Genomic DNA, 55,990 nt, shown 5'->3' with positions numbered 1-55,990 from the left:
AGCAGTTCGTGCTGACCGACGACGAGCGCGATCTGGTCATGACGACCGTGCTGGAGCATGTCGCCGGCCGCGTGCCGATCATCGTCACGACGACGCATTTCTCGACCTTTGTCTGCGCCGAGCGCTCGCGCCGGGCGCAGGAGAAGGGCGCTGCCATGGTCATGGTGATGCCGCCCTACCACGGCGCGACCTTCCGCGTGCCGGATAGCTCGATCTACGAGTTCTATCGCGGCGTCTCCGACGCGATCTCGATCCCGATCATGGTGCAGGATGCGCCGGTCGCCGGCACGCCGCTGTCGGTGCCGTTCTTGGCGCGCATGGCCAAGGAGATCGAGAACCTCGCTTATTTCAAGATCGAGGTGCCGCGCGCCGCCGACAAGCTGCGGGCGCTGATCGAGGCCGGCGGCGTGGCGATTGAAGGCCCGTGGGACGGCGAGGAGGCGATCACCCTGATGGCCGACCTCGATGCCGGCGCCACCGGCGCGATGACCGGCGGCGGCTATCCCGACGGCATCCGCAAGATCATCGATCCGTATTTCGCGGGCGACCGCGAGGCCGCGGCCGCCGCCTATGAGCGCTGGTTGCCGCTGATCAACTACGAGAACCGGCAGTGCGGCCTTGCGACCTGCAAGATCCTGATGAAGGCGGGCGGCGTGATCAAGCACGACACGCTGCGCGCGCCGCAGCCGCCGATCCATCCGGCGACACAGAAGGGTCTGGTCGAGATCGCGCGCCGGCTCGACCCGGTGGTGCTGCGCTGGGGACGCTAGAGATGAGCGAGCTTCGTGTCGCCATCGTCGGCTTCGGCAAGATCGCCAGGGATCAGCACGTGCCGGCCATCGCCGCCACCGCGGGCGTGACCTTGACGGCCGTCGCAAGCCGTAACGCCTCGCTGCCCGGCCTGCCGCATTTCGGCACCATCGAGGAACTGCTGCGCGATGGTCCCGAGATCGACGCGGTTGCGTTGTGCACGCCGCCGCAGGTGCGCCGTGCGCAGGCGCTGGCGGCGCTCGAGGCCGGCAAGCATGTGATGCTGGAAAAGCCGCCCGGTGCTGCCGTCAGCGAGCTCGATCCGCTGATTGCACTCGCCGCCGCAAAGGGGCGCACGCTGTTCGCGACCTGGCATTCGCGCTACGCCCCGGCCGTCGAGCCGGCGCGGCAATGGCTGTCACAGCGTCGGATCCGCAGCGTGCGGATCGACTGGAAGGAGGACGTGCGTGTCTGGCATCCCGGCCAGGCCTGGATCTGGGAGCCGGGCGGTCTCGGCGTGTTCGATCCCGGCATCAACGCACTGTCGATCCTGACCCGCATCCTGCCCGAGCCGGTGTTCCTGACCGAGGCCGAGCTGTCGTTTCCGTCCAACCGCCAGGCGCCGATCGCGGCCAACCTGTCGTTGTCGACAGCCAGCGAGCTGCCGATCGCGGCCGAGTTCGACTTCCGCCAGACCGGGCCGCAGAGCTGGGACATCCGGATCGAGACCGACGCCGGGCAACTCAAGCTGTCGCTCGGCGGCGCGCGGATGACCGCGGATGACCAAGTGATGATCGACGAGAAGGAGCGCGAATATCCCGGCCTCTATCGCCGCTTCGTCGAGCTGACGAAGACCGGCGCTGGTGACGTCGATCTCGCGCCGCTGCGGCTGGTGGCCGACGCGTTCCTGCTCGGCCGCCGCCACTTCGTCGAGCCGTTCGAGGACTAGAGCGATGGCAGAGGCTGATATCACCAGGGATGTGTTTGGCAGCCTGCCGGACGGCCGCGAGGTCGAGCGCGTCACCTTGCGTGGCGCCGACGGCTTCGAGGCGCGGATCATCACTTACGGCGCGGCGCTGCAGGCGCTGCTGGTACCGGATGCGCAAGGCCGCGTTGATGATGTGGTGCTCGGACATGACGACCTGCTGAGCTACTTGCTGCTCCGGAAATTTTTCGGCGCGACGGTCGGGCGCTACGCCAACCGCATCGCCCGGGCACGTTTCGTGCTCGATGGTCAGGACATCCGTTTGGAAGCGAATAATGGCGCGCATGCCTTGCATGGCGGCCCGGACGGCTTCGACCGCAAGCTCTGGCAGATTGTCGCCACCGAGGACGGTGCCCAGCCGTCGGTCACGATGCTCTATGTCAGCCCCGACGGCGAGGCCAACTATCCGGGGCGGCTCGACGTCCGTGTCACCTATCAGTTGACCGGGCCGATGGAGCTGGCTGTCAGCTTCAGCGCCCGGACCACCCGGACGACGGTGGTCAACCTGACCAATCACAGCTTCTTCAATCTCGACGGCCTGGCCGCCGGCACCGATATTCTCGATCACCGTCTGACGCTCGCTGCGGACCACTACCTGGCGATCGACGAAACGGCGATCCCGCTGGAGGGGCCGCCGCACACCGTTGTTGGTACGCCGTTCGATTTCCGCGACGCGCATGCGATCGGCGCGCGCATTCGTGCCGACGATGCGCAGATCAGATGCGGCCGCGGCTATGACCACAATTTCTGTCTGCGCGCCGGCGACGGCGTGCGCTTCGCGGCACGGATCGAGTCGCGGCGGTCGGGACGGATCATGGAGTTGCTCACCGATCAGCCGGGCCTGCAGGTCTATTCCGGCAACTATATTGACGCGACCGTGAGCGGCAAGGGCCGCGTCTATCGCCAATCCGACGCGCTCTGCCTCGAGCCGCAGGTCTGGCCGGACAGTCCGAACCGTCCGGATTTTCCCAGCGCGCGTCTCGTGCCCAACGAGGTCTACAAGCACGAGACGGTGTATCGCTTCTCGATCGCCGGAGCGTCCCCATGATCATGGAGCAGGTGCCGACCAGCGTGCTCTGCGCCGAGCATTGCCATCTCGGCGAGGGGCCGACCTATGATCCGGCGACGGACACCGCCTGGTGGTTCGACATTCGTGAGGGCCTGCTGTTCGAGGCCAACATCGGCAGCGGCGACGTCCGACGCCACGAGCTCGGCAGGATGGCGAGCGCGCTCGGTCGCATCGATGCCTCGAGGCAACTGATCGTCGCCGAGGACGGGCTCTATATCCGCACCATCGCCGATGGCGCGCTGTCGCTGTTCCTGCCGCTCGAAGCCGACGATCCGGCGACGCGGTCGAACGACTCGCGGGTTCATCCCTCCGGGACGTTCTGGATCGGCACCATGGGCCGCAACGCCGAGTGCGGCCTGGGCTCGATCTATGCGCTGCATCGCGGCGAGATCATCCGCCTGTTCCCCAACGTCACCATTCCCAACGCGATCTGCTTCTCGCCGGATGGCGCGATCGGTTATTTCGCCGACACCGACGAGAACGTGCTCTACCGCGTTGCGCTCGATCGGGAGACCGGCCTCCCGCGCGGCGAACCGGAGGTGCTGCTGCGCCATGCCGGCGTCGGCGGGCTCGACGGCGCCGTCGTCGATGCCGAGGGGAGGATCTGGAATGCGCGCTGGGGCGGCGGTTGTGTCGATGTCTACAGCCCGCAGGGCGAGCATCTGCGCTGCATCGCGGTTCCGGCCAGCCAGGCGAGCTGCCCGGCCTTCGTCGGTCCCGGTCTGGCGCGCCTGCTGGTCACGTCGGCCTGGCAGGACATGGACGCGGCGGCCAAGGCGGCCGACCCCGGCCACGGCCAGACTTTCCTGCTTGAGGTCGGCGCCCGCGGTCGCGCCGAGCCTGACGTGAAGCTTTCGATCTGAGAGGAGGAACAATCGAGTCGAGCGTCGTTCAGCCTAACAGCTATCTGGTATCAAGATACGCAATCGCGTATTCCTAGTTCAAATCTGAAAATCTTAGAGGGAGTGAAGCATGCTGAATTTCAAGACCATCATGGCCGCCGCGCTGGCCGGCCTCGGCGCCGTGGCGCTGTCCAGCGCCGCAATGGCGCAGGGCAAGGCAACCGTCGGCATCGCGATGCCGACCAAGTCCTCGGCGCGCTGGATCGACGACGGCAACAACATCGTGAAGGTGCTGAAGGAGCGCGGCTACAACACCGACCTGCAATATGCCGAGGACGACATCCCGAACCAGCTCTCGCAGGTCGAGAACATGGTCACCAAGGGCGCCAAGGTGCTGGTCATCGCCGCGATCGACGGCACCACGCTGTCCGACGCGCTGAAGCAGGCCAAGGAGAAGGGCGTCACCGTCATCGCCTATGACCGCCTGATCCGCGACACGCCGAATGTCGACTACTACGCGACCTTCGACAATTTCCAGGTCGGCGTGCTGCAGGCGCAGTCGATCGTCGACAAGCTCGGCCTGAAGGACGGCAAGGGCCCGTTCAACATCGAGCTGTTCGGCGGCTCGCCGGACGACAACAACGCCTACTTCTTCTACAACGGCTCGATGTCGGTGCTGCAGCCGTACATCGATTCGGGCAAGCTCAAGGTTGCGTCCGGCCAGATGGGCATGGACAAGGTCGCGACCCTGCGCTGGGACGGCGCCACCGCCCAGGCCCGCATGGACAACCTGCTCAGTGCCTATTACGGCAACAAGCGTGTCGACGCGGTGCTGTCGCCCTATGACGGCCTCTCGATCGGCATCATCTCGTCGCTGAAGGGCGTCGGCTATGGCAGCGGCAACCAGCCGATGCCGATCATCTCAGGCCAGGACGCCGAGGTGCCGTCGGTCAAGGCGATCCTGCGCGGCGACCAGTACTCGACGATCTTCAAGGACACCCGCGACCTCGCCAAGGTGACCGCCGATATGGTCGATGCCGTGCTCAACGGCAAGCAGGTGCAGGTCAACGACACCAAGACCTACAACAACGGCGTCAAGGTCGTTCCCGCTTATCTGCTCAAGCCGGTCGTGGTCGACAAGAGCAATTGGGAGAAGGTCCTGATCGAGGGCGGCTACTACAAGAAGTCGCAGGTCGAGTGATCACCGGTGGCCGGCGAGCGCGGTCATGCGCTCGCCGGCCACCTCCAAGACGGCTCAAGTTGCGGGATACAGAGCGATGACGGCAATCCTCGAAATGCGCGGCGTCAGCAAGAGCTTCGTGGGCGTGCAGGCGCTCCGCGACGTCAGCTTCACGGTCGAGGCGGGCGAGATCCACGCTTTGGTCGGCGAGAACGGCGCCGGCAAGTCGACCCTGATGAAGGTGCTGAGCGGCGTCTATCCGTATGGCCGTTACGAGGGCCAGATCATCTTCGAGGGCGAGGAGCGGCGCTTCCGCGACATCAACGATTCCGAGGCGCTCGGCATCATCATCATCCACCAGGAGCTCGCGCTGATCCCGCTGATGTCGATCGCCGAGAACATCTTCCTGTCGCATGCGCCGCAGCGCTTCGGCGTCATCGACCGCGACGAGGTCTACCGGCGCACCCAGCAATTGCTGGCCCAGGTCGGCCTGAAGGAATCGCCGGATACACTGATCACTGATCTCGGTGTCGGCAAGCAGCAGCTCGTGGAGATCGCCAAGGCGCTGTCCAAGCGCGTCAAGCTGCTGATCCTGGACGAGCCGACGGCGAGCCTGAACGAGGCCGACAGCCAGGCGCTGCTCGACCGCCTCGTCGCCTTCCGCGAGCAGGGCATCTCCTCGATCCTGATCACGCACAAGCTCAACGAGGTCGCCCGCGTCGCCGACCGCATCACGGTGCTGCGCGACGGGCGCAGCGTCGACAGCATCGACTGCCGCGCCGAGCCGGTCCTGGAGGACCGCATCATCAAGAGCATGGTCAATCGCGACATGGCGCACCGCTTCCCGGAGCGGCAACCCAAGATCGGCGAGCCCGTGTTCACGGTCGAGAACTGGTCGGTCTACCACCCGCAGCATACCGATCGGCAGGTGATCAAGAACGTCGACTTCCAGGTCCGCCGCGGCGAGATCGTCGGCATCGCCGGCCTGATGGGGGCGGGGCGCACCGAATTCGCCATGAGCCTGTTCGGCCGCTCCTGGGGCATCAACATCACCGGCCGCGCCCGGCTCGAAGGCCACGACGTCCATCTCACCAGCGTCCCGGCGGCGATCGATGCCGGCCTCGCCTATGTCACCGAAGACCGCAAGCAGCTCGGCCTGATCCTGGCCGACGACGTCCGCAAGAACATCACCCTGGCGTCTCTCTCCCAGGTCGCGCCGAAGGGCGTGATCGACGACATCGCCGAGCTCAAGGCGGCGTCCGGTTACCGCGGCCGGATGCGGATCCGCTGCTCGGACGTCTACCAGGAGGCCGGCCAGCTCTCCGGCGGCAACCAGCAGAAGGTCGTGCTGTCGAAATGGCTGATGACAGATCCCAAGGTCTTGATCCTGGACGAGCCGACGCGCGGCATCGACGTTGGCGCAAAGTACGAGATTTACTGTATCATCCAGGAGCTCGCTGATGCCGGCCGAGGTGTGGTGGTGATCTCCTCGGAGATGCCGGAGCTGCTCGGGATCTGCGACCGCATCTGCGTGATGAATGACGGCGCCTTCGTCGGCGAGTTCGCCGGGCCGGAGGCGACGCAGGAAAAGATCATGCGCGCCATCATGCGCAACGAAACCATCAAGAACCAGGAGACGGCCGCGTAAGCGGCCGGGAGGACGCCAGCAATGACCGACAAGACGGTTTCGCTCCCGGAGGAGAAGTCGCACAGCGGCTTCCTGAAGAACAATCTGCGCAGCTACGGCATGCTGCTGTCGCTGTTCGTGATCATGCTGTTCTTCCAGTTCATGACGGACGGCACCCTGCTGCAGCCGCTCAACCTCACCAACCTGGTGCTGCAGAACAGCTACATCGTCATCATGGCGCTGGGCATGCTGCTGGTGATCGTCACCGGGCACATCGACCTGTCGGTCGGCTCGGTCGCGGGCTTCGTCGGCGCGGTCGCCGCCGTGCTGATGGTGCGCTATCACGTCGACTTCCCGCTCGCGATCATTGCCTGCCTGATCGTCGGCGCCGCGATCGGCGCCGCGCAGGGCTATTGGGTGGCCTATTTCGGCATTCCCTCCTTCATCGTGACCCTGGCGGGCATGCTGGTGTTCAAGGGGCTGGCGCTGGCGCTGCTGCAGGGGCAGTCGGTCGGGCCGTTCCCTGGCACGTTCCAGAAGCTGTCGTCCGGCTTCATCCCTGAGTTCATGCCGAGCGCGGCGCACCTTTATCCCACCTCGCTCGCGATCGGGGCGGTGCTGACGCTCATCCTGGTCTATGCCAGCGTCAAGGGCCGCGCGCGCGAGGTGGAGCACGGCATCGAGGTCGAGCCGTTCGGATTCTTCGCTGCCAAGAACGTCGTGCTGGCCGGCGCCCTGATGTATTTCACCTACCTGATCGCCTCGCATCGCGGCCTGCCCAACGTGCTGGTCATCATGACCGCGCTGATCGCGCTCTACGGCTTCATGACCCGCCGCACCGTGGTCGGCCGGCAGATCTATGCGGTCGGCGGCAACGCCAAGGCCGCCAAGCTGTCCGGCATCAAGACCGAGCGGCTGGTGTTCATGACCTTCGTCAACATGGGTGTGCTGGCGGCACTGGCCGGCCTGATCTTTGCCGCGCGTCTCAACACGGCGACGCCGAAGGCCGGTCTCGGCTTTGAGCTCGACGTCATCGCGGCGTGCTTCATCGGTGGCGCCTCGGCCTATGGCGGCGTGGGGCGGGTCGGCGGCGCTGTCATCGGCGCCATGATCATGGGCGTGATGAACAACGGCATGTCCATCCTCGGCATCGGCATCGACTATCAGCAGGTCATCAAGGGCCTGGTGCTGCTCGGCGCCGTCTGCATCGACGTCTACAACCAGCGCCGCTGAGTTCGGCGCGCAGCGTCCGGCGACGCTGCGCGGTAGGGTGGGCAAAGCGCCGCCGCAAGGCGGCGCGTGCCCACCATACGGTTCGATCGACCTACACCACGTGGAAATTCGACACGCTATCGTTGGCGAGCTGGGCGACGAGCTGCAGCTCCCAGTCGATATAGGCCTGCATCGCTTCGGCCGCGTTGTCGGTGCCCTCATAGGGCCGCTTGTAGACGTCGTCGGCAAGCGAGATCCGGGACTGCCGCTCCGTCTCCAATGCGTGACCCGCGGCCGTCCATGCGCGCGTGCCACCTGAAAGCACGCGGACCTCGCGCGGCGTCGCAGCCCGTGCATCGGCCAGCGCGAAAGCCGCCTCGGCGCCGTCATCGCTGGTCAGCACGACTGCGCTACTGCCGGGCAGCTTGGCGAGATCATCGGCAAAGCGCGACGCCAGCACGAAATGCGCGCCCGGAATGTGTCCGGCCTTGTAGCTCGGACTGCGTGTGAGATCGACGACGGTCCACGCCGCGGCATCGGCCGCGAGTTGCTCGGCGCTGATGGTCGCTTCGCCAAGTTGCGGCAGCGGCGGCCGGCGCGCGGCGCGGATTTCGGTTTCGGTCGCTGCAACGACATCCGGTCCCACGACCGACACGTCCCAGCCCATCTGCTTCAGCCACGACGCCGTCATGCGCGCGCGCACGCCGTCGTCGTCGAACAGCACCAGGCGGGCGCCACGCACGCCGACCCATTCGTCGGTCGCTTGCACCAGCTGGCCGCCCGGCGCCGACGCGAAGCCAGCCGGATGCGAGGTGGCATATTCCTCGGGCGTGCGAACGTCGAGGCAATACAGCGTGCGCGTTCCGGCCTCGGCCTGATGGCGCGCGAAAGTCGCGGCATCCAGCACGCCGACGCCGACGCGCTCGGCCCAGGCCTTGGCATCAGCCAGCGCGGTCGCGTAGCTCGCCGCTGGCCGCTCCAGCATGCGCGCGGTCCTGCCGCGTTCGACCTGATGGCCGGCCAGCGTCCAGCCGATCGTGCCGTTGCGCAGCGCATAGATCCTGTTCGGCAGCCCGGCATTGATCAGCGACTGCGTGCCGATGATCGAGCGCGTGCGTCCGGCGCAGTTGACGATGATCGTGGTGTCGGGTGAGGGCGCGATCTCGCGCGCCCGGAACGCCAGCTCGCCGCCGGGGACGCTGACCCCGCGCGGAATGCTCATGGTGCGGTATTCCTCGAAGCGGCGGGCATCGAGCACGACCAGGTTCGACTCGCGCTCGATCAGGGCCTTGGCTTCGTCGGCCGACAGCGACGGCGTGTGCCTGATCGCCTCGACCAGTTCGCCGAACGCCTTGCTCGGCACGTTGACGTCGCGGAACACCTCGCCATGGCGCGCATAGCCGGACAGTCCGCCATCGAGGACCGACACGTCGGTGTAGCCCAGCGCCCGGATGCGCGGCACCGCGCGCGCGGCATAGCCTTCGTCATCGTCATAGACGACGACAGGCACGTTTAGCCGCGGCACGAGATCGAGGATGCGCAGCTCGATCTGCGACAGCGGCAGCGACACCGCGAAGAACGGGTGCGACAGCGAATAGGGGCCTTCCTCGCGGACGTCGAGCAGCGCCACCTCCTCGCCGGCGCGCCAGCGCCGCCGCAACTCGGTCGGAGCCATCAGGCGCGGCTGATCAGATGCATTCGGGAACAGGCGAGAAGGCGTCGGCGATGTCATTCGGGAGTCCGCAGGTGAGCTCCGCCGCGGCTTCCGGAACCGTTCATGCGTCCGTGGAGCAAACCTGCGGCATGGAGCGGCAATCACGGTGCGCAGCCCGGGCCGGGGCGCATGGGATGTCGCACCTGTGTGGCGGCATGGCGGCCGTTTGTCCAGCCCGCCGCCCCTGATTGCGCTCGGCAGCAGCGCCGGTCAGACGTGCGGTCCCAGCATGGCGATGTAGAACAGGTCCTCGCTCGAGAGCCCGGCGGACCGCCGCGGAAGAACGGCGGCGTTTCGTCCGGTCGTTCTCTGCTCCGACATGCGCTCGGAACGGAAGGTGCCGAGCCAGCCTTCAAACCACGAGACGTAGCGCACGAGATCCTCCGCAACTGCTGTGGCCACTCGACTATCACGCGGCAGGACTGCCTGGACAAGGGCCGTTGAAGCCGTCGCCCCGACTTTGACAAATCATGCTCGCTGTAACGCCTCGCCGGCAAATTCCTTTCCCGCTGCGCGTTCGTCGCACAGCTCTGCTTCTCCACCGGAGGCGTGAACGTCGCCATTCCGTCCCATCAGGTCGTCATGCCAATGGGTACGGAACGCCATCCAAGAGGCGTGATCCTGGAACGCGACCTCGGCGAACCACTCGACCGTGACTGCGCCGCTCGGCCAGTAGCGTTCCTGGTCATGCCAGCACACCACCGGCCAGCGCGGATTGCGATAGGAGCGGCCGGTCTTATCATGCAGCGAGGGACGGCCGAGGTGATCGATCAGCCACGCCATCACCTCGGGCAGGAACGTCGCGGCAAACGACACGCCGTGGCGTCCGAGCCGTTGCGGCATCCGCATGACGCGCTGATCGATGATGGCGAACGCCGGCGGCACGGCACCGACGTTGAACTGCCTGATCATCAGCAAGCGGAAGCCGCAGTCGCAGAGCTCGGCGGGAACGGCGTGGATCGCGGTCGGCTGTAGCGGAGCCGTGATGTTCATCCCAGTGCTCCCCGCGCCTGGCCGAACGTGAGGTCGATGGCGTGCTGCAACGCTGTGCGCGTCGGCACATCGCTGCGCTTCAGATAGGCGGTCAGAACGCGTGCCATCCCGTGTCTCCCGTCGGCATCTGCACACTGCTGGTCGCAGCCTTCGCAGATCGCCTTGCGTGGAGACGGACATCCGGTCCGAATCCGACGCGACGAAAATCAACAATCTCCGACATTGCTGCCGGTCAGGGAGGACACATCAAGTTTCGTGCCAGATGCGACGATCAGTGGAGGCGATGGCCGTCGGCGTCGTCTTCCGGTGTCGCGAGCTGCGCGATCGGGCTGGATTGGTGGTGGATCATCCGCCAGGCGCCGTCGATGCGCGCAAAGTGATTGGCCGCGGCGAGCGCCGCGCCATCCACCAGCTCGATGCAGAGCACGTGACCATGATCGCCGCTGACGATCGCGTGCGGATCCGCACAGACGATGTTCGGCCGGCCCGGGTTGGCGAGGATATCGCGCCAGCTGCCGATCACGGCGGCGCGGCCGACGATCGCCGGCCAGCCGGGATGAATGCAGGAGATACCGTCGCGATCGGCCCAGAGGGCGACGAGCGCCGCGAAATCACCGTCCGTGAAGGCAGCATAGAAGGCCGCATTGGCGGCCAGGATCTCGCGCTCGTCGCTCATTGTGATGAGGTGAGCCAAGCCGTTGCGAAAATCAAGCAATGTTTGGAAACGCACACGCGCGCGCCTGCAAAAACTTGCAAGCTTTTTGCAGGACCCGGTCGAGACGCGATCGCAACGCATCAGCCGAGGTCCTGCCATGCTCGAAACGGCCATTGTCGGAGGTGGATTGTGCGGAATGGCACTCGCGCGCAGCCTGCAGCAGCGCGGCAGCACGTTCGCTTTGTTCGAAGCCCGACATCGCCTGGGCGGGCGGGTGCTGTCGGCCAGGAGCAAGGGCGGGCTTGCGCTGGACCTCGGCCCGACCTGGTTCTGGCCGGACACCCAGCCGCTGCTCGCCGGCCTGGTCGCGGAGCTCGGCCTGTCTGACTTTGCCCAGCACGATGATGGCACGCATCTTCATCTGAGAGAGGCGGACAAGCCGGCCGAGCAGATCGGCGGGCCGCCGGTCCACCAGGGCGCGCGCCGGCTCTCCGGCGGCATGGCGAAATTGATCGAGGCGCTGGCACGCGATCTGCCGCAGCCCTTTATCCATCTCGGCCATGAGCTGATGCGCATCGTCGACTGCGGCACGCATGTGCGGCTGATCTTCGCCACAGCAACGGAATCGGTCGCGATCGAGGCCAGGCGCGCCGTGCTCGCGCTGCCGCCGCGGCTGCTGATCGATCACGTCGGCTTCTTTCCCGAGCTGGACGACGCGACCTTCGAGGCGATGCGTGGCGCCGAGACCTGGATGGCGGCGCAGGCCAAGGTCGTGATCGCCTACGACCAGGCGCATTGGCGCGACCAGGGCCGGTCCGGCAATGCGTTCGTCAGCCACGAGCAGGCCGTGATCGGCGAGATCTTCGATGCCTGCGATGCGGGCGGCGACCGCGCTGCGCTCGGCGGCTTCCTCGCATTCTCGCCCGATCTGCGCGCGGCCTTCAGCGTCGGGCTGCCGTTGCTGATGGACAGCCAGATGGTGCAGTTGTTCGGCTCCGCGCTGGAAGGCGGCGAGCAGCACTACCAGGACTGGGCGGCCGAGCGCTTCACCTGCAGCGCACTGGATCGCACCACGCCACGCGGCGAGCACAGCGAGATCGCCAATCCGATGCTGCGGCGGGCGCTGTGGGACGGGCGGCTGTATCTTGGCGGCGCTGAAACCGCAAGCCACGCGGCCGGCTATCTCGAAGGCGCGCTGAACGCCGCCAGGCGCATCGAGCGCGCGATCGCCCGGGGCATCGGCGAGACCGCCGCGCCGCGCGCGGTCGCCGCGACCGGCGACGGGCTGTCGGGCAACGCCGCGAGCCTCGCCTGGTTCGGCGCCTGGGTCGCCGCGCAGCGTGACGCCGCGTTCGACGACTATCGGCAGCGGCTCAATCGCGGCCTCGCCGCGCAGCAGCGCGAGCAACTGACCCAGCTCGCTCTTCTCGGAGCCACCGAGCAGGTGTTCGCTGCGGCGCTGCAGGTGCTGGACGCACTGACCTTCGACATGCGCGACGTTGCCGTCGAGCGCGGACGCTCCGTCCTGATGCCGGAGATCCAGAAGCCGTTTCGCGATGTCATGCAGTCGCTGCTCGACGATGCCATAGCCTTCAACCGCACCTCCTGCGCGCTGTCGAACTTTCCGTTCGAGCACAAGCCGTCGAAGGATTATGTGCAGACGATCCTGCGCGACATCGCCGCCGCCTGGCAGGAATTCTCGCTCGCCGCGAACCGTCTGCTGCTGGCGAAGGCGGACGCGGCGATGCGCCCGCCAACGAGAGTGCCGTCGTGAGTGGGGCGGCATCGAGATGCGAACCATGAAGCTGCAGATCGAACGTCCGACCATCGAGGCGATGGCGGCGGCCTTTCCGCACCTCGCCTCGCTGAAGGAGCAGTTGCGCTTCGGCGACAGGGTCGAGGTCGACGTGGCGCAGCTCGCGACCGCCGAGCTCGACTTCCTGCGCGACAGCTACCAGAAGGCCGGTCCCGAATGGCACGCCCGTGCGGCGCAGATCGCGACCCTGCAGCGCGCCTTTGCCGATTCCGGCGCCCGCTTCGCCGAGCACGAGCTGGAATCGGTGCTGCCGGCGATTGCGCGCTACCTGATCTCGGGCGCCATCCGCGGCTGGATGTTCACCGCCAACGTCGCCAGCCGTCCGTTGCCCTATGTCGTGACGCGGCTCGACTACACGGCGCCGTCGAACGACGAGGCCGGCCGTGTCTTCATCGAGCTCAAGGCCAATGCCAAGGGCGCGATCACCACGTCCACCTTGCGCATCTCCGCCGGCGACATCGTCGGCAGGACGGTCGCCGAGATCTTCGCCGCCAAGGGCTTCCTCAAGGAGACGCCCGAGCTGATATCCGCCTACGATGAGACGGCCGAGCGGTACTTCGCCTGGCGCGGCCGCTATGGCGCGCAGTTCTCCGGCCGCGGCATCGGCTTCTTCGCCGATGATCCGAACTCCTCGCATCGCGACATGGACTGGTCGCGCAAGGACGTGATCGTGCTGTCGTCGGGCGGCGGCAGCGCGCGCCTCGTCAACGACGAGGGCGTTCTCACCGAGCGGGCGCTGACGCTCGAGGTCACCGGCGACATTCTCGGGCAGTACCTGCGCAAGGCCGCCAAGAGCAATCTCTATGATGCCGAGCAGGAGGTCGCGGACTCCAGGGCGGCGATCCCGAAGGGCCTCTTCTGCAAGATCCCCGTCCATCCCTACATGCTGATGTTCCATCTCGACCTGCACCATTATCTCTGGGTGCACGCCGACGACATGGTGCCTTACGCCTATCAGCCCGAGCTCAAGCAGAAGCTGGTGCTGCCGGAGGAGCAGACCGACCTGATCGACATTCTCACGGCCGAGATGGACCTGCTGATGGACGACATCGTCGCCGGCAAGTCGGGCGGCACTACGGTGCTGTGCGCAGGCCCGCCCGGGGTCGGCAAGACGCTGACGGCGGAGGTCTACGCCGAGATCATCGGCCGGCCGCTCTATCGCGTGCATTCCGGCCAGCTCGGGCTGAACGTCGCGGCAATGGAGGGCGCGCTGAAGGATGCGCTGACCCGGGCGCAGCGCTGGGGCGCGGTCATGCTGATCGACGAGGCCGACGTCTACATCAAGCGGCGCGAGGACGACATGACGATGAATGCCGTCGTCGGCGTGTTCCTGCGCGTGCTGGAATATTTCAATGGGCTGTTGTTCCTCACGACGAACCGCATCGACGACATCGACGAAGCCATCGTGTCGCGCTGCATTGCGTTGATCAAGTTCCAGGCGCCGGACGCCGCAGCGCGCGGCCGGATCTGGCGGGTGATGTGCGAGCAGTTCGGCTTGAAGATCGATGCCGGCCTGGTGGAGCCGCTGGTGGAGACGTTCCCGGGTGCCTCGGGCCGCGACATCAAGGGGCTGGCCAAGCTGGTCGCCAAATACTGCCACCACAAGGGCGTCCGTCCGACCATCGAGGTCTTCCGCCGCTGCGCCATCTTCCGCGGCATCGATCTCGGAGACCACGCGCTGCTGCCGGAAGCCGCGGAGTAGTCACGGCGTCGTCGTCTTCCCCAGCGTCGCCGGATTGTAGCCTTCCTCGCGCAGCACCCGCTGCACGACCGGCCGCGCCAGCATCCGCCGGTAGTGCGCGAGCAGGTTGGCCGGCAGCGCAATGCCGGTCTTGTCGGCCCAGAACGCGACGTAGAACAGGATCGGATCCGCCACGGAGAATTCGCCGCCGAGATAGGGCCGCGTGCCGAGCATCTTGTCGAGCACTGCGAAGCCTTTCACGACGATGTTGCGGCCGAGCGCGCGCACGGACTCCTGGTCGGCCTCGTTGCGGCTGAAGGTCGGCGTCGCAAAAATGCGCGCGAAGCCGTGGCCATGCACGGTACCGGCAATGTAGCTCATGGCTTCGAGCAGCCGCGTTTCGGTCTCGATATCCGAAGGCCATAATCCGGCGCGTGGCCGCGAGCGGCCGAGCCAATAGGCGATCGCCGGCACTTCCGTCAGCACACTGCCGTCGCTGCGCACCAGCGCCGGAATCGTCGATTTCGGGTTGATGGCCACATAATCGGGTTTGAAATTGTCTCCGGCCGGGAGATTGACGATATGGGCCTCGAACACCTCCTCGAGCTCTTCGAGGATGATGTGGATGCCGGTCGAGCACGATCCCGGCGTCATATACAACTTCATCGTGGCCATCATTGTCTCCAAGCCGACATCGCGCGCGCAGGCGGCATGCTTCATGCAAGGATCGGGACAGATCGAGAGTGACGCGCCGAGGCCCGCCAGTTCGGGCCGCTGCCGTCAGGTTTGCGACAGGAGACTCTTCACGGTCCCGCAGCTCCGTCGCCTCGTTGAGGGAGCGTCGCGCATGACGGAACGTGAGCCGGAAGTCTTCGTCATCTGTCCGACGACGAGCATCGCGCCGGGTGAAGCCAGGGCGTTCAGCCTGTCGCGGATCGGCGACAATGGCGAGGCGCGGCCGTTTCCGATCGTGATCATCCATACCGTGTCCGGCGGCTTCGTCGGCTATGTCAACAGCTGCCCGCACGAAGGCAAATGGCTGAACATCGGCAGCGGCCAATTCTTCAACGCGGAGCGCACGATGCTGCGCTGTGGCCGCCATGGCGCGATCTTCGAGATCGACACCGGATTGTGTACCAGCGGTGATTGCGAGGGCCAGAGCCTGGAGCCGATCGCGCTCGCGGTCATCGACGGCGAGGTCTGCCTGTGCGGCGTCGCGCTGGTGGAGGATACGAGCTTTCCCGATCCGTTCGATGATCTCGACGAGACCATGGAGATCATGATCCATCCCGAGTGAGGCATTCTTCCATCCGCCCGTCATTGCGTGGAGCGGGGGTGACGAAGCAATCCAGGGCCGCGCGCGTGGTCGTGGATTGCTTCGCTGCGCTCGCAACGACGTCGTCACGGTGATGGGGGCTCAGAACCCATCCGCCTTCGCGCCCCACGGATGACTTCCGGGCACCAGCGGCGCCTTGATGCCGGCTTTCTCGACATCGGCCTTGGTCTTGAAGAACGTCGCCTCGTGCACCAGCGTGCCGTTCTTCGTCGTCACCGCGACGTAGCGCGCGACCGTGTCGATGTCGCACAGATAGCCGCCGCCGGGATCGGCGGCGCTGCGCAGATTGCCGTCCCAGTCCACGAAGAAGCCGTCACTCGACATCTCGAACTCCATCTCGTCGTTGATTCAGGTTTCGGGTTGATCGGCGACCAGTTGCGCATAGGCGCGCTCCACGATCGCCCGGCATTGCAGCAGGCGCTGATGCTCGGCCTTGCCGATGCTTATCGTCTCATCGCCGGAGTCGGCTGCGGTCGTCGCCGCCTGCAGCGCATCGAACAGGGCCTTCTCGAGCTGATAGATGCGCTCGCTGGCGCGCTCCAGATAGGGAATGGGATTGGCGCGGACATTGGCCTCGTGCAGCGCATCGAGGCTGAGCAGCGTGCGAAACCGGCGTTCGACCTGGCGCTGCTGCATGCCGAAATCGTGCTCGATGACGCTCATGGCCGGGCCTCGGGCGCGGCCGCCTTCGACGCCGCCGCTTTGGCGGCGCGGCGCAGCAAGGTGAGGCATTCGAGCGAGGCGGCCATGTCGAGCGCGGAAAAGCCGTCCAGCGTCTCGGTGCTGATGTCCGCGCCCTTGGCCAGCAGATGCGCGACCATTTCGGCCTTGCCGGAGGACGACGCATACATCAGCGCGGTGGCACCATTGTCGTTGCTGTTGTCGAGATCGATGCCGGCCTCGACCAGCGCGTCGATGGCGGCGAGATGCCGGCCGACGCAGGCGAGCCACACTGCGTTGTTGCCGTCGGCGTTCCTGGCGGTGACGTCGGCGCCGGCAGCGAGCAGCTCGCGGATGACGGCGACGTTGCCGAGATGTGCCGCCTTCATCAGCGGCGTGGTGCGATTGGCGATGATGGCGTCGACGTCGTCGGCGGGAAAGCCCTCGGCGGCGAGCCACGCCGCCAGGGCCGGACCGACGTTCGCCGCGCCGCTCCGCGCGGGATAACGCTGGCGCCACGCCTCATAGCCGCCGTCGAGGCTATAGACCTCCGCGAAGCCGAAATCGGAGAAGGTCTGCGCATACTCCTGGCTGGCATTGCCGTGATAGCAGTAGATCAGGATCGGCGTGCGCTTGGTCGTGCCGGCGATGATTTCGGAGAGATTGCGCTGGGTGAGATGCCGCGCGCCGGGCAAATGCGCAGTGTCGAACGAGGCGGGGTCGCGGACGTCGAAGCGCAGCACGTCGTCGCGCTGCAGCAGCTCGGCCGCGTGGTCGACGTCGATGCGCTGGAACGGAATGCGCGGTCTCATCGCAGGTCTCCCGCTTCGTTGCGTGTGCGGCCCGGATAGGCGGCCAGTGTCGTGATGCGGTCATCGGTCAGGGCACGGCCGACGGTGAAGTGGTAGAGCGTCTGGAAATCGGCTGCGACGACGCCGAGCATCTCGTGCACGGAGTCGTCGAAGAAGCAGCCGATGCCGGTGCCGCGCAGGCCCGCCGCTTCGGCTTCAAGGTAGAGTACGTGGCCGATCAGGCCGGCCTCCCAATGCAGTTGCCGATAGCGCCACGGATGGTCGCTCACGGCAGGCGTGAACTCGGCGAGCATCGCCATCGCAAAGCAGCTATCGCCCGCGATCGCCTGGTGACAGCTCGCGGTGCGGATCACGCCGCGGCTGTCGGTCGGCAGCAGCCGGAACAACGGCAGATGGTCGGCTGCGCGCTCGACGTGCTGCCAGTCGAAGTCGGGACGCAGCGCGCGCCGCAGGCTGCTCTCCGCCTCGCCGTTGCGCGGTAGCGCATAGAGCCCGGGCGTGAGGCCGTCGACGCGGTGGACGAACAGCAGCGGATGCAGCCGTGGCGCGAATGGCCAGGCGGTCCATGGCGGCGCGGCGCGCGGCAGCAGCGCGTCGAGAAGGTGAAGGAACGCTGCGAGGTCCATCGTGAATCTGGCGTCGAAGCGCTGCGCGCTGCGCCGGCTGAGAATGAGCTCGGCCGCGCGCGCGCCTGACCGCCGCGGCAGCGGCGGGCACTGCGACGGAACGGAGACCGCATCCTGCGCCGCACCGGCCGTGGCCGTGCTCACCTCGGGAATGACGGGCCAGCGATAGAGCGGATGGCGATCGAGCCGGTTCGCCTGGCCCTTCCAACTGTCGTCGATCTTGGCCGGCGATGGCAGGGCGGTCGGCGGCCGAGAGCGCGCATCGCGCGGCACGATCGCGAGCAGCACATCGGCGTCCTCGGTCTCGACGCCGGCGAAATCATCCGCGCGATCGAGTCCCATCAGTGCTGCGAGTTGCGCGCTGTCGATGCCGTCGATCACGTGCGCGCTCCAGCCCAGCGCAGCGGCGGCGTAGCTGACGGCGCCGATCGCATGTCCGAGGTCGAGCTGGCAGTAGCGGAACGCACGCTCGCCATATTTCCACGCCTCGCGCCAATGGATCGAGGACAGCGCGAGCCACAGTCGCGGCTCGCCGGGTGATGTCGTGCCGCGACGGCAACGTTGATCGAGCGCGTGATCGCGGCTGACATAGTGATGAAGACCGTCGCTGAGCCCCGGCACGTTCTCCGCGATGACATAGGCCTCGGTCGGATGCAGATTGCCGCTGGAGGGATTGCAGCGCAGCGCCCAGCGATCCGGGCCAAGCTCCTTCCATGCGGCCAGCCCGAACGACAGCTCCAGCAGGAGCGCGATGCCGTCGATCGTGAACGGATGGATCGGCGCCGTCCCGCTGCAGGCGTCGGCGAAGCTCGCGGCGAGACGATCGGAGGTCAGCGGCAGATTGATGCGCGGGCTGCCGGCGAATTCGCGGAACGGATTGGGCTGCGCATCCCAGTCCAACGTCTCCGGCCCCGCGGCATAGCGCTTGAGACTATGCTTGGTGCGGGCGTGATAGGCCAACGCGATGTCGGCGGCGGCAGGGACCTCAGCCGCGCTGGACGGTGACAAGGACATGGCTCCTCACAAGGCGCGACAGGTGAGTTGCCGCGCATGTTGGGTGGTCGCTCGCGACCGGATGCAGCTGAGCAAATTCCGTTCCGGATAGCTGCGACGGCCTTCCCGTCGTCATTCCGGGATGTGCCCATTTGGGCGCAGGCCCGGAATCCATAACCACGGCCAGAGGGTCGGGATTCCGGGCTTGCCGCTGTGCGTCGCCCCCGGAATGACGGTGGGAAATAGCGGGCGCGCCAAATTGAATGCTGCGTGAAGGCATCGCTGCGCGCTGATCGCGTGCGATTCCAGACAACGCTTTCAGCGCTGTCCGATTCTCGACATCAATGCCGGTGCGCGCCGGCCGATGCGCTGGCGTCGATCAGCACGGTGACCTTGGCCGCGATCGACAGCCACGCCCGATGCGCGGCGAGCTTGTGGCCGAGCTTGAAGCTGTCGGCCATGCGGGCCGCGAACGCCGGCCCCTCGGTCCCGTGCTGTTGGGCGATGATCCACGCGGTCTGCCACAGATCGGTCTCGCTGGTCACGGCGGATGCCTGCTAGAGATCGAGCACCAGCCGGTCGCCCTTGGCGCGCGACACGCACGGCAGGAAATAGCCCTCGGCGCGCTGGGCCGCGGAGAGGCGCTTGTCGCGATGATCGATCTCGCCGTCGATCACCCGTGTCTTGCAGGTGCCGCACATCCCTTGCTCGCAGGAGGTCGCGATCTTGACGCCGTTCTCCTCGAGAAAGGCGGTGACGGTCTTGTCGCCGGGGATATTGAAGGTCGCGCCGGTGCTCTTGATGGTGACGTCGAACACCTTGTCGAGCAGCGCGGCCGCCGCCTTGGCGGTGAACCGCTCGACATGGATGCGCTCCTCGGCAAAGCCCTTCTGCCTGGCGAGCGCGATGATCGGATCCATCCACCAGTCGACGCCGCAGATGAACAGTTGCGTGTCGTCGGGTCGGTCGGCCAGCAGCTCGGCGGCCTTCAGCAACTGATTGTCCTCGCTGGATTCCTTGTAGTATCTGGTGTCTTCGGCGAAACGCGACGCCTCGATGGTGCCGCGGAACGAGTCCGGCGACATCAGCGCGAACACGTAGTGCAGCTCGAACGGGATGGTCTTGGCCTTCAGCGTGTCGGCGATCGACAGGATCGGCGTCACGCCGATGCCGCGCGCCACGAGCAAGGCGCGCTTGGTGTCCTTGGGGATCTTGAAGCGGTTGCGCGGGCGGCTGACCTGCAGCCGGTCGCCCTCGTTGATGTCGAGATGCAGCGCCTTGGAGCCGCCGCGGCTGTTGCCGTCCTTCCACACGCCGATGCAGTAGCGGTTGCGCTCTGAGGCGCTGTTCAGCAGTGAATATTGCCGCGTCAGTCCATTCGGCAATGTGACGTCGATATGGCTGCCGGGGGTGAAGCCCGGTAGTTGCTGATCGTCCGCCGGAACGAGCTCGAACGAGGCCATGTTGTGCGCCTCGATGGCCTTCTTGGCCACGACGACCGTGTGCAGGCTGTCGGACATCTGACAACTCCATCTTGCGAGCCGGCTCATGAGAAGCCGATGCAAGGGTGAGGCCAAACGGCGTTCGCCGCGGAGCGAGACGGCTTTTCCGCTTGTGCTCGCTGCAGATTGGATGTATCAGCGTCGCCCGTTTCAACCCCGACGGTGTTCAACGCGAGAGGCCATCAGCCATGTCGAATCCACTGTGCGCGACACGATCCGTGCCGACGCCCGCAGTGCGTCCGGCTGATAGTTTCTCGATCATGTTGAACGACAATGGCAAAGTCATCGATTGCACGACGGCAGGAGGCCGAGCGCGCGCGGATTGAAGCCTATGAGCTGACGCTGCGCCGCGCGGCACGGCCGACGCGGCCGCCGCCGGATCTGCACAACGCGATCCGCGAGGCGGGGCGTGGCTTCGAAGCCGACTTCATCCGGGATCCCGAGAACTGGAAGCCGCAGCTCAAGACGCGCGATGCCGCACGCCTGCGGCTGGCGGCTGCACGGCATCTGTTCGCGCGCTATCCCGTGCCTTCGCATCTGGAGCAGATCTGGATCGAGGCGTCGGGGTTGGGCCAGGACGAGATCGTCCGCCGCAAGCGCTGGTACATCGCGGCGGCCGGTGGCGGCTCGCTGTACAAGGCGGGCGCGTCGGCGTTGCTGTCGCGCAAGGAGGTGCACGCCTTCCTCCATCCGTTCGGGCAGGTCGGCTTCGACGAGGCGATCTGGCAGGCGGTCGCGCGATCCTACACCGGCGATCCGGCGATCGTGTCGCGGATCACCCGGTCCCGGATCGCGCGGACGCCGCGCGGCGAGCACGCGTTCTGGCGCGAGGCGGCGCAGTTCTTCTGCGCGCAGCCGACCACCGTGGAGGAGATCGACGATCTCTGCGACTACATCGCCGACCGTCGCCGGCGCGAGCGGACGTTCAGCCTCAAGGGCCGCTCGCTCGCGGCGCTGCGCCGGCTGGCGCGGGAATGGCACCGCGATCTCGCGGTGATCGCCCGCATCGAGGCGGCGCGCCGGCGTGCCGAGATGGCGCGTCACCGTTCGGCAGCGCAGGCGGCGGAGCTTGCGGCGCATTGGCCGGGCGCGCAACTCGCGGACTGGTCGTGGAGTCCGTCGGCCAAGGCCTTCGCCAAGCGTGACGAATATGTGATCACGCAGCTGCGGACCGCGGAGGACCTCGTCGCTGAGTCCAGGGCCATGCGTCACTGCGTGTCGAGCTACGCGACGAGGTGCATCGCCGGCCATTCCTCGATCTGGTCGCTGCGGCATCGCCATGGCGGCGCGGCGCAGCGGCTGCTGACGATCGAGCTCGATCGGCAGCGTCGCGCGGTGCAGGTGCGTGGCTTCGCCAACCGCGTGGCTCACGCCGGTGAGCGCAAGGTGCTGGAGCGCTGGGCCAAGGCGCGCGGCATCGACCTGCCGGAGACATGATCTGCGTCGCCCGTTCCGGGCGGCGCAGGTCGTGCGCGCCAGTCAATGCGCGTCGATCGCATCCGCCTTGGCGCCGCCGGCGACGGAATAGCGCATCGGCACCTTGCGGGTCTTGAGGAACGCCTCCAGGGTCTCGCCGCGGAAGGCTGCGTAGACCTCCGGGTTGGAGACGCCGATCACCGCGGCCATCTTCTCCAGCACGAAGAAGCTGACGCCCCGCCTGATCATCTCGATCCAGCGGCGGTTCTTGATGAGCTCGCGCTCCTCGCCCGTGAGCTCGTACTCGTCCGCGAGCGCGTCGAATTCCTCAACAAATCTCTTGCGATGCGCGGGGATCACGAGCCGGTGCAGGAAGTCGTTGATGCGGAAATTGGCCTGGCTGCGGCGATGCGTGAACGGATAGGTGCCAGCCAGCGTCTCGGCGCCCGCGAGCTCGTGTCCGATATGCGCGCGATAGGTCGCGACCTCCCGCGGATCCGGCGCGCCGCCGAGATCCTCGAACACCAGGGTCGCGATGTTGGTCACCGACGGCGCGTAGGTCTGCCTGTGCACGAGCCTCACCTCGTCCGACAGCGCACCACGCATGATCAGCCACATGATCACCTCGGCGCCTTCCATGCCCCCCTTGACCGCATAATCGGCGATCCGCATCGCCGTGAGCCGCTCCGGGTCCTTTTCCAGCAGATCGAGGAATTCGTTGTCCCAGTCCTCGTTGAGAAAGCCGGCACGCTCGCCATGCACCTGGTGCGACAGCCCGCCGGTGGCGAAGATGGCGACTTTCAGATCCTCCGGATAGCTCTCGATCGCCTTGCGCAGCGTCTTGCCCAGCTTCCACATCCGCTTCGCATTGGGGATCGGCAGCTGCAGCACGCCGACCTGAAGCGGCACCACGCGGCCCGGCCACGGGCCGCTGGCATCGCCCATCATCGACAGCGGCGACAGCAGGCCGTGATCGACCGGCTTGCCCTGGAAGAACGACATGTCGAACTCGTCGGCGACCATCGCCATCGCAATGTGCTGTGACAGGCCGAGATGCCCCTTCGCCGGCGGCACGTCGCGCGGTCCGCCGCCCTCGTCGGCCGCGACATAGCGGTCGTCTATGCCGAGCGCGAACGCCGAGTAGTGATCGAAGAAGAACGAGGTGATGTGATCATTGTAGATCATGAACAGGACGTCGATGTCCTTGCGCTTCACCCAGTCGCGCACCGCCGCGAAGCCGTCGAAGATCGGCTTCCAGGCCGGGTCGCTCTGCTTGTTGGTGTCGAGTGCGAAGCCGATGGTGGGCGAGTGCGATGCGCCGATGCCGCCGATGATCCGGGCCATGTGTCCCTCCGCGAAATGGGCCGCGGCTGACTGTCACCCGCGGCCGCGCCGGGGCCGACCTTACGAAGTTTCCCATGCTAGACAATCATGCTAACGTGCACGGATCGTTTCTCTCGATGAACGAGAGCCCTAGGATGAAATGGCGGATCGAGGACATTCCGGTGTTCCATGCGGTGGTGGCGACCGGCGGCATGACCGGTGCCGCGCGGTCGCTGGGCATGCCGAAATCCTCGGTCAGCAAATCGGTCGCCCGACTCGAGCAGGATCTCGGCATCCGGCTGTTCGACCGCAACTCGCGGCGCGTCCGGGTGACCCGCGAGGGCGAGCTGTTCTTCCAGCAATGTCAGAAGATCCTGGACCAGGTCTCGGAGGCCGACGCGGTCATGACCGGGCTCTCCGGCGTCCCCAGCGGCCGGCTCTCGGTGGCGCTGCCGCCGGCGTTCTGCGAGGAGATCCTGGCGCCGCAACTCGCCGAATTCCACCGCCGCTATCCCCGGATCGAGCTCGACGTCGAGGCGACGACGCGCGCGATCGACATGCTGGCCGACCGCTTCGACATCGCGGTCGTGGTCGGCGTGCAGGAGAATTCCGAGCTGGCGCAAAAGGTGCTGATCGGCGGCCGCCTGATCTGGGTGACCAGCCCCGCTTATCTCGCCGCGCACGACATCGGCGAGGACGTCCGCGCGCTTGAGCGCCATCTCATGATCTGCGAGCGCCGCTACGGCGACCGCACCCTGGTGATCAAGCAGCATGGTCATCTCGTCCGCTTCGACGTCGGGGCGCATGTCGCCCGCATCAACAATCCGCTGGCGGTGCGCCGCGCCGTCGCCCACGGCGCCGGCATTTCCTTTCTGCCGGAGCACTATTGCGTCGAGCTGCTCGGCGAGGGCCGGCTGGTCGAGATCGGCAGGGGGGTCGTGTTCGACACCCGCGCCGCGCAGCTCACCGCGATCTTTCCGAGCCGCAAGCTGATCTCCTCGCGCGCCCGCGCCTTCCTCGATTTTCTCGAGGAGATCTGCAGCCCGTCCGCGCGCGGTTGAGCGGGCTGCTGCCAAAACGTCACATGACAGGCCCCGGAAAGAGGTCTAAGACGCGCGGCTCTTGAGTTGACCCCTTACGAGAGCCGCCATGAATCTGCGCCAGCAATGGGAAGATCAGGCCGCCCAGTGGCTCGCCTGGGCGAGGGCGCCGGGCCATGACAGCTTCTGGCGCCATCATCGCGAGCAGTTCACCAGCCTGCTGCCGGGGCCGGGTGCGCTGACGCTCGACATCGGCTGCGGCGAGGGCCGGTTGTCGCGTCATCTCAACGCCTCGGGGCACAGGGTGATCGGCATCGACGCTTCGCCCTCGCTTATCGCGGCGGCGCGCGCCGCCGATCCCGCCATCTCCGTCGTGCGCGCCGATGCGGCATCGCTGCCGCTGGCCGATGCCTGCGCCGATCTCGCGATCGCCTTCATGTCGCTGCAGGACGTCGATGCGATGCCGGCCGCAGTGCGCGAGGCGGCGCGAGTGCTGAGGCCCGGCGGCCGGCTGTGCATGGCGATCGTCCATCCGCTCAATTCGGCCGGCCGCTTCGCCAGCCTGGCGCCGGACGCGCCGTTCGTGATCCAGGGGAGCTACCTGGACTCCTTCAACTACAGCGATCCGATGGAGCGCGACGGCTTCAGCATCATCTTTCACAGCGCGCATCGTCCTCTGCAGCGCTATTTTGCGGCGTTGGAGGAGGCGGGCTTCCTGATCGAGGCGCTGCGCGAGCCGTCGATCCCCGAAGCGGCGATCACCCGCGACAGCAGCCGGCGCTGGCTGCGCGTGCCGCTGTTCCTCCATCTGCGCTGCCTGCGCCCGTAGGGCCGGAACGCCGCGACGCGCTCCGGCTTCGCGCGGGCGTCACCCGCGCCGGGCCGCCTCGATTGCTGCAACGTCGATCTTCTTCATCGTCATCATCGCGCCGAAGACGCGCTTGGCGGCGGCGCCGCCTTCTGTCATCGCATCGGTGAGCGCGCGCGGCGTGATCTGCCAGGAGATGCCCCATTTGTCCTTGCACCAGCCGCACTGGCTTTCCTGGCCGCCATTGCCGACGATGGCACTCCAATAGCGGTCCGTTTCCGCCTGATCATCGGTGGCGATCTGGAACGAGAAGGATTCGTTGTGGGTGAACGCAGGTCCGCCATTGAGGCCGAGACAGGGGATGCCGCAGACGGTGAATTCCACCGTGAGCACGTCGCCAGCCTTGCCGGAAGGGTAGTCACCCGGCGCGCGATGGACTGCCGTCACTTTGCTGTCCGGAAACAGCTCGGCGTAGAAGCGCGCGGCGGCCTCTGCGTCCTTGTCGAACCACAGACAGATCGTGTTCTTGGGCTTTGCCATGGCAGGGCTTCCTTCCATTTCAGTGCAGGCCGCGCGCTGGTTCACGACGCGGCGCTCGGGGTTGTGATCGCGCCGGCTCGTCGCGATCCGGCTTGATCCAAGGACGCAGCCGCCGGCCGCGATCCGACACCATGATCTGCCTTGGACGAACTTTTTGTGGCCGGCCTGCGCGGCGGATTCTTCATCACGCAGCAGTTGTAGCCGGGGTGCGGCCCTGTCGTGTAGGCTCGCGGGGGGATCGACCGGGGAGTGGGGGTGGTGAGATGAGCGTCACGCGTGCCGCGCGCCGGGGTGTGTTCACCCTGCTGGCATTGGTGGTCCTCAGCGGTCACCGCGCCGAAGCCGCGTTCGACTACGCCCGCTACAAGGAGGCCGGTCTCGACGACCTTCTGGCGCTGCCGCGCCCGGCCAAGGGTGTCGACATCAAGACGGGTGCGCCGTTCAAGCTCGAGGTCATCCTCGCGAGTGCCGGGGGTCCATGTCAGACGGGGTTCTTGAAGAAGTCGATGGCGATGTCGGGCTTCGACCAGGTCGAGAAGCTCGGCGTCTCGAATTGCATCACGGTGCGTTCATCCAAGGGGCGGGAGCTCAAGGTTTTCGTGCAGGACATCGTCTATGGCTTCCTGCCGCGCGAGGTGAAGGTCGGCGGCAAGCTGACGCTCTATGCCGTCCACATCTACACCTCCGCCGAGGGACCCGGACTGCTGGTCAACGAATTCCAGACGGTGCAGCCAGCCGCGCCGGCTCAGCAGCAGCCGTCCGAAGCCGGAATGGCCTCGTGCGGCTGCTGGTCGCTGCGCGATCATCCCGGTATCGATGTCGACGCCGGGACGGAGGGGGCACCGATCGGGGTGATGGAGGATGGCGTCGTGGTCAAGGTGGAGGCGGCCGATCAGGCGCCCGCTGACCTGCCGCTTGTCGGCGGCTGCGGGCGCTACGTCGTGCTCAAGCACAGCTATCCGAACGGCGCCGTCCTCTTCACCCGTTATGCCCATCTCGGTCGTCTGGTCGATGGCAAAGGCGAGATGCCGGCCGTCGGCGCGCGCTTCAAGCGCGGCGAGAAGATCGCCGAGGCCGGCCCCGGCAAGATCATGCATTTCGAGTTGCGGCCCGTTGCGCAAGGCAACGCGACGGTGGATTCCGGGTGGACTAAGCAATACGACGGGATTGCTGACATGGAGTGGTCACGCTACGAGCCGGTGGATCCGAGGAAGTTCGATCCCGACGCCTTTGGCGGTCTGGGCAAGCGTGGGAAGTAGGCGTCGACATGGTGAAGACTGGGGGCCGCATTCAAGCGGTGCTTGTGGGGATCGCCGCGGCGATGCTGACCGGGTGGCTCTCGCCATCGGCGCATGCACAATCGGCGCCGCGACCGGCGTCGCCGCCGCCGGCACGTCCGGCGCCCTCACCACCGGCGCCAGCCGTTCCTGCCGATCTGAAGGACTTGCGCGGCGAATGGAAGCGCGCCGGCGCCGGCTTCGGCTGCGTCGTGACCCCGCCGCGCGAGCTGTCACAGGAGCTGTTGCTCGCAGTCATGGCGCGCGCCTGCATGCGGCTGGGCCCGCTGGTGGTCGGCGACGGTGCTGACACGGCGACCGCTGCGCTCGGGCAGCCCCACCGCACCTTGAAGCAGGCGCAGGACAAGGTCGCCTGGATCTACTTCGTCGGCCAGCGCGAGCACTATCCTTATTTCGTGGTCACCGTGGCCGCCGATAAGATCGTCGCGCTGCAGGTCACCGGCGACGGCACCACGACGGCTCCGGGCTACGAGCTCAGCAGCGTCGGTCTCGGCGCCCCCACCGACGATCTGGTGAAGGTGTTCGGCCAGCCCAACCATTTCGAGCCGAGCGAATTGAAGGGCGTCGAGCTCTGGACCTATCCGCCGCATGCGTTCTCCTTCGAGCTCAAGGGCGGACGGGTGATGTCGATCCGTGTTGGGAAGTCGTGATCCGGCTCCACTGATTGCGCAGCGAAGCCGGATTTGCGCATCGCGGTGCGCTAGCCGCCGGGCGACTTTGGCGGTTCCGCGCCGCCGTGAGCGGCCTGCTCGGCGCCATGGGATGACGGCGGAACAGCCTCTGACGCTGCCGGCGCCTGATCCGTCTTGGCGCCTGAGGTCTCGGCCTTCTTAACGTTGTCATCAGGGTTCTTGGCGTCTGCGCCCTTGTTGTCCGAACTCTTATTGTTCGAGCTGTTGTCGTTCGAGCTCTTGGCGTCCGGCGCCTTGTCCGGTTTCGGCGGCTCGATCAATGCCGCGCGCGTGGCCTGCACGACCGGCGCGGTGGCGTCGGCGTTGACATGGAAGAGATAGTCCTCCGCCGACCGCGTGAACAGATAGCCCCCACCGGCGTCCTTCTTGTAGCGATAGGTCAGCGCGCTTCCATCGGTCCGCTTCAGCGTGACGGTGACGTCGGGCGCATCCGTCTGCGCCAGCGCCGCCTTGCCCTTGCCGCGCACGTTATCGAAGGGGGGATGCGCCATCGCGCTGACCAGGGCGTCGATCTTGTCGGGCCGCGGCTTCTCGTCCTTGCCGAGCCCCGCCAGCGTGAACTTGCCGTCCTTGCCCTCGATGGTGACGTCACCGACATTGACGCTGGCGATCTTGTCGCGCGGCGTGTCCAAAATGTCGTGCTGCATCCAGGCGCTGGGCTCCGCGCCGATGTCGTAGGTCGCCAGCTCGACGGCAAAGACCGGAGAGGCATCGCCGGCCCGCACATGCACCTGGCGATACGCCGGCGAGGTCCCGACCAGGAGCTCACCGACCCGGCTGCCGCCGCTCGTCAGCACCACGCGGCGCTCATGAACCTTTTCGGTGACCTTGAAGCGCTCGGCTGCGGCCTCGGTCTTCGCGATCGGCCAGCCCTTCTTCAGGCCGGCGATGCGGTCGAGCAGGCCATTGACCTTCGTCGTGTCGGCGGGAAAGTCGGCCAAGGCGGGGATCACCCATTTGCCGTCCTTGCGCGCGAGCGTGACGGTGTGGCCGGCGTCGTCGTCGATCGCGACCTGATCGACCTTGGCCGGCGCGAACGCGACCAGGGGCTCCTTGGCGTCGAACGCGGCATGATCGGAGCGGTTGACCGCGAAGGTGACAGCCAGCGCGAGCTGGCCACCCAGCAGCGCCGTGAGCAGGATGGGAAGCCCTTTCATGTCCGCGCCTCCGCGATGCCGAGCATGTTGAGATATCTCCGTTGGGCGCCGAGCCGCAGCGCGCGGCGCACGATGTAGACGAGGGCGAGCCCTGCGAGCGCGAGCGCATAGTTCAGGTATTCCCAGAACATCTGGCCGCCGCTCTGCATCGGGGCGAGCGTGCGCGAGAACTGGCCGCCGCGGCTGCGCAGCGCCAGCAGCCCGCGGTCCTCCAGCGACCAGTCGACCAGGTTCTGTGCGAAGTCGAGCGGCGCCAGATACTGCGTGCGGTCGACGCTGGAGGCGAGTTGCAGCACGTCGTCCGACAGGAAAGTGCCCGAGCCGATCACGATCAGCCGCGCGCTTTCGGGCGAGCGGGAGATCACGCCGGTGATGCTGGGCTTGGCGTCGGCAGCCGCCGTCTTCGCCGCGTCATCGGGCTTTGCATCAGCCTTTGCGTCGGGTTTGGGCTCAGCAGCGTCCTTGGCGAGAGGCGATGGCTTGCCGGCGAAGAACGACGTGAACTCGCCCTCCATCATGGCCCCGAGCAGCTGGCGCCCCTGCTTGTCGGCAGGAGGGAAGCCGGTGTCGGGATGCGCCTTGAAGTCCGGCACGACGTTGGTCGTCTTGGCGGTCCATGAATGCGGCGAGCTCTGGATCAGATCGACGATCTTTCGCTTCTTGCCGACCTTGTCGGCGTCGATCGTCAATGGCGAGGCCCAGGACAGCGTCAGCTGCTGGGTGCCGGCCGAGGGTGCCGCGCCCTGCGCCAGCCCGTCGCTGCGGATGTCGGCGAAGAACGGGTAGTCCATCAGCCGGATCTGCCGCACCTTGATGCCGCCGCCGACGTCGCGCTCGCTCGGGATCGGGAACGAGGCGTTCTGGCGGTCGAGCACCATGCTGTCGCCGACCTTCACGCCCTGGAACGCCAGCCAGTCCTCCAGGCCGGACGGCGTCTTGGTCACGTCGAGATTGCCGCGCAGCGATGGCTGATAGGGCGAGGTGGCGACGATCACCGTGCCCCCCTTCATCAGGAACTGATCGACGGCGAACAGCTGCTTCTGATCGAGCTGCTGCGGCGAGGCGACGAACAGGATGTCGGCGCGTTCGGGAACGCGTCCATCCTTCAGCTGGGTGGCGTCGACGAGCGTGTTCTCCTGCAGCTTCTGCTGCAGCAGATCGAACGACGGCCCACTGCTGCCGGGGATGCCGAGCTGCGGCATCGGCTGCTGCGCCGGCGGGGTGTACAGCGCGACGGTGCGCAGCGCGCCGGGCGTGAAGCGCTTCAGCTCGGCGTCGATGTTGCGCTTCAAGCCGTCCTTGTCGAGCTGCTCCGGCAGCTGGATCTGCTCGGTCTTGTCGCCGCTCTTCAGGATCAAATGGAACCAGAAGCGTTTCGGGTTGAGCAGGCCGACCGAAAGCGGCTCGAGGCCGTATTCGTCCTGCAGGGTCTTGGCGATCTGTCCGCCATCGGCGTCGGGATCGACGATCTTCGCGTCGAGCTTGCCCGGCGTCTTGCTCTGGTAGTCCTTGATCAGCTCCTGCAGCGCGGTCTTCAGCTTGGCGAGCGGCTCGGGCAGGTTCTTGGCCGAGATATAGGCCTCGAGCGTCACCGGCTGCGGCAGGCCGGCCAGCACGTCGCCGGAGCCGCGATAGCCGTTCAACACCTTCTTGATCGCGCGCGTGATCGTATACTCGGGATTGCGCAGATTGACGTCGAGCTCGCTGTCGCCGTCACCGCGCTCCTTGACCTCGATGAGATCGCGGAAACCGAGCGTCGTGTATTCATCGCCATATTTGACGAGGATGTTGAAGTAGGAGTTAGTCACCGACGCCTGATACTTGCTCGAGGTCTGGAACGGCACCGGCTGGATGCCGTACTGCTTGTTGGCTTCCGCCTCGAGCGCGGCGTTCTGCATCGGGTCGACGAACTCGACCCGGACCTTGCCTTGTCCTGCGATCTCGTACTCCTTCAGGAGATCGCGCAGCCGCGGCACCAGCGGCGCCAGCAGCGGGTGGGTCTGGGCGCTGAAATAGCCCCGGATCAGCAGCGGCTCCTGCAGCTGGCCGAGATAGCTCCTTGTCTCGTCCGAGATCGAGTAGATGTGTCCCGCGGTGAGATCGGCCCGTGCGGCCGGGAGCTGGCCGAGCCACAGGTTGACCGCGACGAGATTGGCCACCGTGAGCGCGGCCACCATGCGCCAGCGCCGGTGCTGCGGCGCGCGGCCCTGCGACGACCAGCGCAGGCTCTCCAGCACATAGAGATTGAGCACCAGGAAGACGCCGAAGATGCTGAGATAGTAATAGAGGTCGCGCAGGTCGATGATGCCGCGGGCGATCGACTCGAAGCGCGACCCGGCCCCGAGCTGGCGCAGCAGCTCGCCGCCTTCGTTGCCGGTCAGCGAGGTCAGCGTGTTGGAGCCGAGCAGATAGAACGCGCCGCAGATCAGGGTGGAGACGATCAGGCTGATGACCTGGTTGTCTGAGCGGGCGCTGACGAACAGGCCAATCGAGATGTAGGCGGAGGCGAGGGCCAGCGCGGCGAGATAGCCGCCGGCCACCGGTCCCCAGTCGAGCCGGCCGATCATGGAGACCGTGATCGGGAGCGGCAGCGTCAGCGCCAGCGCGATCGCAACCAAAGCGAGGCAGGCGAGGAACTTGCCGAGCACCAGCTGCAGCGGCGCGACCGGCGAGGTCAGCAGAAACTCCAGCGTGCCGGCGCGCCGTTCCTCGCTCCACATCCGCATCGTGATGGCCGACACGATGAAGATCATCAGCACCGGCATCCATTCGAACAGCGGCCGGACGTCGGCGATGTTGCGGGCGAAGAAGCGGTCGACCCAGAAGAACAGGAACAGGGTGACGGCGAGGAACGCGGCCATGAAGATGAAGGCCGCAGGCGAGGCGAAGAAGACGGCCAGTTCCTTGCGAGCGATACGAAGAACGTTATGCATGCAGGGCCTCCGGGGTCGGCGCGCCGGCGCCGGTGATGTCGGCAAACAGGGTTTCGAGATCGCGCTGTTCGGGATGCAGGGCGAACAGATCGAGCTTGTTGTCGGTGATGACGCGGGCGACCGCCGGCGCCACGGCGCTCGCCGCGTGGCCATTGAGGTTGAGAGCATAGGCATGGCCGGGCTCGGCGGCGGTCAGCCGCTCCACGCTGGTCACGAGGCCAAGCCCCGTGACCAGCCGCTCGACCAGTTCTGGCGGCCCGCTGGTGACGAGACGCAACCGGCCGGGCCCGCCGAGATCGCTCATCCTTGTGTCGAGCGCCAGCCGGCCGCGGTTGATCACCAGCACGCGCTCGCATACGGCGCGCACCTCCTGCAGGATATGGGTCGACAGGATCACGGTGGCTGTCTTCGCGAGATCCCGGATCAATCCCCGCATCTGCGCGATCTGCGACGGATCGAGGCCGTTGGTCGGCTCGTCGAGGATCACGATCTTCGGCTTGTGCAGGATCGCCTGCGCGACGCCGGTGCGCTGCCGGTAGCCGCGCGACAGGCTCGCGATCGGCGCGGTGGCCTTTTCCGCAAGGCCGGTCGCGGCGATGGCATCGCGCAGCGCCTGCGCCCGGGCGCCCGGCGGGATTCCTCTCAGCTCCGCCGCGTAGTCGAGAAATTCGATCACTGTCATCTCGGGATACAGCGGACAATTCTCGGGCAGGTAGCCGATCAGTGCCTGCGCCTGCCGGCGCTGCCTGCCGATGTCGTGGCCATGAATGGTCGCCGTGCCGGCGGTCGGCTCGAGATAGCCCGTCAGCATTTTCATGATGGTGGTCTTGCCGGCGCCATTGTGCCCGAGCAGGCCGACGATCTCGCCGTCGCCGACCTCAAAGGAGACGTCGTCGACGGCGGTGAATGACCCGTATTGGCGGGTCAGGTGTTCGGCGGAGATCATGTGACGTGTCGCTCCTGAGTTGGCCGTCGCGGCGCCGGATCCTGATCGACATGCAGGATCGATCACCGGCGGCACGCGCGTCGGATGCAGCTGAGAGGATCGGGCCGACCGAACCGGTGGTCGTCGGCATGGAAGCTGAGAGATCGGCGCGCCGAGCGCAGCGGTTCAGAGCGGCCCGGCCTATGCGATGGGGGGAGTCATCATCCGGAAGAGCACATCGTGCGACGAAGCCTTGTGCAACACCTTGGGAGGTCGTGAAGCGTTTGTTTCCCGCCGTTCTGTTGGTTGCGGCTAACTAATCGAACGCGAGCAGATGAATCAAGCGGGGGCAGCCGCCCTGGATCGATCACGACCGGTCAATTGGATGTGAGCGGGCAAGTCGAACGCACGTGCTGCGCCGACCGCGATCCGCGCCGATGCGCATGACTTCGACGGCTGCGCGTGGCCTGGCACTTGGCCGTCGTGGTAATGAGGGCGTCACGGTCCACGACATCCCGGCGATCTTCGTCCGCTCGCAAGACCGTGCGTCGGAGCGCGGCTCCTTTCGGGTCGTCGGACCGGAACTACCCGTCGCACGACTGTGATTTGCGCGGCCGTGACGAGCCGCCTGGTAACCTTTCCCGGTCCGAGATCGTATCGTCGAATGGCAGCATCCGGACACGCGGGTGGGAGGTATTCAATTGCACAAGAGGCAGCCGCGCATCGTGCGCATCACGCACCGTCCCAGCGGCGAGGTCATCGCCGAGGGGCCTGTCGGACTCTGGGACATCACGCCGTTCGAGGGAAACTTCTACATTCGGTGGCGCTGCCTGAGAACACGCCATCTGCGTCCGAACTGGATTCCCGGACTGTGCATCTACAAATTCCTGTATGTGTGGCTCGACCTGGAGCTCCCGGACGGCCGGCGCGAGCCGTCGATCGGATGGCTGTACTGGCTGCCCAATCCGCTGTTCGCCTTCGTCGCGTTCCGGCCCGCCGTTCCGCAGTTTTCGCCAGCGCTTGCCATCGAGGAACTGGCGCGGTGAGCGTTGCGAGCCGGCGCGAGGTGATCGGCGGGCTGCTGACGGCGCTCATGGCGCGCGCGGGATCCGCTTCGGCTGCATCCGCCGACGACGACGTGCCTGCCTTCACAACCGGCCGTCACCAACTCACGCTGTTGCGGCCGCAGCAGAGCCTGCCGGCGATACGGCTGTTTCGCCTCGACGGCGGTACGCTCGATCTCGCCGCGCTACGCGGCGCGCCAATCGTACTGAATTTCTGGGCCTCGTGGTGCGCGGCCTGCCGCATCGAGCTGCCGGAGCTCGATCGGCTTGCACGCAGTGTCGCGCGCCAGCGCCTGCACGTCCTCGCGGTATCCGAAGACCGCAGCGATCGCGACAGTGTCGGTCGCTTCGTGCGCGCGCTGAGGCTGACGTCGCTGTCCATCTGCCTCGATCCGAACGGATACGTGGCGCAATCCGGAGACGACGGTGGCAGGCCTGCGCCGTTTACGCTGTATGGCATGCCGATCACCTATCTGATCTCGGCTTCAGGTCTGATCGTCGGATACCTCCCGGGTGCGGCCGACTGGTCGTCGTCGGCGGCGGCAGATCTGCTCGAATATCTCGGGCGCAACTGAGCGATGAATCGCGAAGCAGTCAGCGTAACCTTCCGATGCATTGGAGCGAACCGATGGACAGGCGCGCCGATGGCCGCCAGACACCTGCAATGTCCGCAGGCTGAAACCCGGAGAATGGAGGAATTCGCATGTCCAATCGCACGCTGTCCGCAATGATCGTCGGCGCATTTGCGGTCGCTGCCGGCGCGCTCGCCGTCACGTCCGCCTCGGCGGAGACGATGGCCAAGGGCGACATGGAAAAGATGATGAAGGCCAAGCAGGCCGAGACCATGAAGGCCATGAAGGACGGCAAGATGGAGAAGTGTTTTGGCGTCGCGCTGAAGGGCCAGAACGACTGCTTTGCTGGCGCCGGCACGACCTGCGCGGGTACCAGCACGATCGATTATCAGGGCAATTCGTTCAAGCTGGAGCCGAAGGGGACTTGCACGACAATGCAGACCCCCAAGGGTCCGGGTAGCCTGACGCCGAAGGCCTGAGACATCGTCGGCAGGCTGCTTGCGGCCCGCCATTTCTCTCGATCGGAGTCTGCACGTGGCACGCGCGCAATTCTCGACGGCCGGCCGGATCCCCGCGCGGGGCGGCGTCGGCCTCAAGGCCGAGCACTATCGCGGTATCGTCGAAACGTGGCCCGATATCGGCTTCTTCGAAGTCCATGCCGAGAACTACATGGGCGCGGGCGGGCCGCCGCATCGCTATCTCACGGCCGTTCGCGAGCGCTATCCGGTGTCGCTGCATGGAGTCGGATTGTCGATCGGGGCCGATCGGCCGCTCGACCAGGCCCATCTCGGCCGTCTCAAGCATCTGGTCGACCGCTACGAACCAGGGTTGTTTTCCGAGCACCTCGCCTGGTCGTCGCACGGTAGCGGCTTTCTCAACGATCTGCTTCCGGTTCCCTATACGAGCGAGACCCTTATCCGCGTCTGCGATCACGTCGACAAGGTGCAGAGCGTGCTCGGCCGGCGGATGCTGCTGGAAAATCCATCGACCTACGTCGCGTTCACCGAGAGCAACTGGTCCGAGCCCGACTTCATCGCCGAGGTCGCCCGCCGCACCGGCTGCGGGCTGCTGCTCGACGTCAACAACGTCCATGTCGCCGCGACCAATCAGCAGTGGGACCCGCATGGCTATCTCGCCGCCTTGCCGCTCGCGCAGGTGCTGCAGGTCCATCTTGCCGGCCACGCCCGCGAAGTCGACGAACATGGCAGGCCGCTGCTGATCGACACCCACGACCGACCGGTCGACGACGTCGTCTGGTCGCTGTATGCGCATGCGATCCGCGCGACCGGCCCGGTGCCGACATTGATCGAGTGGGACGCTGAGGTGCCGCCATGGCAGGTGCTTGCGGCGGAGGCCCGCCGCGCAGAGGCCGTCATGCTCTCGCCGTCGATGGAGGTGGTCTGTAATGCCGCCGCTTGCTGAACGTCTCGGCGGCTTTGCGCGCGCACTGCTCGATCCCGCGCAGCCGGTGCCTCCAGGTCTGGTCGGGCCGGACGGGAGGCCGAGCGACCGCCGGTTCGGAGTTTATCGCAACAATGTCGTCGCCGGCTTGACGGCAACGCTGAAGGACGCCTACCCGGCGGTGTATCGCATCGTCGGAGCGGAGTTCTTCCATGCCATGGCGCGCTGCTATCTGTCGTCCGAGCTACCGAGCTCGCCGATCCTGCTCGACTATGGCAGCGGCTTCGCGGCGTTCATTCGCGGCTTCGCGCCGGCGTCGGTGCTGCCGTATCTCGCCGACGTCGCAGCGATGGAGCGCGCCTGGACCGAGTCGTATCATGCGGCGGAAGCCGAGCCGGTCACGCCTGCGGCTTTCGCCGCCGTAGCGCCGGCCGATCTGCCGGCCCTCCGCCTGCACTTGCATCCATCCCTGCGGCTGGTGTGCTCGGCGTTTCCCGTGCTTACGGTCTGGCAGATGAATGTCGCGGAGGGAATTGCTGGCCCGGTCGATCTCGACGCGGGCGGTGGTGAGGCGGTTCTGATCGTCCGTCCCGAAGCCGATGTCGTGGTTCGCGCGATCCCGTCGGGCAGCCTTGCGTTCGTTCAGGCCTTGTTGGCCGGTCGGTCGATACTGATGGCGGTCGAAGACGCGCTGCGCGAGGACGCCGGCTTCGACCTTGCCGGCACCCTGCACGATCTGATCCATGGCGGAGCCGTGATCGGCTCCGACCACGTGACGATGGCGGAGGCGTCATGAGCGCGGACAGCCGGGCTCTCGCGTTGCCCATGTCGGATGCGATCGATCGGCTCGTGCGGCTGGCTCTGATCGTCGCGCCGCCGATGCTGCGCATCGCGCTTGCGGTGCCGTTCTTCAGATCCGGGCTCACCAAATGGGATGGCTTCCTGTCGCTGTCACCGGCCGCGGCGTATCTGTTCGAGGACGAGTTCAAGCTGCATCTGTTCGGTCAGGCCTATGATTTTCCCTGGCCTGCGGTGTTCGCTCATCTCGATGGCGTGGCCGAGATGCTGCTGCCGGTTCTCCTGGTGGCCGGGCTGGCGACCCGGATCAGCGCGCTCGGGCCCGGGCTCATCAGCCTCGATCATCTCGTCCTGTCGCTCGGTCGAAAGCTGGAGGGCGCCGATGGGCAGTGACCAGAGCGGTCCTGCACCTCGGCTGAGGCTCGTCCCGGTGGACGCGCCGAGCGGGGCGGACCTCAAGCCGGGACGGCGCGCGCTCGATTGGGCGATTCTGATGGCGCATGCCCAGGAGGGTGATCGTGTCGCCTATCAGCGGCTGCTGCAGGAGATCACGCCCTACCTTCGCTCTCTCGCGGCACGGCGCTGCAAGCAGCGCAGCGACATCGAGGACGCGGTGCAGGACGTGCTATTGACCATTCACTCGGTCCGCCACACCTACGATCCGACGCGCCCGTTCGCGCCGTGGCTGGTGACCATCACCAACCGTCGCCTGATCGACCGAGTACGGCGGCAGTCGCGCCAATGGCGGCGTGAGACTGTGTTGTCTCCCGAGCACGAGATCGCAGCCGAGCCCGAGACCGGCGTGGAGGCGGCGCCCGACCGCCGCGAATTGGAGCTGGCGATCGACAACCTCCCGCCCGCACAGCAACAAGCCGTGCGCCTGTTGAAGCTCAGGGAGCTGTCGCTCAAGGAGGCCTCGGCGGCAACCGGAATGTCCACGACCTCATTGAAGGTGAACATGCATCGCGCTCTGAAGAGTCTTCAGAAGCTGCTCATTCCGCGGAACGAGCCATGATCCAGACCGGCGATCTGATCGACTCTCTTGCGAACGACATGCGGCCGGTCAAGCGGCTGCGGCCGCCGCTGCTGCGTGCCTGCGGCTGGCTGATCGGGGCAGGCGCCGTAGTGGCGCTGCTCGCCGTCAACCAGGGGATCCGTCCGGATCTGGCGCAGCGTCTGCACGATGCGCCATTCGTGACCAGTCTCGTCGGCTCGATCCTGACCGGCGTGCTGGCCGCGATCGCGGCATTCCTGGTCAGTCTTCCCGACCGCTCGCGGTGGTGGATGCTGCTGCCGATGCCGGCGCTGGCGCTATGGCTGTCCAACATCGGCTATCAGTGCCTCACCGACTGGGTTGCGGTTGGTCCCGACGGCATGAGCCCTGGCGAGGCGGCCCGCTGCTTCACGACGCTTGCTGTGACGAGCCTGCCGTTGTCGCTGGCCCTGCTGGTGATGCTGCGCTACGCGGCGCGTCTGCGGCCGACCATCGTCGCCTTGACCGGCGGCCTCGCCGTGTCCGCGATCACGTCGACGGCGCTCGCGCTGTTTCATACGATCGACGCCTCGGTGATGATCCTGATGTGGAACGTCGGAACGGCTGTCCTGCTGATCGGCGCGGGTGGCCTGTTCGGCCGTCGGATGTTCGGCTGGGTCGCGCCGCGCGTCTTTGCGCAGGACTGAACTCGTGGTCGGTGGACTGACGGGGACCGTAACCTTCGTCGTGCTTGGAGCGAACAGTCTCCGGGCTCAGGCGCAGACAGCCCCTCGGGACGCGCATCGCGCGTCGATGTTCACAGGCGCGAGGAGAATGAGACAATGCAACGATCGAAAAGCCTTGCCGGGTTGGCCAGCGTGGCGCTGATGCTGGCGGCGCTCGTGCCGTCCGGCGCCAGCCGGGCTGCCGATGCGACCCATCTGTCGTTCGTCACCCACGCGGCATTCTTCTCGGCGGAGACGAAGCAGCCGAAGCCGCTCGATCCCCATGCCTTCGTCGCGGACGCCGCGGCGTTGGCCGCCGTCGGGCCGCAGAACATCTCCCACGTCGCGGGTTTCCGTCCGGCCTTCATCGAGCAGGATGCGAAGACCGCCGCGGTCGCCAATGCGAATGGCGAGCCGATCGGCTTCACGCTCGGCGACTGGCTCGCGGCGAGCGGCAGCGTGACGCTCACTCCTTCGGCCGGCGGCAAGGTCGAGATCGCCATGAGCTTCGACCATCTGAAGCCGGGCGGTCACTACAGCCTGTTCGAGAATCACTTCGATCAAAAGCCGGTCGGCTTCACGCCGCTCGATGGCACTGCGACGGCCAATGATTTCGTGGCCGGGCCGGACGGCAGGGCGAAGCTGACGATCATCGCGCCGCAGCCGCTGACCCACGACAACGCCGTGCTGCTGGTCTATCACAGCGACGGCATGACGCATGGCGCGAAGCGCGGCGACATCGGCGTCAATGCCCATCACCAGCTGATCGCGCGGATTCCGGAATAGATCATCGGCTGCGATCCCGCTGGGCGTCACGCGCCGCGGGATCGTTGCCAGCGGGCTTCGATCCAGGACTCCCAACTCGTCGTCAGTGGCTTGCGCTCCGTCATGGCCGGCCGGACCTTTCGTCAGAACGAGGATGCAAGGTTACCCACCGGCCGCGACCATCGGCGAAAATAATGATTGCTGGTTTTCAGAAAACATGCTTATATCTCTGCAACCCGCCTCGAGCAGAGGGACGTACGCGTCGTCACGAACGTGGAGGCGGGCTGCGATGGACGTGACGGCTGTGCCAGACGAGCGCAGCCGTGACGGACGGCGAAGTCGTGTGGTCCTGGCCTCTCGACGCTGAGGTCAAGTTCGCGGTCGTTGCTTATGGGCACGCGCGGGCGATGGGGGCAAGAAAGCCGATCCCCAGGGAGAGCACGAAGGACACCGTAAAACTATCGCGCGGGGAAGGCCGGGTCTGTCCGGCTGTACCTGTGGTACCTGCCGCCTGCATTCTTTTGAGCAGGCGGGCCACGGGCCTCAGCCGAGGTCCGGCCTTCCTCGCGCCCTCTCGTATTTCAGGAGGGACATGATTGCCGCATGACCTGGGCGCTGCGCGCCGCGGGAATGTGGGGCCGTGTCTCTGTAGCCGGCAGGGCCAACTCCGTCCTTCGGTGTCTCAAGGCCGGGACGACACCGAATTTGTCGCACGCACCGGGCAGCCATGATCAGCCGTGCCTTTGCAGCGCACTCCCGATCCCGTATCCAGCAGCAACAACGCAAAGAGGAAACCACCATGACCAAGACCGCCGCCGAGATCGAGGACGACCGCCAGATTCGCGAGCTGTTGCAGAATTGGGCGATCTGGCGCGATGCGGGCGATTGGGAGCGCTTCCGCACGGTGTGGCATCCGGATGGGCGGATGATGGCGACGTGGACGCAGGGCACCGGCGACGAGTTCATCGAGATCAGCAAGGCGGCCTGGGCCAAGGGTGTCAACATCCTGCACTTCCTCGGCGGCATCTCGGTCGATCTCGCCGGTCATCGCGCGATCTCCCAGACCAAGATGACGATCTCGCAGCGGGCCGAGGTCGAGGGCGTCGTCTGCGACGTGCTGTGCACCGGCCGCTTCTACGACTTCCTCGAGAAGCGCGCGGGCAAATGGGGCATCGTGCTGCGCCAGCCGATCTACGAGAAGGACCGCATGGACCCGGTGACGCCCGGCGCGGTGCCGGCGCTGGACCGTGCGCTGCTGGAGCAGTTTCCCGTGGGGTATCGGCATCTCGCTTATCTGCAGACGCGCATCGGCTACACGGTGAAGCGCGACATGCCCGGGCTGAAGGGGCCGGAGGTCGAAGCGCTCTATGCGCGCGGCGCCGCGTGGCTTCGGGGCGAGGGGCTGTGATCGTCGACCCCTGCCTCGCCGGAGCCGCGCTCCGAACGGGACCAGCTCTCGCCGTGAGGGGCTGATCCGGCGGATCTCTGGTGCCGTTACAGAGCGGGTGACTGTGGCTCGGAGTGCGTAGCGAGGAATCAGCGCAAGTACCTGAATCAGAAAGGATTGTCTGTCAGCCTTGTTCCTTGGAGCGGAACCGTCGCGCGGGTGCTGTATACAGGATCGGCAGTTTTTGCCGAAAGAAGGCGGAACTTGCGTCTCATCCTTTGCTTGCTGTATACAATGCTCAGTTGGAAGTATACCGACACGAGGACACGCCATGGCCGCTTCTTTTCCGATGAATGCATGGTACGCCGCGGCCTGGGACGCCGAGGTCAAGCAGGCCCTGCTGCCGCGGACGATCTGCGGCAAGCACGTCGTGATGTACCGCAAGGCCGATGGCACCATCGCCGCGCTGGAAGATGCCTGCTGGCACCGGCTGGTGCCGCTGTCCAAGGGCCGGCTGGAAGGCGACACCGTCGTTTGCGGCTATCATGGCCTGAAATTCAGCCCGCAGGGCCGCTGCACCTTCATGCCGTCGCAGGAGACCATCAATCCCTCGGCCTGCGTACGTGCCTATCCGGCTGTCGAACGGCATCGGTTCATCTGGCTGTGGATGGGCGATCCGGCGCTGGCCGATCCCGCTATTATTCCCGACATGCACTGGAATCACGATCCGGCCTGGGCCGGCGACGGCAAGACTATCCACGTCAAATGCGACTACCGGCTGGTGGTCGACAATCTGATGGATCTCACGCACGAGACCTTCGTGCACGGCTCGTCGATCGGCAACGACGCGGTGGCCGAAGCGCCGTTCGACGTCACCCATGGCGAGCGCACCGCCACCGTGACGCGCTGGATGCGCGGCATCGAGCCGCCCCCATTCTGGGCGAAGCAGCTCGGCAAGCCGGGCCTGGTGGACCGCTGGCAGATCATCCGCTTCGAGGCGCCGTGCACGGTGACGATCGACGTCGGCGTCGCGCCGACCGGGACGGGCGCGCCGGAGGGTGACCGCTCGCAGGGCGTCAACGGCATGGTGCTCAACACCATCACGCCGGAGACCGACACGACCTGCCATTATTTCTGGGCGTTCGCCCGCAACTACCAGCTCACCGAGCAGCGGCTGACGACCGAGATCCGCGAGGGTGTGTCGGGCATCTTCCGCGAGGACGAACTGATCCTGGAAGCGCAGCAGCGCGCGATGGACGAGAATCCGGGGCGCGTGTTCTACAATCTCAACATCGATGCAGGCGCAATGTGGGCACGGCGGATCATCGATCGGATGATCGCGCGCGAAACGCCGCTGCGTGAAGCCGCGGAGTAGAATGGAATGGCCGAGCGTGACAGCGAGCGTTCGATCTCGCAGACCGTCCGAGCGCAGCTCACCTTGCGCGACCTGATCCTCACCGGCGGCTTGCGCCCCGGTGAGCGCATATCCGAGCTGCAGGCGGTCGAGGCCGCCGGCGTCTCCCGCACGCCGGTGCGCATGGCGCTGGTCCGGCTCGAGGAGGAGGGGCTGCTGGAGGCGATTCCGTCCGGCGGCTTCATGGTGAAATCGTTCTCCGAGCGCGACGTGCTCGACTCCATCGAGGTGCGCGGCACGATGGAAGGACTGGCGGCGCGGCTCGCCGCCGAGCGCGGCGTGTCCGTGCGCGACACCGAGCCGATGCGCGAATGCCTCGCCCAGATCGACGAACTGATCGCGCCCGCCGAGCTCTCCTTCGACGGCTTCTCGGCCTATGTGGCGCTGAATGCGCGCTTTCATGCCTTGCTGGCCGAGTTGTCGCGCAGTCCGCCGGTGATCCGCCAGGTCGACCGCGCCAGCGCGCTGCCGTTCGCCTCGCCGAGCGGATTCGTGATGGCGCAATCGGCGCTGCCGGAGGCGCGCCACATCCTGGTGGTCGCGCAGGAGCATCACCGCATCGTCATCGATGCGATCGAGAACCGCGAGGGCGCCCGCGCCGAGAGCATCATGCGTGAGCATGCCCGGCTGGCCGCCCGCAACCTGCGGCTGGCCGTGAAGGCGCGTGGTCCGATGGACCTGGTGCCGGCGGCGGTGCTGATCAAGACGCAGATCAACGGCTGAGGAGGCGATCATGCGTTTCCAGGACAATTGGTCGCCTGCGACCCTGGTCTCGACACGCGACCTTGCGCCGGGCATCCGCGAATTCATCCTGCGGCCCGACGGCTATGTCTGCGCGCCCTATGCGGTCGGCAGCCACATCAAGGTCGGCGTCCTCGCCGGCGGCCAGCCCGATGTCCGCTCCTATTCGCTGGTCGGCGAGGCGGACCCGCGGGGCTACCGGATCGCCGTGCGCTTCGCCGAGGATTCCCGCGGCGGATCGCGCTATCTGTGGTCGCTGCAGCCCGGCGCGCGGCTGGACGTGGCGAGCCCGACCTCGCTGCTGCAGGTCGATTGGCAGTATCAGCATTATTGTCTGGTCGCCGGCGGCATCGGCATCACGCCGCTGGTCGGGGCGGCGCATGCGCTGCTGCGCAAGACGCCGAGCGTCTCGCTGCATTACGCGGTGCGATCCCGCGGTGATGCGGCCTACCTCGATGAGCTCTCGGCGCTGCTCGGCGACCGTCTCGCGGTGTATGCCGCGGACCAGTCGCAGCGGCTCGACCTGACCGATCTTTTTTCGAGTCTGCCGTCCGGAGCAGCCGTGCTGTTCTGCGGACCGATGCGGATGCTGGATGCCGCGCGCAGCGCGTGGGCGGCGTGCGGCCGCGCGCCGGCCGATCTCAGCTATGAGACGTTCGGATCGAGCGGCCGGCTGTCGACCGAGCCATTCAAGGTCCGGCTGCGCGACAGCGGCGAGGAGATCGTGGTGCCGCGCGACCGCTCGATGCTCGACGTGCTCAATGCCGCCGGCCACGAGGTCATGGCGGATTGCCGGCGCGGCGAGTGCGGCGTCTGCGCGGTTGACGTCGTCGAAGTCGAGGGCGAGATCGATCATCGCGACGTGTTCTTCAGCGCCGAGCAGAAGCACGAGAGCCGCAAGCTTTGCGCCTGCGTTTCCCGCGCCCACGGCGTGGTCACGATCGATACGCTGGAGCGGGCCGACGCGCTGTGAGCGCACTGCCGGCTATTTGTCGGCGAGCAGGTTGACCGGCGTCGCCGACGGCGGCTTGCCTGAGGACTTCCGGCCGCTCTGCTCGGCTGCGACGGCGGCGCGTGCGGCCTTCAGGCGTGCATCGGTCTCCTTGTCGGCCAATAGCGCGTCGGTGAGGTTCGCTTCGGCGGTGTACGCCGCCTCGGCCGCGGCCTTGGCCGCCGCGATGTTGGCTGCGGTGGGATTGGCCTTCGCCAGCGCCTCCGCCGCGTCGCGGTCGGAAATGGCCTTCTCGTTGGCCGCCAGCGCGGCATCGAGATTGGCGTCGGCGACCGTCTCGGCCGCATCGGCAGCCGCCAGCGTCGCCGCGGCCGGACTGAGCGGCGGCCGGGGGCGCAATGGTTTCGCTGCCGCCTGCGGCTTGACGGCCTGGGCCTGCGGCGGGAACGCGGGCCGAGAGGGTGGTGGCAGTGCCGTTGGCTGCTGGATGGGAGGCGGCTGGAGCGATGGCATGGTCGGCACGAGCCCGATCGGCACCATCCGCGCAAACGAGCTGCGCGCGTCGCGCATCAGGCCGCCCATGATATCGTCGAGCGGGTCGGCCATCGCGGTCCCGCTCACCGCTGCGCCGGCAAGCATGCCGATCGCGGCGGCGACGTTCCTCGTCGTGATGCAGACGGCCATCGGAGCCTCCCTCGCGACGAAATCGGGCCAGCCGACCCCCGGCGCTCACCGCCTGCCTTATTCCGGAAATGGGTTTGCAGGGTGGCGCCATCGTGGAGCGCCGCGCCCGACGTGCGCCGCATCTGCCACATTGGGCTGTCAGGCGAGTTCCTCGCGCACCCGCGCCGCCGCCGCGCACATCGCCTTCAATTTCCCGAAGGCGGTCGCGCGCGGCAGATATTTCATGCCACAGTCGGGCGCCACGACCAGCCGCTCCGGCGCCACCACTTTCAGGCCGTTGCGGATGCGCTCGGCCACGACAGCGATCGGCTCGATCTCGGGATCGCCGAGATCGAGGACGCCGAGCACGATGGTCTTGGTCGAGAGATCTCTGAGAACGCCGAGGTCGAGCCGCGGCTGCGCCGCCTCGATCGCGATCTGCGCAGCGTGGCAATCGGCAAGCTCGGCCAGGAACGCATATCCGCTCGGCTTGCTGGAGCCCGGCACGATGGCGGCATAACCGAAGCAGACGTGAACGATGGTGGGCACCGTAATATGATCCAGAGCCCGGTTGATCGCCTTGACGGCATAGCGCCGCGCCGCCTGCGGATTGTTGCGGACCCAGGGCTCGTCGAGCTGGATGACGTCGGCGCCGGCGCGTTGCAGGTCGCGGGCCTCGGCATTGACGACCTCGGCGAAAGCCATCGCGAGCGCCTCGTCGTCGCCGTAGAAGTCGTCCTGGGCCTGCTGGCTCAATGTGAACGGCCCGGGCAGGGTGATCTTGGCGGCACGCCGGGTGTTACGGCGGAGGAACTCCATGTCGCGCAGCTCGACCGGCTGCGTCCGCCGGATCGGACCGACGACGCGCGGCACTGGCGTCTTGATCCCGGACGGCGAGATGATGATGGCGGGATTGTCGGCATCGACGCCGTCGAGCGCGGTCGCGAACCGGTTGGAGTAGCTTTCGCGCCGGATCTCGCCATCCGACACGATGTCGATCCCCGCCTGTTCCATGTCGTGGATCGCGACGATGGTCGCGTCGTCCTGGGCGTCGTCGAGCAGCGGCCGGGGAATGCGCCACATGCCCTGCATGCGAATGCGAGGAACGGATTTCGAGAGCATTGCGCGATCGACCAGCCAATCCGGCTGCGGGTAGCTTCCGACCACGGTGGTCGGGAGGAGATGTCGACGCATATTCACGCAATGGCCCTCCCGCGGGTCCGACTCAACCTTGGGTACGATGGCAGACGATAATTCGGTGTCAGAATGCAACCTAGCGTTTTGTTCGTCTTCGGATCGTCATGGAAATAATTCGTATTTTCTGCAGTTTATCAGTTCAACATTCGTCACGAGGCGGCATCACCGATGCAACACATCCTGACCCTCAACTCCGGCTCATCCTCGATCAAATTCGCCTTGTTCGAGGAAGATGCCGTCCTTGTCGAGACCGTGCATGGCCAGATCGAGGGGCTTGGCCGCAACGCGCCGCATCTCGAAGCAAAGCTGAGGGGCGCTCCGCTGGCCGATGAACGCCTGGATGCAGCGAGCGCCGCCGATCACGAAGCGGCTCTCGGCGTCGTGCTCGAGGTCCTGCAGCGCGCCATCGGCCGCACCGAAGTCGACGCCGTCGGTCACCGCGTCGTTCATGGCGGGCTCGCATTCACGCGGCCGATCGTCGTCAATGACGATGTTCTGAATGATCTGCAAAAGCTCATTCCGCTGGCGCCGCTGCACCAGCCTCACAATCTCTCTGGTGTCCGCGCCGCCCATCGCGCCTTTCCTGGCGCCATGCAGGTCGCATGTTTCGATACCGCGTTCCATCGCTCGCACCCCTGGGTTAACGACACCTACGCCTTGCCGCGCGAGCTCTACGATCAGGGCGTCCGCCGCTACGGCTTTCACGGCCTGTCCTATGAATACGTCGTGTCGCGATTGAAGGAGATCGCTCCGCTCGACGAGAAGGGCCGGGTGGTCGTGATGCATCTCGGCAACGGCGCCTCGATGTGTGCGATCCGGGATGGGCAGAGCATCGGTTCGTCGATGGGCTTCACGGCACTCGACGGTCTGCCGATGGGCACGCGCTGCGGTCAGCTCGACCCTGGCGTCGTTCTCTATCTGCTTGAGGAGAAGCGCATGACGGCCGAGGCGGTCACCGATCTCCTCTACAATCACTCGGGCCTCAAGGGATTGTCGGGGTTGTCGCAGGACATGCGCGAACTGGAGGCCGCCGGCACGACGGAGGCGCGGCAGGCGATCGACTACTTCGTCGACCGCATCAGGCGCGAGCTCGGCGCTATGGCCGCGATCCTCTCTGGCATCGACGCGGTGGTGTTCTGCGGCGGGATCGGCGAGCATGCATGGCGCATTCGCGAGCGCGTCTGCCAGGGATTCGAGTGGCTCGGGATCGCGTTGGACGAAAGCCGCAACCGCGCGAGCCATTCCTTGATCTCTTCGGACCAGTCGCGGGTGCGTGTGCGGGTGGTCAATACCGATGAAGAGATGATGATCGCACGGCACGCCGCGCGGCTGCTGAAGCAGTCATGACTGAGATGGCCGACCAGACCTGCTGATTTGCCGCTTGCATGCGCCGGCTTTTGGTATCATCGAGGATGAAACAACAACAAGGCCGGTGGGGAAGCGATGGAAGGCAGCGCAGCGTTGCGTGAGACGGACCTGGAGTTCGACTATATCGTGGTCGGTGCCGGCTCGGCCGGGTGCGTTCTCGCCAACAGGCTCAGCAGTGACGGCAAGCACACGGTGCTGCTGCTCGAGGCCGGTCCGAAGGACACCAACATCTGGATCCACGTTCCGCTCGGCTACGGCAAGCTGTTCAAGGAAAAGACCGTCAACTGGATGTACCAGACCGAGCCGGAGCCGGGGCTCGACGGCCGCTCGGTGTTTCAGCCGCGCGGCAAGGTGCTCGGCGGCTCCAGCTCGATCAACGGCCTGCTCTATGTGCGCGGTCAGCACGAGGACTACGACCGCTGGCGGCAGCGCGGCAATGTCGGCTGGGGCTATGACGACGTGCTGCCCTATTTCAAGCGGGCGGAAAATCAGTCCCGCGGCGCCGACGACTATCATGGCATCGACGGCCCGCTGCCGGTGTCCGACTGGCGGCACGAGGACCCCTTGTCTGAAGCCTTCGTGAAGGCGGCGGTCGAGGCCGGGTTGCCCTTCAATGGCGACTTCAATGGTGCGAGCCAGGAGGGCGCGGGGTTCTTCCAGACGACGACCCGGCGCGGCCGTCGCGCCAGCACCGCGGCCTCCTACCTGCGGCCGGCGCTCGGTCGCAGCAACCTGCACGTCGAGACCGACGCGCTGGCCCAGCGGATCGTGTTCGAGGGACGCCGGGCCGGCGGCGTCACGTTCAGCCAGCGCGGCCGGATGCGGACGGCCCGCGCCCGCAGGGAGATCCTGGTGTCGAGCGGCGCCTACAACTCGCCGCAACTGCTGCAGCTGTCCGGGGTCGGTCCGGCCGAGCTGTTGAAGCAGCATGGTCTCGACGTGGTCCTCGATGCGCCCGGTGTCGGGAGTGACCTGCAGGACCATCTGCAGGTGCGTATCGTGATGCGCTGCAGCCGGCGCATCACGCTCAACGACATCGTCAACAATCCCGTGCGCAAGGTGCTGGCTGGCGCACGCTATGCGGCCTTCCGCAACGGTCCGCTGACGATCGCGGCGGGGACGGCCGGCGCATTCTTCAAGACCGATCCGCGGCTTGCGAGCCCGGACATCCAGATCCACTTCATCCCGTTCTCGACCGACAAGATGGGCGAGAAGCTGCACACCTTCTCCGGCTTCACCGCCTCGGTCTGCCAGCTCAGGCCCGAAAGCCGCGGTTCGCTGCGGATCAGGAGCGCGGATCCGACGGTGCCGCCGGAAATCCGCATCAATTATCTCGCCAGTGAAACCGACCGGCGGGCCAACGTCGATGGCCTCCGGATCCTGCGGAAAATCCTGGCGGCACCGGCGCTGAAGCCGTATGTCTCGGGTGAAGCCTATCCGGGGTCCAAGATCGTGAGCGATGACGACATCCTGGCCTATTGCCGGCAGACCGGCAGCACGATCTACCATCCGACCTCGACCTGCCGGATGGGGACCGATGCTGTCGCCGTGGTCGATCAGCGCCTGCGGGTGCGCGGCGTCGACGGCCTGCGCGTGGTCGATGCCTCGATCATGCCGGACCTGGTTTCGGGCAACACCAACGCGCCGGTCATCATGATCGCGGAGAAGGCCTCCGACATGATCTTGCAGGACGCGCGCTGACGCAGGAATGAGTTCGTGACACGTTTCCGGATCGGCACCCGCAAGAGCACGATGGCCTTGGCGCAGACGGAGGAGATCGCCCGCCGGCTGCAGGCCGCGATTCCGTCGCTCGACATCGAGATCGTCAAGTTCGAGACGACGGGCGATTCCGACCAGACCAGCAAGCTGCTCACCCATGGCGGCAAGGGCGGGGCGTTCGTGGCCGAGATCCGCCGCGCCATGCTGGATGGCAGGCTGCATGCAGCAATGCACTCGCTGAAGGACATGCCGGGCAACGAGGAAACGCCGGGGCTGGTGGTTGCGGCGCTGCTGTCGCGCGATCCGCCGGGCGACGTGCTGGTGCTGCGGCGGGGGCTGTCGCTGGACGAATTCCGCAACGATGGCGGCCGGGGCTTCAAGATCGGCACCAATGCCGTGCGCCGCGCCGCCTATGCGCGACGACTGTTTCCGCAGGCCGAGCTGATCCATTTTCGCGGCGCGGCCGATACCCGCATCCGCAAGCTCGACAATGGCGAGCTGCAGAAGCTGCCGGACGGCGGCGCCGTGGGGCCGGCTGATGCGTTGATCATGGCGCGCTCCGGGCTGGAGCGGGTCGGCCTGTCCGACCGCGCCTCCTATGACTTCCCGGTCGCCGACATGCTGCCGGCGGTCGGGCAGGGCATCGTCGCCGTCGAATGCCCGGCCTCCGACTGGGACACGCGGCGCATCCTGGCGACCATCGACGATGCGGCGGCGCGGACCTGCGCCGACGCCGAGCGCGAGGTGCTGTGGGTGCTCAACGGTCACTGCAACTCGCCGATCGCTGGCTTTTCGACCATCGACGGCGGTCAGCTGACGCTGACCGCCTCGGTGCTCGACGAGGATGGCGGCCACTTCATCGAGGCGCAGCGCTCGGCGCCGGCGGATCGTCCGCGCGAGCTCGGCCGGGCGGTCGGGCTCGATCTGCTTGCCAACGGCGCGGCGGAGCTGATCGAGCGCAGCCGGCCGCGCTAGCAAGTCATCCCTTGTAGGCGCGGACCCGCGCCAGCATCTGCTCCACATGGGCGATCGGGGTTTCCGGCAGGATGCCGTGGCCGAGGTTGAAGATGTGGCGGCCGCCGGAATAGCTCGCCAGCACGTCGTCGACCGCCTGGTCGAGCGCCGCGCCGCCGGTGATCAGTGCCAGCGGATCGAGATTGCCCTGCACCGCGACCTTGCTCTGCACCTTCTCGCGCACGAGGCCCGGCTCCGCGGTCCAGTCGATGCTGACGGCATCGATGCCGGTTTCGGCGACATAGCCGGGCAGCAATGCACCGGCCCCGCGCGGAAAACCGATGATCTTCGCATCCGGACGTACCTTGCGGACGCCCTCGACGATGCGCCGTGTCGGCGCGACGGACCAGCGCGCGAACTCGCGCGGCGACAGCACGCCTGCCCAGGTGTCGAAGATCTGCAGCGCGTCGGCGCCGGCCTCCAGCTGCTTCAGGAGATAGGCGATCGAGCTGTCGACCAGCGCATCGATGATTCTGCCGAACGCATCGGGATGCCGATAGGCGAGCAGCCGCGCTGGCGCCTGATCAGGCGTGCCTTGGCCTGCGACCATGTAGGTCGCGACCGTCCATGGAGCGCCGCAGAAGCCGATCAGCGCGGTGCTCCGCGGCAGCTCGGCCCGCACCTTGCGCAGCGCCTCGAACACCGCTTCCAGCTTCGACAAATCGGCCTTCGCCGACAGCGTCGCGATCTTGTCCGGCGTATCGAGCGGGTCCAGCCGCGGGCCTTCGCCGATTTCGAAGCGGACGCTGCGGCCGAGCGCGTGCGGGATCACCAGAATGTCGGAAAAGATGATCGCCGCATCGAAGCCGAAGCGCCGGATCGGCTGCAGCGTGACTTCGGCCGCGAGTTCGGGATTGAAGCAGAGGTCGAGAAAGCCGCCGGCCTTGGCGCGGACCTCGCGGTACTCCGGCAAATAGCGGCCGGCCTGCCGCATCATCCAGATCGGGGGCACGCTCTGCCGCCGTCCGGCCAGCACGTCGATGAAGGGCTTGTTCACGGCAGTCTCACTCACGCTGGGGCTCCGCAACTTTCGGGAACAGTTTACCGTCCGTGATACATGCCCACGCGGTTCCGGCCAAGGTGATATCGACGCGGAAGCGGCGGGAGATACGAGCGCCATTGCGGTCGCCGGCCGCCACATCTCGCGGAACACGTCTTTCGCCACTGCGTTGTCGTTCCACAGGGAGATTGACCATGGCTGAGAAATTCAATCCTGCACCCCACGACAAGCACGCGGTCGATCCGCGCGAGGCCGCGCGTCTCGATCGTGAGACGGTCACGCAACTCGACAAGGGACTGATGGATACGTTCCCGGCATCGGATCCGGTGAGCCTGCAACAGCCCTCGACGACCCGAGCGAAGGACGACGACGTCGACCACGATCCGGCGCATGCGTCATCGTTGTGGGACAAGGTGCGATCGGTGTTCGCCCGTTGAACTAACAAGCGGGACGCCGCTTGCGACCGCGGATTTCTCGGTGTGGCTCCGTATTTGTACGGGAGCAGCCGTAGTCTTACGGGCCGCTGCGGACACCTTCGGAGCAGCCGCATTTCAGAGTTAAATAAGATGTCCATGGGAACCTCGGCGCGTCCGGAGAGTCCCGCGGAATGGACGTTGGTGCGACCAGAGTTGATCGAGGCCGCCTGCCCATGTGGGCGGCTGGCGTGCTGGCGCTCGTGTCGGTCGCCATTCTCGCTTTCAGCATCTGGGGCGAATGGACCTCCCGTCAGGCGGAGGTGCGAAATGCCGAAACCGATCTCAGCAATCTCGCTCATTCGCTCACCCAGCACGTCGAGGACACATTCGAGCTTGCGGATTCGCTGTTGCGCGGCGTCGTCGCCGCCCTCGAAACCGATGACGGCAAGCCCGGCGCGATCACCCGACTGCAGACGATCCTGAAGGCGAGGAAGCCCAATCTCGGGCGCATCCGCGGCATCTTCGCGTATGGCGAAAACGGCGACTGGCTCGCGACCACCGAGGACGTCACGCTCGCCAACTACAACAATGCCGATCGCGACTACTTCGCGCACCACAGGGTTTCCGCCGATCGTTCGCTGCTGATCGGTCGCCCGGTGCAGAGCAGGGCTGGCGGCCAGTGGGTCATCACCCTGTCGCGGCGCTGGAATCACGCGGATGGCCGGTTCGGCGGCGTCGTGCTGGCAACCATCGACGTTGCCTATTTTGCTCAGTTCTACCGTCAGTTTGCCGTCGGTCGTCAGGGCACGATCAGCCTGATGAGCCGCGATGGGGCCGTCCTCGCCGACAATGCGGAGCCCGACGCTCAGACGGTTGGGCGCCCCATCCTCGAAGCGATTCCCTATCATCCTGCGTCGGGGACGCTGCATTTCCGGCGGCTCGGCGAAACGTCCGACCGCATCGGGTTCTATCAGCACGCGCAGCGCTATCCGTTCCTCATTCTGGTGACGCGCACGGAGGCGGAGGTGCTGGCCGAATGGAAACGTGATGCGCTCATTCGGCTCACGGTGCTGGTCTGTCTGGTCGCGCTCGTCATTGCGATCGGCATCTTCCTCGCGAAGCAGTTGCTGCAGCGCCAGCAGCTCGCCGCGGCGCTGGCCGCCAAGGAAGAAAACTTCCGGCTGCTCGCCGAAGGCTCCAGCGACATCGTGACGCGGATCGAGCTGGACGAATGCATCGGCTACGTTTCGCCCTCGACCATGCGCGTGCTGGGCTGGCATCCGTCGCAGCTCCTGGGCAAGCGCGCGCTCTCCGGCGTGCATCCGCTCGATCGCCCGCAGTTGCAGGAGATCCTCGATCAGCTCAGGCGAGGGGCCGTCGACGAAGCCCGCGCCACCTATCGCATGCGCCGCCGCGACAAGTCTGAGATCTGGGTCGAGGCCACGATCCGCGCCACCCGTCAGCCGGATGGTGCGCTCGACGGCTTCGTCGCGGTCACCCGCGACGTGACCCAGCAGAAGACGCTGCAGGGCCGGCTCGAGACACTGGCCATCGAGGACGGCCTCACCGGGCTCGCCAACCGCCGCCGGTTCGACGAGCGGCTGCTGGAGGAGTGGGGCAGGGCCTACCGCGACAAGACCTCGCTGGCGCTGCTGATGATCGACATCGACCACTTCAAGGCCTTCAACGACGCCTATGGCCATCCGGCCGGCGACGAGTGCCTGCACACCGTGGCCGGCATTCTCGCCGACGAGGCGCAGCGCAGCTCGGATCTGGCCGCCCGCTACGGCGGCGAGGAGTTCGCCATCCTGCTGCCGAACACCGATGCCGGGGGCTGCGCCAGGCTCGGCGAGCGGATCAGGCGGGCACTGCACGAGGCCCGCATCGTCCACGATCACAACCCGGCGGGAATCGTCACCGCGAGCATCGGCGGTGCGGTGTGCCGGCCGGGCTTCGAACGCTCCGCCGGCCCGGCCTCGCTGATCGAGGCGGCGGACCGCGCGCTCTATGCCGCGAAGGACGCCGGCCGCGACCGCCTGATCATGGCCGGCGAGGTGGTCGACCTGCCCGCCGGCAAGGCGCCGGCGACCGTCCCGGCGTGAGATCGCCGCCTGCTCAGTAGTGCGGCGGCGGCTCATTGCGCGGCCCCTCGGTATTGCCTTGCGCCTCCTCGAGCCGCTCCACCAGCAGGGCGACCTGTCGCTTCAGCGCATCGATCTCGCGCCACTGCGCGGTGATGGTCTGGTTCAGCGTCTCGATCGTGTCGTCCTGAAACGTCAGGCGCATCTCCAGCGTGTCGATCCGCTCGCCGAGCTGCGCGTTGGATTGCTCAGAGCTGTTCATCGCGTGCGCCCTCCGGAACGGCCTTGATCGTGGCCTCGCTGTGCTCCCGCAGCCCGTGACCGAGCGCCACCCGTTCGTCGAACACGAAACAGCCGCCGCGCCAGCGGCTCTCGGATTCCGGGGTCTCCTCGAGATATTTCAGGATGCCCCCCTTGAGGTGGTAGACCTCGGAAAAGCCGCGCGCCAGCAGCAGCGCGCTCGCCTTCTCGCAGCGGATGCCGCCGGTGCAGAACATCGCGATCCGCTTGTGCCTGGCAGGATCGAGCGCGCGTGCGGCAAAATCCTTGAACTGCCCGAAGCTCTGCAGGCCCGGATCGATTGCGCCCTCGAACGTGCCCATCGCCACCTCGAACGCATTGCGGGTGTCGAGCACGACGGTATCGGGCGCTGCGATCAGCGCGTTCCAATCGGCGGGACTGACATAGGTCCCGACCTGGCGGGTCGGATCGGCGGCGGGATCGCCGAGCGTCACGATCTCCCGCTTCAGCCGCACCTTGAGGCGCCGGAACGGCATGGCGGTGGCGCGCGAGTATTTCAGCTCCAGATTGTCCAGCCGGCCGGCGAACAGCATTCCGTCGCGAAACTCGCCGACGAGGGCGGCAATTGCCGGCTCGGTCCCGGCCACGGTGCCGTTGATGCCCTCCTCGGCCAGCAGGACGCTGCCCTTGATGCCGCGTTCGGCGCAAAAGGCGTGGAGCGGCGCACGCAGGTCGCGAAAATCCGGCAGGGCGACGAACTGATAGAAGGCGGCGACGGCGAGGGGCATGCGGCCGTTTACCAGCAGAGCTGACCATAGAAAAGCTGGTATCCCCGGGCATTGCCGAGCCCGGAAGGAATGTGCGATGTAGCCGGCCAGCACTGGTATTCCAACCACCACACGATCACGCAGCGAGCAACGATGAGAAGCTTCCATTTCCCCGGCAGGTCGACGGTCCACGCCCAGAACGGAATGATCGCGACATCGCACCCGCAGGCGGCGCTGGCCGGGATCGAGGTGCTGCGGGCCGGCGGCACCGCGGCCGATGCGGCGGTGGCAGCCTGCGCCCTGCTCGGAGTGATCGAGCCGCAATCGACCGGTATCGGCGGCGACTGCTTCGCCCTGGTCCAGCCCAGGGGCGAGGGCCGGATCATGGCCTATAACGGCTCGGGCCGGGCGCCTGCCGCCGCGACCGTGGACTGGTACCTCGAGCGCAAGATCCATTCGGTGCCGCTGACCTCCGCCCACGCCGTCTCCGTGCCCGGTGCCATCGATGCCTGGGCGCGCATCCTGCACGACCATGGCCGGCTCGGCCTCGACCGGCTGCTGCAGCCGGCGATCCGCGCCGCCGAGGACGGCTATGTGGTGGCGCCGCGGGTGGCCTTCGACTGGAACAACCAGTTCGAGAAGCTCAAGAACGGCACCAACACCGCGCGCTACTTCCTGCCGCGCGGCAAGGCGGCGGCGGTCGGCGACGTGATCCGCCAGCCGGAGCTGGCGCAGACGCTGCGCGTGATCGCCAAGGAGGGGGCGAAGGGCTTCTACACCGGCGCGGTCGCCGAGGACATGGTGCAGACGCTGCGCGGCATCGGCGGCCTGCACACCCTGGAGGACTTCGCCAATCACCAGACCGAGGTGACCTCGCCGATCGGCACCACCTACAAGGATCACGACGTCTGGCAGTGCCCGCCGAACGGCCCGGGCATCACCATGCTGGTGATGCTCAACATTCTTTCCCGCTTCGACCTCACGCGGATCGATCCGCTCAGCGTCGAGCGCTTCCACCTCGAGGCCGAGGCCGCGCGCATCGCCTACATGATGCGCGAGCAGCATATCGGCGACCCCGCGCACATGACCACCGAGGTCGCGAGCATCCTCGCCAAGGAGTTCGCCGACGAGTACATCTCGCAGATCAGCCTCGACAAGCTGCTCGATCTGCCGAACGTCGCGCCGCCGATGAATCCGGAGACGGTCTACATCACCGTCGTCGACCGCGACCGCAACGTCTGCTCCTTCATCAACTCGATCGCGCATTCGTTCGGCTCGGCCATCGTCTCCAACGAGACCGGCGTGCTGCTGCAGAACCGCGCCGGCGGCTTCCGCATCCAGCCCGGTCATCCGAACTGCATCGGTCCGGGCAAGCGTCCGCTGCACACCATCATCCCGGCGCTCGCCACCAAGGCCGGCCGCGCCCAGATGTCGTTCGGCGTGATGGGCGGCCAGTATCAGCCGGTCGGCCAGACCCACGTGCTGACCAACATCCTCGATTATGGCTGCGACGTGCAGGAAGCGATCGATATGGCGCGCGGCCTGCATTACGAGGGCGTCTATCAGCTCGAGGACGGCGTGCCGGCCGATGTCGTCGAAGGCTTGCAGAAGATCGGCCACAAGACCACCAAGGTGGTGTCGCCGCTCGGCGGCGGCCAGGCGATCTGGATCGACTGGGACAAGGGCACGCTCACCGGCGGCTCCGACCCGCGCAAGGACGGCTGCGCGCTGGGATATTGAGGCGGGCGCGTTCTCGCGGACTATCTCACCATCACTGCGCTTGGGCCCAGTCGTGTCCACACATTCCGCTGTCGTCCCGGCCTTGAGCCGGGACCCATACCCCCAGGGAGCGGTTTGAGGCAGGCTGGCAATTGGCTTTTTGCCCATCACGTCTGCTGCGGCGTATGGGTCCCGGATCGGAGCCGCGACGCGCTGGCGCGCGTCACGGCTTGTCCGGGACGACAGCGGTGGGTTTGGCGGATTCACAATTCAAACAGCCATCGAGTTGAAGACATGAGGACGTGATCTCGCGGCGAGACTCGCCCGAGGTCTGCACTTGGTCGTCCCTCGCAATCATGCAGAGGGCGCAGGGAATGCCGGGTGAAGGCCTCACCCATGGCCCGCCTGCGAAAAAAATGCAGGCGGCAG

Annotated in this window: 55 protein-coding genes (1 of these 55 cut by a window edge); 34 read left to right on the top strand and 21 right to left on the bottom strand. The window is 66.6% G+C overall.

Features of this window, described 5'->3' with window-relative positions:
* The 7 genes from ACQR1D_RS23450 to mmsB all read left to right on the top strand — a co-directional run.
* On the top strand, positions 1-770 hold the 3' portion of the coding sequence (locus ACQR1D_RS23450) for a dihydrodipicolinate synthase family protein (protein ID WP_434839141.1). 160 nt of this gene lie to the left of the window's left edge; only the last 770 of its 930 coding nucleotides appear in the window; its start codon lies off the left edge, out of view; it ends in the stop codon at positions 768-770.
* A 2-nt stretch (positions 771-772) separates the two neighbouring features.
* Positions 773-1,699, top strand: coding sequence for a Gfo/Idh/MocA family protein (locus ACQR1D_RS23445; protein ID WP_434839140.1), 927 nt, complete (start codon positions 773-775; stop codon positions 1,697-1,699).
* 4 nt (positions 1,700-1,703) lie between these two features.
* Positions 1,704-2,783, top strand: a complete 1,080-nt coding sequence (locus ACQR1D_RS23440; RefSeq protein ID WP_434839139.1) for an aldose epimerase family protein — start codon at positions 1,704-1,706, stop codon at positions 2,781-2,783.
* A gap of 2 nt (positions 2,784-2,785) precedes the next feature.
* On the top strand, positions 2,786-3,667 hold the full coding sequence (locus ACQR1D_RS23435) for an SMP-30/gluconolactonase/LRE family protein (protein ID WP_434839262.1): 882 nt from the start codon (positions 2,786-2,788) through the stop codon (positions 3,665-3,667).
* A 109-nt stretch (positions 3,668-3,776) separates the two neighbouring features.
* The gene (gene chvE, locus ACQR1D_RS23430; protein ID WP_316177978.1) at positions 3,777-4,847 is read left to right on the top strand and encodes a multiple monosaccharide ABC transporter substrate-binding protein; all 1,071 of its coding nucleotides are present in this window, start codon (positions 3,777-3,779) and stop codon (positions 4,845-4,847) included.
* Between the two features lie 76 nt (positions 4,848-4,923).
* Positions 4,924-6,474, top strand: coding sequence for a multiple monosaccharide ABC transporter ATP-binding protein (gene mmsA, locus ACQR1D_RS23425; RefSeq protein WP_316218647.1), 1,551 nt, complete (start codon positions 4,924-4,926; stop codon positions 6,472-6,474).
* 21 nt (positions 6,475-6,495) lie between these two features.
* The gene (gene mmsB / locus ACQR1D_RS23420; RefSeq protein WP_315755454.1) at positions 6,496-7,686 is read left to right on the top strand and encodes a multiple monosaccharide ABC transporter permease; all 1,191 of its coding nucleotides are present in this window, start codon (positions 6,496-6,498) and stop codon (positions 7,684-7,686) included.
* Between the two features lie 91 nt (positions 7,687-7,777).
* On the opposite strand, the gene ACQR1D_RS23415 is transcribed toward mmsB, so the two are convergent.
* The 4 genes from ACQR1D_RS23415 to ACQR1D_RS23400 all read right to left on the bottom strand — a co-directional run bounded on the left by ACQR1D_RS23415 (position 7,778) and on the right by ACQR1D_RS23400 (position 11,048).
* A complete protein-coding gene (locus tag ACQR1D_RS23415; RefSeq protein WP_434839138.1) occupies positions 7,778-9,397 on the bottom strand; it encodes a rhodanese-like domain-containing protein in 1,620 nt (539 codons plus the stop codon).
* 192 nt (positions 9,398-9,589) lie between these two features.
* Entirely contained in the window at positions 9,590-9,781 is a 192-nt protein-coding gene (locus tag ACQR1D_RS23410) for a hypothetical protein (RefSeq protein ID WP_316177984.1), read from the bottom strand.
* A 66-nt stretch (positions 9,782-9,847) separates the two neighbouring features.
* A complete protein-coding gene (locus tag ACQR1D_RS23405) occupies positions 9,848-10,366 on the bottom strand; it encodes a hypothetical protein (RefSeq protein ID WP_434894097.1) in 519 nt (172 codons plus the stop codon).
* Positions 10,367-10,643: 277 nt separating this feature from the next.
* Positions 10,644-11,048 (bottom strand): nuclear transport factor 2 family protein, encoded by a 405-nt coding sequence (locus tag ACQR1D_RS23400; RefSeq protein ID WP_315804532.1) that lies wholly within the window; start codon positions 11,046-11,048, stop codon positions 10,644-10,646.
* Positions 11,049-11,184: 136 nt separating this feature from the next.
* Here ACQR1D_RS23400 and ACQR1D_RS23395 point away from each other — a divergent pair, with 136 nt between their 5' ends.
* Positions 11,185-12,801, top strand: a complete 1,617-nt coding sequence (locus ACQR1D_RS23395) for a flavin monoamine oxidase family protein (RefSeq protein WP_316177985.1) — start codon at positions 11,185-11,187, stop codon at positions 12,799-12,801.
* Positions 12,802-12,826: 25 nt separating this feature from the next.
* Positions 12,827-14,545, top strand: coding sequence for an ATP-binding protein (locus tag ACQR1D_RS23390; protein ID WP_316218644.1), 1,719 nt, complete (start codon positions 12,827-12,829; stop codon positions 14,543-14,545).
* Here the strand turns inward: ACQR1D_RS23390 and ACQR1D_RS23385 are convergent, their stop codons facing one another.
* A complete protein-coding gene (locus ACQR1D_RS23385; protein WP_316218643.1) occupies positions 14,546-15,190 on the bottom strand; it encodes a glutathione S-transferase family protein in 645 nt (214 codons plus the stop codon). It abuts the gene before it with no gap.
* A 181-nt stretch (positions 15,191-15,371) separates the two neighbouring features.
* Here ACQR1D_RS23385 and ACQR1D_RS23380 point away from each other — a divergent pair, with 181 nt between their 5' ends.
* Entirely contained in the window at positions 15,372-15,821 is a 450-nt protein-coding gene (locus ACQR1D_RS23380) for a Rieske (2Fe-2S) protein (RefSeq protein ID WP_315804481.1), read from the top strand.
* A gap of 120 nt (positions 15,822-15,941) precedes the next feature.
* Here the strand turns inward: ACQR1D_RS23380 and ACQR1D_RS23375 are convergent, their stop codons facing one another.
* The 6 genes from ACQR1D_RS23375 to ACQR1D_RS23350 form a co-directional block, all read right to left on the bottom strand.
* Positions 15,942-16,184 carry a hypothetical protein gene (locus ACQR1D_RS23375; protein WP_315804482.1) on the bottom strand — a complete coding sequence of 81 codons (243 nt, stop codon included), beginning with the start codon at positions 16,182-16,184 and terminating at the stop codon, positions 15,942-15,944.
* 24 nt (positions 16,185-16,208) lie between these two features.
* The gene (locus tag ACQR1D_RS23370; protein WP_316177992.1) at positions 16,209-16,523 is read right to left on the bottom strand and encodes a hypothetical protein; all 315 of its coding nucleotides are present in this window, start codon (positions 16,521-16,523) and stop codon (positions 16,209-16,211) included.
* Entirely contained in the window at positions 16,520-17,263 is a 744-nt protein-coding gene (locus ACQR1D_RS23365) for an ankyrin repeat domain-containing protein (RefSeq protein WP_434839261.1), read from the bottom strand. The genes ACQR1D_RS23370 and ACQR1D_RS23365 overlap by 4 nt, the downstream gene beginning before the upstream one ends.
* A 65-nt stretch (positions 17,264-17,328) precedes the next feature.
* Complete coding sequence (locus ACQR1D_RS23360; RefSeq protein ID WP_434839136.1) at positions 17,329-18,972, bottom strand: nitroreductase family protein; 1,644 nt, start codon at positions 18,970-18,972, stop codon at positions 17,329-17,331.
* A 320-nt stretch (positions 18,973-19,292) separates the two neighbouring features.
* Entirely contained in the window at positions 19,293-19,496 is a 204-nt protein-coding gene (locus ACQR1D_RS23355; protein ID WP_315804485.1) for a hypothetical protein, read from the bottom strand.
* A 12-nt stretch (positions 19,497-19,508) separates the two neighbouring features.
* Positions 19,509-20,471: a PDR/VanB family oxidoreductase gene (locus ACQR1D_RS23350; RefSeq protein WP_434839135.1), complete on the bottom strand. Its 963-nt coding sequence runs from the start codon at positions 20,469-20,471 to the stop codon at positions 19,509-19,511.
* Positions 20,472-20,726: 255 nt separating this feature from the next.
* On the opposite strand from ACQR1D_RS23350, the gene ACQR1D_RS23345 reads away from it, so the two are divergent.
* Complete coding sequence (locus ACQR1D_RS23345; RefSeq protein WP_434839134.1) at positions 20,727-21,890, top strand: PcfJ domain-containing protein; 1,164 nt, start codon at positions 20,727-20,729, stop codon at positions 21,888-21,890.
* Between the two features lie 42 nt (positions 21,891-21,932).
* Here the strand turns inward: ACQR1D_RS23345 and ACQR1D_RS23340 are convergent, their stop codons facing one another.
* On the bottom strand, positions 21,933-23,213 hold the full coding sequence (locus ACQR1D_RS23340; RefSeq protein WP_434839133.1) for a gallate dioxygenase: 1,281 nt from the start codon (positions 23,211-23,213) through the stop codon (positions 21,933-21,935).
* A 134-nt stretch (positions 23,214-23,347) separates the two neighbouring features.
* Between ACQR1D_RS23340 and ACQR1D_RS23335 the strand changes: the two genes are divergently transcribed.
* Entirely contained in the window at positions 23,348-24,253 is a 906-nt protein-coding gene (locus ACQR1D_RS23335) for a LysR family transcriptional regulator (RefSeq protein ID WP_315804489.1), read from the top strand.
* A gap of 88 nt (positions 24,254-24,341) precedes the next feature.
* Positions 24,342-25,061 carry a class I SAM-dependent methyltransferase gene (locus tag ACQR1D_RS23330; RefSeq protein ID WP_315804490.1) on the top strand — a complete coding sequence of 240 codons (720 nt, stop codon included), beginning with the start codon at positions 24,342-24,344 and terminating at the stop codon, positions 25,059-25,061.
* Positions 25,062-25,100: 39 nt separating this feature from the next.
* On the opposite strand, the gene ACQR1D_RS23325 is transcribed toward ACQR1D_RS23330, so the two are convergent.
* Complete coding sequence (locus tag ACQR1D_RS23325; RefSeq protein WP_434839132.1) at positions 25,101-25,580, bottom strand: VOC family protein; 480 nt, start codon at positions 25,578-25,580, stop codon at positions 25,101-25,103.
* Between the two features lie 263 nt (positions 25,581-25,843).
* Here ACQR1D_RS23325 and ACQR1D_RS23320 point away from each other — a divergent pair, with 263 nt between their 5' ends.
* Positions 25,844-26,839, top strand: coding sequence for a M23 family metallopeptidase (locus ACQR1D_RS23320; RefSeq protein ID WP_315804492.1), 996 nt, complete (start codon positions 25,844-25,846; stop codon positions 26,837-26,839).
* 8 nt (positions 26,840-26,847) lie between these two features.
* Entirely contained in the window at positions 26,848-27,528 is a 681-nt protein-coding gene (locus tag ACQR1D_RS23315; protein ID WP_315804493.1) for a hypothetical protein, read from the top strand.
* A 50-nt stretch (positions 27,529-27,578) separates the two neighbouring features.
* Here the strand turns inward: ACQR1D_RS23315 and ACQR1D_RS23310 are convergent, their stop codons facing one another.
* From ACQR1D_RS23310 to ACQR1D_RS23300, 3 genes are read right to left on the bottom strand one after another with little or no spacing between them, the layout of a single operon-like run.
* Complete coding sequence (locus tag ACQR1D_RS23310; RefSeq protein ID WP_434839131.1) at positions 27,579-28,727, bottom strand: DUF4340 domain-containing protein; 1,149 nt, start codon at positions 28,725-28,727, stop codon at positions 27,579-27,581.
* Positions 28,724-31,660: a Gldg family protein gene (locus ACQR1D_RS23305; protein ID WP_434894087.1), complete on the bottom strand. Its 2,937-nt coding sequence runs from the start codon at positions 31,658-31,660 to the stop codon at positions 28,724-28,726. Before ACQR1D_RS23305 ends, ACQR1D_RS23310 begins: the two co-directional genes overlap by 4 nt.
* Positions 31,653-32,606 carry an ABC transporter ATP-binding protein gene (locus tag ACQR1D_RS23300; protein ID WP_316238447.1) on the bottom strand — a complete coding sequence of 318 codons (954 nt, stop codon included), beginning with the start codon at positions 32,604-32,606 and terminating at the stop codon, positions 31,653-31,655. Before ACQR1D_RS23300 ends, ACQR1D_RS23305 begins: the two co-directional genes overlap by 8 nt.
* 680 nt (positions 32,607-33,286) lie before the next feature.
* Between ACQR1D_RS23300 and ACQR1D_RS23295 the strand changes: the two genes are divergently transcribed.
* From ACQR1D_RS23295 to ACQR1D_RS23235, 13 genes are all read left to right on the top strand, one after another.
* The gene (locus ACQR1D_RS23295; RefSeq protein WP_316238448.1) at positions 33,287-33,631 is read left to right on the top strand and encodes a hypothetical protein; all 345 of its coding nucleotides are present in this window, start codon (positions 33,287-33,289) and stop codon (positions 33,629-33,631) included.
* A gap of 20 nt (positions 33,632-33,651) precedes the next feature.
* Positions 33,652-34,224, top strand: coding sequence for a TlpA disulfide reductase family protein (locus tag ACQR1D_RS23290; protein WP_316238449.1), 573 nt, complete (start codon positions 33,652-33,654; stop codon positions 34,222-34,224).
* A 128-nt stretch (positions 34,225-34,352) separates the two neighbouring features.
* Positions 34,353-34,700 carry a BufA1 family periplasmic bufferin-type metallophore gene (locus ACQR1D_RS23285; RefSeq protein WP_315804499.1) on the top strand — a complete coding sequence of 116 codons (348 nt, stop codon included), beginning with the start codon at positions 34,353-34,355 and terminating at the stop codon, positions 34,698-34,700.
* Between the two features lie 55 nt (positions 34,701-34,755).
* On the top strand, positions 34,756-35,643 hold the full coding sequence (gene bufB / locus ACQR1D_RS23280) for an MNIO family bufferin maturase (RefSeq protein ID WP_434894086.1): 888 nt from the start codon (positions 34,756-34,758) through the stop codon (positions 35,641-35,643).
* Complete coding sequence (locus ACQR1D_RS23275) at positions 35,627-36,418, top strand: HvfC/BufC N-terminal domain-containing protein (RefSeq protein ID WP_316238451.1); 792 nt, start codon at positions 35,627-35,629, stop codon at positions 36,416-36,418. The genes bufB and ACQR1D_RS23275 overlap by 17 nt, the downstream gene beginning before the upstream one ends.
* Positions 36,415-36,813, top strand: coding sequence for a DoxX family protein (locus ACQR1D_RS23270; RefSeq protein WP_434894085.1), 399 nt, complete (start codon positions 36,415-36,417; stop codon positions 36,811-36,813). The genes ACQR1D_RS23275 and ACQR1D_RS23270 overlap by 4 nt, the downstream gene beginning before the upstream one ends.
* Positions 36,803-37,435, top strand: a complete 633-nt coding sequence (locus ACQR1D_RS23265) for a sigma-70 family RNA polymerase sigma factor (RefSeq protein ID WP_315804502.1) — start codon at positions 36,803-36,805, stop codon at positions 37,433-37,435. The genes ACQR1D_RS23270 and ACQR1D_RS23265 overlap by 11 nt, the downstream gene beginning before the upstream one ends.
* Positions 37,432-38,100, top strand: a complete 669-nt coding sequence (locus ACQR1D_RS23260) for an NrsF family protein (RefSeq protein WP_434894084.1) — start codon at positions 37,432-37,434, stop codon at positions 38,098-38,100. Before ACQR1D_RS23265 ends, ACQR1D_RS23260 begins: the two co-directional genes overlap by 4 nt.
* Before the next feature lie 135 nt (positions 38,101-38,235).
* Positions 38,236-38,904, top strand: coding sequence for a hypothetical protein (locus tag ACQR1D_RS23255; protein ID WP_316238453.1), 669 nt, complete (start codon positions 38,236-38,238; stop codon positions 38,902-38,904).
* 778 nt (positions 38,905-39,682) lie between these two features.
* Positions 39,683-40,291: a nuclear transport factor 2 family protein gene (locus ACQR1D_RS23250; protein WP_315805845.1), complete on the top strand. Its 609-nt coding sequence runs from the start codon at positions 39,683-39,685 to the stop codon at positions 40,289-40,291.
* 310 nt (positions 40,292-40,601) lie between these two features.
* Positions 40,602-41,645, top strand: coding sequence for an aromatic ring-hydroxylating dioxygenase subunit alpha (locus tag ACQR1D_RS23245; protein WP_315805846.1), 1,044 nt, complete (start codon positions 40,602-40,604; stop codon positions 41,643-41,645).
* 6 nt (positions 41,646-41,651) lie between these two features.
* Positions 41,652-42,407: a GntR family transcriptional regulator gene (locus ACQR1D_RS23240; RefSeq protein WP_315805847.1), complete on the top strand. Its 756-nt coding sequence runs from the start codon at positions 41,652-41,654 to the stop codon at positions 42,405-42,407.
* A 10-nt stretch (positions 42,408-42,417) separates the two neighbouring features.
* On the top strand, positions 42,418-43,398 hold the full coding sequence (locus ACQR1D_RS23235) for a PDR/VanB family oxidoreductase (protein WP_434839127.1): 981 nt from the start codon (positions 42,418-42,420) through the stop codon (positions 43,396-43,398).
* Between the two features lie 12 nt (positions 43,399-43,410).
* On the opposite strand, the gene ACQR1D_RS23230 is transcribed toward ACQR1D_RS23235, so the two are convergent.
* Positions 43,411-44,061, bottom strand: a complete 651-nt coding sequence (locus ACQR1D_RS23230; protein WP_434839126.1) for a hypothetical protein — start codon at positions 44,059-44,061, stop codon at positions 43,411-43,413.
* A 138-nt stretch (positions 44,062-44,199) separates the two neighbouring features.
* A complete protein-coding gene (locus ACQR1D_RS23225; protein WP_434839125.1) occupies positions 44,200-45,234 on the bottom strand; it encodes a uroporphyrinogen decarboxylase family protein in 1,035 nt (344 codons plus the stop codon).
* 171 nt (positions 45,235-45,405) lie between these two features.
* Here ACQR1D_RS23225 and ACQR1D_RS23220 point away from each other — a divergent pair, with 171 nt between their 5' ends.
* The 3 genes from ACQR1D_RS23220 (at position 45,406) to hemC (ending at position 49,299) form a co-directional block, all read left to right on the top strand.
* Complete coding sequence (locus tag ACQR1D_RS23220) at positions 45,406-46,584, top strand: acetate/propionate family kinase (RefSeq protein WP_316178016.1); 1,179 nt, start codon at positions 45,406-45,408, stop codon at positions 46,582-46,584.
* A gap of 96 nt (positions 46,585-46,680) precedes the next feature.
* Positions 46,681-48,306 (top strand): GMC family oxidoreductase, encoded by a 1,626-nt coding sequence (locus ACQR1D_RS23215; RefSeq protein WP_434839124.1) that lies wholly within the window; start codon positions 46,681-46,683, stop codon positions 48,304-48,306.
* Between the two features lie 15 nt (positions 48,307-48,321).
* Complete coding sequence (gene hemC / locus ACQR1D_RS23210; protein ID WP_315805852.1) at positions 48,322-49,299, top strand: hydroxymethylbilane synthase; 978 nt, start codon at positions 48,322-48,324, stop codon at positions 49,297-49,299.
* A gap of 4 nt (positions 49,300-49,303) precedes the next feature.
* On the opposite strand, the gene hemE is transcribed toward hemC, so the two are convergent.
* On the bottom strand, positions 49,304-50,335 hold the full coding sequence (gene hemE, locus ACQR1D_RS23205; protein ID WP_434839260.1) for a uroporphyrinogen decarboxylase: 1,032 nt from the start codon (positions 50,333-50,335) through the stop codon (positions 49,304-49,306).
* A gap of 197 nt (positions 50,336-50,532) precedes the next feature.
* On the opposite strand from hemE, the gene ACQR1D_RS23200 reads away from it, so the two are divergent.
* Both ACQR1D_RS23200 and ACQR1D_RS23195 read left to right on the top strand, forming a co-directional pair.
* Positions 50,533-50,775, top strand: a complete 243-nt coding sequence (locus ACQR1D_RS23200; RefSeq protein ID WP_434839123.1) for a hypothetical protein — start codon at positions 50,533-50,535, stop codon at positions 50,773-50,775.
* Positions 50,776-50,945: 170 nt separating this feature from the next.
* Entirely contained in the window at positions 50,946-52,856 is a 1,911-nt protein-coding gene (locus ACQR1D_RS23195) for a diguanylate cyclase (protein ID WP_434839122.1), read from the top strand.
* A 13-nt stretch (positions 52,857-52,869) separates the two neighbouring features.
* On the opposite strand, the gene ACQR1D_RS23190 is transcribed toward ACQR1D_RS23195, so the two are convergent.
* Both ACQR1D_RS23190 and ACQR1D_RS23185 read right to left on the bottom strand, forming a co-directional pair.
* On the bottom strand, positions 52,870-53,097 hold the full coding sequence (locus ACQR1D_RS23190) for a SlyX family protein (protein ID WP_315805856.1): 228 nt from the start codon (positions 53,095-53,097) through the stop codon (positions 52,870-52,872).
* Entirely contained in the window at positions 53,084-53,863 is a 780-nt protein-coding gene (locus ACQR1D_RS23185; RefSeq protein WP_316218623.1) for a rhodanese-related sulfurtransferase, read from the bottom strand. Before ACQR1D_RS23185 ends, ACQR1D_RS23190 begins: the two co-directional genes overlap by 14 nt.
* A 132-nt stretch (positions 53,864-53,995) precedes the next feature.
* Here ACQR1D_RS23185 and ggt point away from each other — a divergent pair, with 132 nt between their 5' ends.
* Positions 53,996-55,582 carry a gamma-glutamyltransferase gene (gene ggt, locus ACQR1D_RS23180; protein ID WP_315805858.1) on the top strand — a complete coding sequence of 529 codons (1,587 nt, stop codon included), beginning with the start codon at positions 53,996-53,998 and terminating at the stop codon, positions 55,580-55,582.
* Positions 55,583-55,990: the final 408 nt, after the last annotated feature.

The organism is Bradyrhizobium sp. HKCCYLRH2047 (assembly GCF_051168175.1).
Lineage (GTDB): Bacteria > Pseudomonadota > Alphaproteobacteria > Rhizobiales > Xanthobacteraceae > Bradyrhizobium.
The sequence above is the reverse complement of the archived record's forward strand: the minus strand, read 5'-3'. Positions and strand labels throughout refer to the sequence as shown.

Bases quoted from the DNA above. Each gene is read 5' to 3' on its own strand.
- ACQR1D_RS23340 (WP_434839133.1), bottom strand. From the start codon at position 23,213: ATGGCCCGGATCATCGGCGGCATCGGCGCATCGCACTCGCCCACCATC.
- ACQR1D_RS23260 (WP_434894084.1), top strand. From the start codon at position 37,432: ATGATCCAGACCGGCGATCTGATCGACTCTCTTGCGAACGACATGCGG.
- ACQR1D_RS23185 (WP_316218623.1), bottom strand. From the start codon at position 53,863: ATGCCCCTCGCCGTCGCCGCCTTCTATCAGTTCGTCGCCCTGCCGGAT.
- ACQR1D_RS23440 (WP_434839139.1), top strand. From the start codon at position 1,704: ATGGCAGAGGCTGATATCACCAGGGATGTGTTTGGCAGCCTGCCGGAC.
- ACQR1D_RS23400 (WP_315804532.1), bottom strand. From the start codon at position 11,048: ATGAGCGACGAGCGCGAGATCCTGGCCGCCAATGCGGCCTTCTATGCT.
- ACQR1D_RS23370 (WP_316177992.1), bottom strand. From the start codon at position 16,523: ATGAGCGTCATCGAGCACGATTTCGGCATGCAGCAGCGCCAGGTCGAA.
- ACQR1D_RS23265 (WP_315804502.1), top strand. From the start codon at position 36,803: ATGGGCAGTGACCAGAGCGGTCCTGCACCTCGGCTGAGGCTCGTCCCG.
- ACQR1D_RS23350 (WP_434839135.1), bottom strand. From the start codon at position 20,471: ATGTCCGACAGCCTGCACACGGTCGTCGTGGCCAAGAAGGCCATCGAG.
- ACQR1D_RS23270 (WP_434894085.1), top strand. From the start codon at position 36,415: ATGAGCGCGGACAGCCGGGCTCTCGCGTTGCCCATGTCGGATGCGATC.
- ACQR1D_RS23235 (WP_434839127.1), top strand. From the start codon at position 42,418: ATGCGTTTCCAGGACAATTGGTCGCCTGCGACCCTGGTCTCGACACGC.
- ACQR1D_RS23240 (WP_315805847.1), top strand. From the start codon at position 41,652: ATGGCCGAGCGTGACAGCGAGCGTTCGATCTCGCAGACCGTCCGAGCG.
- ACQR1D_RS23195 (WP_434839122.1), top strand. From the start codon at position 50,946: ATGGACGTTGGTGCGACCAGAGTTGATCGAGGCCGCCTGCCCATGTGG.
- mmsB (WP_315755454.1), top strand. From the start codon at position 6,496: ATGACCGACAAGACGGTTTCGCTCCCGGAGGAGAAGTCGCACAGCGGC.
- ACQR1D_RS23395 (WP_316177985.1), top strand. From the start codon at position 11,185: ATGCTCGAAACGGCCATTGTCGGAGGTGGATTGTGCGGAATGGCACTC.
- ACQR1D_RS23445 (WP_434839140.1), top strand. From the start codon at position 773: ATGAGCGAGCTTCGTGTCGCCATCGTCGGCTTCGGCAAGATCGCCAGG.
- ACQR1D_RS23220 (WP_316178016.1), top strand. From the start codon at position 45,406: ATGCAACACATCCTGACCCTCAACTCCGGCTCATCCTCGATCAAATTC.
- ACQR1D_RS23310 (WP_434839131.1), bottom strand. From the start codon at position 28,727: ATGAAAGGGCTTCCCATCCTGCTCACGGCGCTGCTGGGTGGCCAGCTC.
- ACQR1D_RS23250 (WP_315805845.1), top strand. From the start codon at position 39,683: ATGACCAAGACCGCCGCCGAGATCGAGGACGACCGCCAGATTCGCGAG.
- chvE (WP_316177978.1), top strand. From the start codon at position 3,777: ATGCTGAATTTCAAGACCATCATGGCCGCCGCGCTGGCCGGCCTCGGC.
- ggt (WP_315805858.1), top strand. From the start codon at position 53,996: ATGAGAAGCTTCCATTTCCCCGGCAGGTCGACGGTCCACGCCCAGAAC.
- ACQR1D_RS23200 (WP_434839123.1), top strand. From the start codon at position 50,533: ATGGCTGAGAAATTCAATCCTGCACCCCACGACAAGCACGCGGTCGAT.
- ACQR1D_RS23375 (WP_315804482.1), bottom strand. From the start codon at position 16,184: ATGTCGAGTGACGGCTTCTTCGTGGACTGGGACGGCAATCTGCGCAGC.
- ACQR1D_RS23385 (WP_316218643.1), bottom strand. From the start codon at position 15,190: ATGAAGTTGTATATGACGCCGGGATCGTGCTCGACCGGCATCCACATC.
- ACQR1D_RS23435 (WP_434839262.1), top strand. From the start codon at position 2,786: ATGGAGCAGGTGCCGACCAGCGTGCTCTGCGCCGAGCATTGCCATCTC.
- ACQR1D_RS23285 (WP_315804499.1), top strand. From the start codon at position 34,353: ATGTCCAATCGCACGCTGTCCGCAATGATCGTCGGCGCATTTGCGGTC.
- ACQR1D_RS23190 (WP_315805856.1), bottom strand. From the start codon at position 53,097: ATGAACAGCTCTGAGCAATCCAACGCGCAGCTCGGCGAGCGGATCGAC.
- ACQR1D_RS23390 (WP_316218644.1), top strand. From the start codon at position 12,827: ATGAAGCTGCAGATCGAACGTCCGACCATCGAGGCGATGGCGGCGGCC.
- ACQR1D_RS23300 (WP_316238447.1), bottom strand. From the start codon at position 32,606: ATGATCTCCGCCGAACACCTGACCCGCCAATACGGGTCATTCACCGCC.
- ACQR1D_RS23335 (WP_315804489.1), top strand. From the start codon at position 23,348: ATGAAATGGCGGATCGAGGACATTCCGGTGTTCCATGCGGTGGTGGCG.
- ACQR1D_RS23225 (WP_434839125.1), bottom strand. From the start codon at position 45,234: ATGCGTCGACATCTCCTCCCGACCACCGTGGTCGGAAGCTACCCGCAG.
- ACQR1D_RS23360 (WP_434839136.1), bottom strand. From the start codon at position 18,972: ATGTCCTTGTCACCGTCCAGCGCGGCTGAGGTCCCTGCCGCCGCCGAC.
- ACQR1D_RS23320 (WP_315804492.1), top strand. From the start codon at position 25,844: ATGAGCGTCACGCGTGCCGCGCGCCGGGGTGTGTTCACCCTGCTGGCA.
- ACQR1D_RS23330 (WP_315804490.1), top strand. From the start codon at position 24,342: ATGAATCTGCGCCAGCAATGGGAAGATCAGGCCGCCCAGTGGCTCGCC.
- ACQR1D_RS23245 (WP_315805846.1), top strand. From the start codon at position 40,602: ATGGCCGCTTCTTTTCCGATGAATGCATGGTACGCCGCGGCCTGGGAC.
- ACQR1D_RS23275 (WP_316238451.1), top strand. From the start codon at position 35,627: ATGCCGCCGCTTGCTGAACGTCTCGGCGGCTTTGCGCGCGCACTGCTC.
- ACQR1D_RS23345 (WP_434839134.1), top strand. From the start codon at position 20,727: ATGGCAAAGTCATCGATTGCACGACGGCAGGAGGCCGAGCGCGCGCGG.
- ACQR1D_RS23230 (WP_434839126.1), bottom strand. From the start codon at position 44,061: ATGGCCGTCTGCATCACGACGAGGAACGTCGCCGCCGCGATCGGCATG.
- ACQR1D_RS23415 (WP_434839138.1), bottom strand. From the start codon at position 9,397: ATGACATCGCCGACGCCTTCTCGCCTGTTCCCGAATGCATCTGATCAG.
- ACQR1D_RS23305 (WP_434894087.1), bottom strand. From the start codon at position 31,660: ATGCATAACGTTCTTCGTATCGCTCGCAAGGAACTGGCCGTCTTCTTC.
- ACQR1D_RS23315 (WP_315804493.1), top strand. From the start codon at position 26,848: ATGGTGAAGACTGGGGGCCGCATTCAAGCGGTGCTTGTGGGGATCGCC.
- ACQR1D_RS23255 (WP_316238453.1), top strand. From the start codon at position 38,236: ATGCAACGATCGAAAAGCCTTGCCGGGTTGGCCAGCGTGGCGCTGATG.
- ACQR1D_RS23325 (WP_434839132.1), bottom strand. From the start codon at position 25,580: ATGGCAAAGCCCAAGAACACGATCTGTCTGTGGTTCGACAAGGACGCA.
- ACQR1D_RS23215 (WP_434839124.1), top strand. From the start codon at position 46,681: ATGGAAGGCAGCGCAGCGTTGCGTGAGACGGACCTGGAGTTCGACTAT.
- mmsA (WP_316218647.1), top strand. From the start codon at position 4,924: ATGACGGCAATCCTCGAAATGCGCGGCGTCAGCAAGAGCTTCGTGGGC.
- ACQR1D_RS23380 (WP_315804481.1), top strand. From the start codon at position 15,372: ATGACGGAACGTGAGCCGGAAGTCTTCGTCATCTGTCCGACGACGAGC.